The 57,671-nt window shown below is 49.4% G+C and carries 47 protein-coding genes, 4 tRNA genes and 1 pseudogene (1 of these 52 running past the window's edge); 42 read left to right on the forward strand and 10 right to left on the reverse strand.

All coding sequences use genetic code 11. The annotated features are described in order from the left end of the window. Positions 1 to 160: 160 nt before the first annotated feature. The 15 genes from IKG78_RS19080 to IKG78_RS19150 all read left to right on the forward strand — a co-directional run bounded on the left by IKG78_RS19080 (position 161) and on the right by IKG78_RS19150 (position 19,676). Entirely contained in the window at positions 161 to 1,618 is a 1,458-nt protein-coding gene (locus IKG78_RS19080; RefSeq protein WP_290946818.1) for an OmpA family protein, read from the forward strand. Positions 1,619 to 1,629: 11 nt separating this feature from the next. Beyond that, positions 1,630 to 3,867 carry a tetratricopeptide repeat protein gene (locus IKG78_RS19085; RefSeq protein ID WP_290946826.1) on the forward strand — a complete coding sequence of 746 codons (2,238 nt, stop codon included), beginning with the start codon at positions 1,630 to 1,632 and terminating at the stop codon, positions 3,865 to 3,867. Between the two features lie 22 nt (positions 3,868 to 3,889). Continuing rightward, positions 3,890 to 7,771 carry a hypothetical protein gene (locus IKG78_RS19090; RefSeq protein WP_290946833.1) on the forward strand — a complete coding sequence of 1,294 codons (3,882 nt, stop codon included), beginning with the start codon at positions 3,890 to 3,892 and terminating at the stop codon, positions 7,769 to 7,771. Positions 7,772 to 7,961: 190 nt separating this feature from the next. Next, positions 7,962 to 8,600 carry a MotA/TolQ/ExbB proton channel family protein gene (locus IKG78_RS19095; protein ID WP_290946839.1) on the forward strand — a complete coding sequence of 213 codons (639 nt, stop codon included), beginning with the start codon at positions 7,962 to 7,964 and terminating at the stop codon, positions 8,598 to 8,600. 39 nt (positions 8,601 to 8,639) lie between these two features. Next, a complete protein-coding gene (locus tag IKG78_RS19100) occupies positions 8,640 to 9,530 on the forward strand; it encodes a biopolymer transporter ExbD (RefSeq protein ID WP_290946842.1) in 891 nt (296 codons plus the stop codon). Between the two features lie 2 nt (positions 9,531 to 9,532). Next, positions 9,533 to 10,027: a biopolymer transporter ExbD gene (locus IKG78_RS19105; RefSeq protein WP_290946845.1), complete on the forward strand. Its 495-nt coding sequence runs from the start codon at positions 9,533 to 9,535 to the stop codon at positions 10,025 to 10,027. Between the two features lie 2 nt (positions 10,028 to 10,029). Continuing rightward, complete coding sequence (locus IKG78_RS19110) at positions 10,030 to 10,956, forward strand: AgmX/PglI C-terminal domain-containing protein (RefSeq protein WP_290946851.1); 927 nt, start codon at positions 10,030 to 10,032, stop codon at positions 10,954 to 10,956. A 167-nt stretch (positions 10,957 to 11,123) separates the two neighbouring features. Further along, positions 11,124 to 12,431, forward strand: coding sequence for a hypothetical protein (locus tag IKG78_RS19115; RefSeq protein ID WP_290946858.1), 1,308 nt, complete (start codon positions 11,124 to 11,126; stop codon positions 12,429 to 12,431). A gap of 153 nt (positions 12,432 to 12,584) precedes the next feature. Continuing rightward, positions 12,585 to 12,947, forward strand: a complete 363-nt coding sequence (locus IKG78_RS19120) for a hypothetical protein (protein ID WP_290946864.1) — start codon at positions 12,585 to 12,587, stop codon at positions 12,945 to 12,947. A gap of 65 nt (positions 12,948 to 13,012) precedes the next feature. Further along, positions 13,013 to 14,035 carry a rod shape-determining protein gene (locus IKG78_RS19125; protein WP_290946867.1) on the forward strand — a complete coding sequence of 341 codons (1,023 nt, stop codon included), beginning with the start codon at positions 13,013 to 13,015 and terminating at the stop codon, positions 14,033 to 14,035. A gap of 110 nt (positions 14,036 to 14,145) precedes the next feature. Then, entirely contained in the window at positions 14,146 to 14,883 is a 738-nt protein-coding gene (mreC, locus tag IKG78_RS19130; RefSeq protein ID WP_290946869.1) for a rod shape-determining protein MreC, read from the forward strand. Continuing rightward, a complete protein-coding gene (gene mreD, locus IKG78_RS19135) occupies positions 14,876 to 15,361 on the forward strand; it encodes a rod shape-determining protein MreD (RefSeq protein WP_290946871.1) in 486 nt (161 codons plus the stop codon). Before mreC ends, mreD begins: the two co-directional genes overlap by 8 nt. After that, entirely contained in the window at positions 15,354 to 17,204 is a 1,851-nt protein-coding gene (mrdA, locus tag IKG78_RS19140) for a penicillin-binding protein 2 (RefSeq protein ID WP_290946873.1), read from the forward strand. The genes mreD and mrdA overlap by 8 nt, the downstream gene beginning before the upstream one ends. After that, the gene (gene rodA / locus IKG78_RS19145) at positions 17,201 to 18,448 is read left to right on the forward strand and encodes a rod shape-determining protein RodA (protein ID WP_290946875.1); all 1,248 of its coding nucleotides are present in this window, start codon (positions 17,201 to 17,203) and stop codon (positions 18,446 to 18,448) included. Before mrdA ends, rodA begins: the two co-directional genes overlap by 4 nt. Before the next feature lie 502 nt (positions 18,449 to 18,950). Then, positions 18,951 to 19,676, forward strand: coding sequence for a ComF family protein (locus IKG78_RS19150; RefSeq protein WP_290946877.1), 726 nt, complete (start codon positions 18,951 to 18,953; stop codon positions 19,674 to 19,676). 127 nt (positions 19,677 to 19,803) lie between these two features. Here IKG78_RS19150 and IKG78_RS19155 read toward each other — a convergent pair. Beyond that, positions 19,804 to 19,884, reverse strand: a tRNA-Ser gene (locus tag IKG78_RS19155). Positions 19,885 to 19,970: 86 nt separating this feature from the next. Here IKG78_RS19155 and IKG78_RS19160 point away from each other — a divergent pair. Then, positions 19,971 to 21,164, forward strand: a complete 1,194-nt coding sequence (locus IKG78_RS19160; RefSeq protein WP_290946879.1) for an HD domain-containing phosphohydrolase — start codon at positions 19,971 to 19,973, stop codon at positions 21,162 to 21,164. Positions 21,165 to 21,324: 160 nt separating this feature from the next. On the opposite strand, the gene IKG78_RS19165 is transcribed toward IKG78_RS19160, so the two are convergent. Continuing rightward, positions 21,325 to 21,397: transfer RNA gene (locus IKG78_RS19165), tRNA-Phe, on the reverse strand. A gap of 172 nt (positions 21,398 to 21,569) precedes the next feature. On the opposite strand from IKG78_RS19165, the gene IKG78_RS19170 reads away from it, so the two are divergent. From IKG78_RS19170 to IKG78_RS19195, 6 genes are all read left to right on the forward strand, one after another. Next, a complete protein-coding gene (locus tag IKG78_RS19170) occupies positions 21,570 to 24,098 on the forward strand; it encodes a CotH kinase family protein (RefSeq protein ID WP_290946881.1) in 2,529 nt (842 codons plus the stop codon). Positions 24,099 to 24,196: 98 nt separating this feature from the next. Next, positions 24,197 to 24,997 carry a class I SAM-dependent methyltransferase gene (locus tag IKG78_RS19175; protein ID WP_290946989.1) on the forward strand — a complete coding sequence of 267 codons (801 nt, stop codon included), beginning with the start codon at positions 24,197 to 24,199 and terminating at the stop codon, positions 24,995 to 24,997. Next, positions 24,994 to 25,563, forward strand: coding sequence for a UbiX family flavin prenyltransferase (locus IKG78_RS19180; RefSeq protein ID WP_290946884.1), 570 nt, complete (start codon positions 24,994 to 24,996; stop codon positions 25,561 to 25,563). Before IKG78_RS19175 ends, IKG78_RS19180 begins: the two co-directional genes overlap by 4 nt. Before the next feature lie 202 nt (positions 25,564 to 25,765). After that, a complete protein-coding gene (locus IKG78_RS19185; RefSeq protein ID WP_290946886.1) occupies positions 25,766 to 26,656 on the forward strand; it encodes a 4-hydroxybenzoate octaprenyltransferase in 891 nt (296 codons plus the stop codon). Further along, positions 26,643 to 26,864, forward strand: a complete 222-nt coding sequence (locus IKG78_RS19190; RefSeq protein ID WP_290946889.1) for a hypothetical protein — start codon at positions 26,643 to 26,645, stop codon at positions 26,862 to 26,864. The genes IKG78_RS19185 and IKG78_RS19190 overlap by 14 nt, the downstream gene beginning before the upstream one ends. Before the next feature lie 122 nt (positions 26,865 to 26,986). After that, positions 26,987 to 29,776, forward strand: coding sequence for an FISUMP domain-containing protein (locus IKG78_RS19195; RefSeq protein ID WP_290946894.1), 2,790 nt, complete (start codon positions 26,987 to 26,989; stop codon positions 29,774 to 29,776). Between the two features lie 108 nt (positions 29,777 to 29,884). Here IKG78_RS19195 and IKG78_RS19200 read toward each other — a convergent pair whose 3' ends face one another. The 4 genes from IKG78_RS19200 to IKG78_RS19215 all read right to left on the reverse strand — a co-directional run bounded on the left by IKG78_RS19200 (position 29,885) and on the right by IKG78_RS19215 (position 33,709). Beyond that, positions 29,885 to 30,781 (reverse strand): biotin--[acetyl-CoA-carboxylase] ligase, encoded by an 897-nt coding sequence (locus tag IKG78_RS19200; RefSeq protein ID WP_290946895.1) that lies wholly within the window; start codon positions 30,779 to 30,781, stop codon positions 29,885 to 29,887. 79 nt (positions 30,782 to 30,860) lie between these two features. After that, positions 30,861 to 31,259: a hypothetical protein gene (locus tag IKG78_RS19205; RefSeq protein ID WP_290946897.1), complete on the reverse strand. Its 399-nt coding sequence runs from the start codon at positions 31,257 to 31,259 to the stop codon at positions 30,861 to 30,863. A gap of 465 nt (positions 31,260 to 31,724) precedes the next feature. Then, positions 31,725 to 32,732, reverse strand: coding sequence for a tRNA (adenosine(37)-N6)-threonylcarbamoyltransferase complex transferase subunit TsaD (gene tsaD, locus IKG78_RS19210; protein ID WP_290946899.1), 1,008 nt, complete (start codon positions 32,730 to 32,732; stop codon positions 31,725 to 31,727). Beyond that, positions 32,729 to 33,709 carry a hypothetical protein gene (locus tag IKG78_RS19215; protein WP_290946902.1) on the reverse strand — a complete coding sequence of 327 codons (981 nt, stop codon included), beginning with the start codon at positions 33,707 to 33,709 and terminating at the stop codon, positions 32,729 to 32,731. Before IKG78_RS19215 ends, tsaD begins: the two co-directional genes overlap by 4 nt. Before the next feature lie 45 nt (positions 33,710 to 33,754). Here IKG78_RS19215 and IKG78_RS19220 point away from each other — a divergent pair, with 45 nt between their 5' ends. The 5 genes from IKG78_RS19220 to IKG78_RS19240 are packed head-to-tail and all read left to right on the forward strand — an operon-like array spanning position 33,755 to position 39,312. Continuing rightward, positions 33,755 to 34,642, forward strand: a complete 888-nt coding sequence (locus tag IKG78_RS19220; RefSeq protein ID WP_290946904.1) for a permease-like cell division protein FtsX — start codon at positions 33,755 to 33,757, stop codon at positions 34,640 to 34,642. Next, on the forward strand, positions 34,642 to 35,952 hold the full coding sequence (locus IKG78_RS19225) for a peptidoglycan DD-metalloendopeptidase family protein (protein WP_290946906.1): 1,311 nt from the start codon (positions 34,642 to 34,644) through the stop codon (positions 35,950 to 35,952). The genes IKG78_RS19220 and IKG78_RS19225 overlap by 1 nt, the downstream gene beginning before the upstream one ends. Next, a complete protein-coding gene (locus tag IKG78_RS19230; RefSeq protein ID WP_290946908.1) occupies positions 35,934 to 37,073 on the forward strand; it encodes an AAA family ATPase in 1,140 nt (379 codons plus the stop codon). The genes IKG78_RS19225 and IKG78_RS19230 overlap by 19 nt, the downstream gene beginning before the upstream one ends. 1 nt (position 37,074) lies before the next feature. Further along, positions 37,075 to 38,787 carry a single-stranded-DNA-specific exonuclease RecJ gene (gene recJ, locus IKG78_RS19235; protein ID WP_290946910.1) on the forward strand — a complete coding sequence of 571 codons (1,713 nt, stop codon included), beginning with the start codon at positions 37,075 to 37,077 and terminating at the stop codon, positions 38,785 to 38,787. Between the two features lie 3 nt (positions 38,788 to 38,790). After that, a complete protein-coding gene (locus IKG78_RS19240; RefSeq protein WP_290946913.1) occupies positions 38,791 to 39,312 on the forward strand; it encodes a hypothetical protein in 522 nt (173 codons plus the stop codon). A 152-nt stretch (positions 39,313 to 39,464) separates the two neighbouring features. Here the strand turns inward: IKG78_RS19240 and IKG78_RS19245 are convergent, their stop codons facing one another. Further along, entirely contained in the window at positions 39,465 to 39,893 is a 429-nt protein-coding gene (locus IKG78_RS19245) for a hypothetical protein (protein WP_290946915.1), read from the reverse strand. Between the two features lie 41 nt (positions 39,894 to 39,934). Then, positions 39,935 to 40,017: transfer RNA gene (locus IKG78_RS19250), tRNA-Leu, on the reverse strand. 229 nt (positions 40,018 to 40,246) lie between these two features. Between IKG78_RS19250 and IKG78_RS19255 the strand changes: the two genes are divergently transcribed. Both IKG78_RS19255 and IKG78_RS19260 read left to right on the forward strand, forming a co-directional pair. Then, positions 40,247 to 40,807, forward strand: a complete 561-nt coding sequence (locus IKG78_RS19255) for a prepilin-type N-terminal cleavage/methylation domain-containing protein (RefSeq protein ID WP_290946917.1) — start codon at positions 40,247 to 40,249, stop codon at positions 40,805 to 40,807. 14 nt (positions 40,808 to 40,821) lie between these two features. After that, on the forward strand, positions 40,822 to 41,292 hold the full coding sequence (locus tag IKG78_RS19260) for a type II secretion system protein (protein WP_290946919.1): 471 nt from the start codon (positions 40,822 to 40,824) through the stop codon (positions 41,290 to 41,292). 106 nt (positions 41,293 to 41,398) lie between these two features. Here IKG78_RS19260 and IKG78_RS19265 read toward each other — a convergent pair whose 3' ends face one another. Further along, a complete protein-coding gene (locus IKG78_RS19265; RefSeq protein ID WP_290946921.1) occupies positions 41,399 to 42,655 on the reverse strand; it encodes a hypothetical protein in 1,257 nt (418 codons plus the stop codon). A gap of 34 nt (positions 42,656 to 42,689) precedes the next feature. Between IKG78_RS19265 and IKG78_RS19270 the strand changes: the two genes are divergently transcribed. From IKG78_RS19270 to IKG78_RS19285, 4 genes are all read left to right on the forward strand, one after another. Beyond that, positions 42,690 to 43,475: a hypothetical protein gene (locus tag IKG78_RS19270; protein WP_290946923.1), complete on the forward strand. Its 786-nt coding sequence runs from the start codon at positions 42,690 to 42,692 to the stop codon at positions 43,473 to 43,475. Between the two features lie 10 nt (positions 43,476 to 43,485). Next, a complete protein-coding gene (locus IKG78_RS19275) occupies positions 43,486 to 44,061 on the forward strand; it encodes a hypothetical protein (RefSeq protein WP_290946925.1) in 576 nt (191 codons plus the stop codon). Positions 44,062 to 44,078: 17 nt separating this feature from the next. Then, on the forward strand, positions 44,079 to 44,843 hold the full coding sequence (locus tag IKG78_RS19280; protein ID WP_290946927.1) for a hypothetical protein: 765 nt from the start codon (positions 44,079 to 44,081) through the stop codon (positions 44,841 to 44,843). A gap of 95 nt (positions 44,844 to 44,938) precedes the next feature. Continuing rightward, positions 44,939 to 45,022: transfer RNA gene (locus tag IKG78_RS19285), tRNA-Leu, on the forward strand. A gap of 97 nt (positions 45,023 to 45,119) precedes the next feature. Here IKG78_RS19285 and IKG78_RS19290 read toward each other — a convergent pair. Then, positions 45,120 to 45,710, reverse strand: a complete 591-nt coding sequence (locus tag IKG78_RS19290) for a GNAT family protein (RefSeq protein WP_290946929.1) — start codon at positions 45,708 to 45,710, stop codon at positions 45,120 to 45,122. A 219-nt stretch (positions 45,711 to 45,929) separates the two neighbouring features. Here IKG78_RS19290 and IKG78_RS19295 point away from each other — a divergent pair, with 219 nt between their 5' ends. The 9 genes and pseudogenes from IKG78_RS19295 to IKG78_RS19330 form a co-directional block, all read left to right on the forward strand. Then, positions 45,930 to 48,005 (forward strand): carbohydrate-binding protein, encoded by a 2,076-nt coding sequence (locus tag IKG78_RS19295; protein WP_290946931.1) that lies wholly within the window; start codon positions 45,930 to 45,932, stop codon positions 48,003 to 48,005. Between the two features lie 113 nt (positions 48,006 to 48,118). Further along, positions 48,119 to 49,735 (forward strand): sialate O-acetylesterase, encoded by a 1,617-nt coding sequence (locus IKG78_RS19300; RefSeq protein WP_290946933.1) that lies wholly within the window; start codon positions 48,119 to 48,121, stop codon positions 49,733 to 49,735. A gap of 423 nt (positions 49,736 to 50,158) precedes the next feature. Further along, complete coding sequence (locus tag IKG78_RS19305; protein ID WP_290946936.1) at positions 50,159 to 51,817, forward strand: sialate O-acetylesterase; 1,659 nt, start codon at positions 50,159 to 50,161, stop codon at positions 51,815 to 51,817. A 184-nt stretch (positions 51,818 to 52,001) separates the two neighbouring features. Further along, on the forward strand, positions 52,002 to 52,349 hold the full coding sequence (locus IKG78_RS19310) for a hypothetical protein (protein ID WP_290946939.1): 348 nt from the start codon (positions 52,002 to 52,004) through the stop codon (positions 52,347 to 52,349). Positions 52,350 to 52,374: 25 nt separating this feature from the next. Next, positions 52,375 to 52,812: a hypothetical protein gene (locus IKG78_RS19315; protein ID WP_290946942.1), complete on the forward strand. Its 438-nt coding sequence runs from the start codon at positions 52,375 to 52,377 to the stop codon at positions 52,810 to 52,812. 607 nt (positions 52,813 to 53,419) lie between these two features. After that, positions 53,420 to 53,902: pseudogene (locus IKG78_RS20470) on the forward strand (DUF2062 domain-containing protein); the annotation flags it as partial. Between the two features lie 99 nt (positions 53,903 to 54,001). Further along, a complete protein-coding gene (locus tag IKG78_RS19320; RefSeq protein ID WP_366075914.1) occupies positions 54,002 to 55,246 on the forward strand; it encodes a DUF1015 family protein in 1,245 nt (414 codons plus the stop codon). A gap of 474 nt (positions 55,247 to 55,720) precedes the next feature. Further along, the gene (locus IKG78_RS19325) at positions 55,721 to 57,184 is read left to right on the forward strand and encodes a DnaA/Hda family protein (RefSeq protein WP_290946948.1); all 1,464 of its coding nucleotides are present in this window, start codon (positions 55,721 to 55,723) and stop codon (positions 57,182 to 57,184) included. Position 57,185: 1 nt separating this feature from the next. Next, positions 57,186 to 57,671, forward strand: partial view of an NAD(P)H-binding protein gene (locus IKG78_RS19330; RefSeq protein WP_290946951.1) — the 5' portion only. Its footprint extends 384 nt past the window's final position; only the first 486 of its 870 coding nucleotides appear in the window; its start codon is at positions 57,186 to 57,188; its stop codon lies off the right edge, out of view.

Raw genomic sequence — 57,671 nt, forward strand, 5'->3', positions numbered from 1 at the left:
ATTTTTGAAGGTATATTCCCACATGGGTTTTGTGTTTGCCAAACTGGCAAGCGTATGTTTAACGAATTTAAGTGTTCTATGATTGGAGAAACGTAGCAGTATGACCCTAAAGAAACTGGTCTTAATTACGGCCGGGGCGATGCTTCTTTCTGGAACCGCCATGGCAAAGAATATCAACGTGCCTGGCGATTTCGCAAAGATTGCTGATGCTCTCGGAAATGCGGATGCCGGGGATACCATCCTTGTCAAACGCGGTGTTTATAACGAAAACATCACCCTTATCATGGGTGTTGTTCTTAAGGGCGAGGACCCTTTGACGACCATCATTGATGGTGGCCGCCGAGGTCCGACCGTCATGGGTACTTCGGGCGCCGAAATGTCGCACTTCACAGTGAGGAACGGTCTCGAAGGTATTCTTTGCGAAAACGCAGCTCCCTACATTCATCATTGCTATGTGATCGATAACCATGCCACGGGTATCGGTGCTTTTATTTCTCTGCCTTGGCTCCGCAACAACGTGGTCTATGGCAACCGCTGGTCCGGCATTCTCGCCTGGGGTGCTAAGTCTCTCGATGCCTACGTCGAACAGAACGTTGTGCTCCGCAACGGCTACTCTGGCCTTGCTTTGAAGGGACCGACCAACATTATCGCTCGTAACAACATCTTCATGGAAAACCACTATTACGGTGTGTTTGCTGATCCGGCTGCCGGTCAGACGAAGGTGGAATACAACAACATCTACAAGAACTACTACCCGTTCAACCAGTTCATCAAGGTGAACCGCACGAACGTGTCTCTGGATCCGAAGTTCATCAGCCCGTCTCTCGGCAAGCCGAACTTCTTCTGCCAGTCCACTTCCCCGATGCTCAAGCGCGGTAAGGGCAAGCTGGATATCGGCCTTACGGCAACTGATGTCGTCAAGGAAGAAGAAGCTGTCGAAGAAACCCGCAATCCGGATACCGATGGCGACGGCCTTTGCGATCCGTGGGTTTCCGAAGAAGGCCTTGCAGAAAAGTACGCTGCAATGTGCTCCGGCTTTGACAACTGCCCGGAAGAACCGGAAGACTTCGATGGCTTCCAGGATGACGACGGTTGCCCGGATCCGGATAACGACCGTGACGGTCTCTGCGACCCGTGGGTAGAAGCAAAGGGTATGCTTGCTCAGAACGCTCACATCTGCAAGGGCGTTGACCTTTGCCCGGACCAGTCCGAATCTCTCAACAACTACAAGGACGACGATGGATGCCCGGACGAAGTTCCGCAGCCGCCTAAGAAGGTCTTTGTGCTTGATGGCGTGAACTTTGAATCTGGAAAGTCTACCATTACTCAAGACTCCTACATCTCCTTGATGAAGGTTGTCGATATCATGGAAACCTTCCCGGAATCTACATTTGAAATTGTGGGTCATACCGATAACATCGGTAACAAGGACAAGAACCTGACTCTCTCCGCAGACCGTGCTTTGGCTGTGAAGAACTTCCTTGTTGAAAAAGGCATTAACGAAAGCCGTATGACTACGAAGGGCCTCGGCGATACTAAGCCTGTGGCTTCCAACAAAACACCTGAAGGACGTGCGCAGAACCGTCGTATTGAGTTCATCCGCACGGATATTAAGTAAAGGAGTAGGTGATGATGCATACTAGTTTCATCAAGACGTCCGTTCTTGGACTTGCCGTAGCTAGCACTTCTTTGTTTGCTGAGGCAACCTACACGCCGAATAAGTACCAGCAGAACGATTGGTTTGCAGAATATGGTGGAAACACTGCCATGTACGTGAACCCGGCAGGTATTTCTGAAACGGATCAGTTAGAATTGAGCTTGGGCTTCTTTAGCACGATTAGTGGCGAAGCTAGCCAGGAATACGTCAGCTTGACTTACCCGATTGATTACAAGCATACGTGGGGTATTTCCCTTTTTGAAAACGGTGCTTCTATCGAAGGTGGCCAGTCCTATAGCGAAATTGCCGCATTGATCGGCTACTCCTATAGAGTTATGCAGTTGCTCGCTGTCGGTATCGACCTTTCCATCTTGTACATCAACCAGTTTGATGAAATCAAGCAGCTTACTGTCGGTGCTGACGTGGGCTTGAGCTGGAACCCGCTCGCTTCTTCGAAGTTCGGTTACTTGCTCATTGGCGTTGCCGTGCAGAACTTGCTCGCTCCGGCTGTGAGCGAAGCTCAAGCTGAAGATGGTCTCAAGTTCGTGTTTATGGGTGCAAAAGACGCCTATAAGATTCCGACGAACCTCAACTTCTCCCTCTTCTGGCGCGGTTTCAACCGTCTCCTCGAATTGAAGGCTGAACTTTCCTTGATCGATATCATTCACGATTCCAAGGAAGGTGGCAAGGGTGCTAACCTCGAAATGAGCTTCACCTTGACCTACTACCTCTCTTCTCATCTTGGCGTTCGCGCTCGTTTCACGAAGGAAGGCTACCCGGTTATCGGTGCTACGGTTAACGTCAAGGATGTCAGCATCTTCCGTTACCTCGCTCTTGACCTCGAAATGTCTCACGACGATCTTTGGGCCAAGAAGAACCGTGGCTTCGTTTGGGCTGTCAAGCTTACAAGCCGCTTCGGTGACACTCGTGAAGAGAAAATCGGTGAAGAACGTTATCGCCGTTTGAAGATCGAACCTGAAAACGACTACCGTGCTGCAATGCGCCTCTACTTGAACCGTCAGTTCCTCGAAGCCGCTTATGCCTTCGGTAAGGTTCAGACCAAGTATCCGGCATTCCACTTGGTGGACCAGGCTGCGTTCTACAAGGCTAAGTCTTTCGAAAACCTCCGTATGCACAAGGCTGCTAAGTCCGTTTACGAAGACGCCATCAAGCGTTATCCGCAGAGCGACCAACGTGCCAAGTATCACTTCCAGTTGATGAACATCGACTATAAGGAAGGCAAATATACGGAAGCCATGAACAAGTACCAGAATATTGCTCAGAAGTTCGGCGAAAGCGACGTGAAGGCTGACGCAGACTACGTTGCCGGCCAGATCAAGTTCGAACAGGGCCTCTATCAGGAAGCTGTTGACCTGCTCGCCGCCATTCTTCCGGGTAACGCCAACTACTTCTACGCTCGCTATACCATGGGTATTGCCAATAGCCGTTTGCAGAAATGGGAAGAATCTGAAAACTGCTTCCGCGATATTACGGAACAGCCGGTTTCCAACCAGTCTGAACGCGACTTGCAGGATGCTGCCAAGGTGAAGCTCGGCCACCTCTTCTTCTCTGGTGAAAAGCCGGACATTGCTCAGGCTGCCCAGATGTATGGTCAGGTCCAGAAGGGTTCTCCGGTGTTTGACGAAGCTATGCTCGGTATCGCATGGTCCTTCCTCAAGGTTCACAAACCGGATGATGCTATCAAGCCGGCTCAGTGGATCATTAGCAACCTCCCGGAATCCTTCCTCGTCTCGGAAGCTTATCTCGTGGTTGGTTACTGCCACTTCATGAAGAAGGAATATCAGAAGTCTGCCGAAGCTTTGACCAAAGCTGTGGATCTTTCGGATAAGCCTGTTGTGTCTGGTGCTGCTCGCGATAGTGCTCGTCAGGCATTCGAATCAATGCAGGGTCAGTTCGACTCCGTCCAGGTCCTTGCCTTGGATCTTGCTCGCCAGCTGCCGACTCCGCGTGTGGAAAGCAAGCGTGAAGCTTTGCGTCCGACATTTGACAAGGCTAATCAGGCTATTGAGGACTATGCATCGTTCATGCAAAGGTCCATTCAGAGTGACCGCTTTGAATCCAACCGTCAGCGTATTAGAGATGATGCCGGCTTTACTTTGGCTACTGTTAAGACCTTGCTTACAGGTGTTCCCACTGGTCCTGGCTCTACGGGTGAGTCGTCTGGTGGTGGATTGGATGATCTGGAATAAAATAATAGGTGGATAGACAACGATGAAAAATTTATTGCTCGTCTCGGCGATTGTTTGTTCCATGGTGGGAACATCATTTGCCGCATCGGATCCGTGTAAAGAAAAAACGGAAGAAGCTAAAAAACTGTTTGCCAAGTGCAAGTCCATAGGAAAGGGCAATTCTGGTTATGAACAGTGCGCTAGTTCCTATAAGGTTCTGAAAAGCCAGACTGAACAAGCTTGCCGTTCTGGCAACTTGGACGAAGCAGGCATGCGAGATGCCATTGCTGAATGGGAACGTCAAGTCGATCGTTGCAAGGGTAAGGTGAGCAATCGTTGCGCATCCGCCTTGCAGCAACTCGGTCATTACCAGTTCCAACTCGAAGAAAAGCAGTTCCTCGATAAGAACGCTCAATACGAAGAAGATGTCGCTTGGTGCGCTGACCGCGATAACAAACCGGCAAAGTGCGCCAACATTGGCCAGTTCCCGAAGCCAGACCATCAGAAGTCCTTGGGTTACTTCCTCGAATACATTGACAAGTATCCGAAGGAATCTAAGGCTCCGACCGTGATTTATCAGGCTGCTGCTGTGCAGGAAGCTAGCGGCGAAGATGACAAGGCATACAAGCTTCGTATGCAGCTCGTCAAGGACTTCCCGGATCACGGTCTTGTGCCGAAGGCATGGCTCCGTATTGCTGAATACCACTTCATGAACCGCAAGTTCAAGGACGCTATATCTGCCTATAAGCAGGTGACCGGTTTCGACAACTTGACGGGTAAGGAAGCGGCTCTTGCCATGTACCACTTGGCTGAATCTTACTATAATACTGCAGAATACGAAATCGCTGCTAAGCAGTACTTCGATTACATCGTTGGTGCTGACAAGGGTAAGTATCCTGCTGACTTGCGCGCTGAAGCTATGGACTTCATGGCTGCATCTTTCTCTGACTTGGAAGGTGGTGGTGTCCAGGAAGCTGAAGCTTTCTTGAGAGACAAGAAGGTTGCGTTCAAGGATTCTGTCTATTACCGTATCGGTATGAAGAACAAGGACCATGACCGTAACGAAGAAGCTGTCCAGTCCTTCAAGCGTTTGATGAACATCAACCCGGACTATATCGACGCTCCGCTCGCCGATATCGCCATGATCGAAATCTTGATCGTTCAGCAGAAGTTTGAAGATGCTCAGGCTCACCGTTACGAAGTGGTGAAGCGTTACGACCGCAACTCTTCTTGGTACAAGAAAAACCAGATGTACCCGGAATCCGTGAAGAACGCTGAAGCTGCTATCCGCGGCGCTATGCTCGATATTCCGCAGTATCACCATGCTCAGGCTGCCAAGCTCACCAAGGAAGGTGATATCGAAGGTGGCAAGAGACAGTATGCCAAGGCTATTGAAGCTTACGAAGCATTCTTGAAGCGTTATGCCAAGGAACCGACCTGGGACGAATACAAGGTTCACATCAACCTCGCTCTCGTCTATCAGGAAATGGGCCAGCATGCTAACGCTGCCAAGATGTTCAACTGGATCGTCGAAACCGATACGACTCGCTATGGCCGTCGCGAATTGGGTTCCGGCACTCTCCTCACGAAGGATGAAGCTGGTTACAACGCCGTTCTCATGATGGACCAGGCTCGTGAAAATGCTCGCAAGTCCAAGGCTAACGATGATGCTGTCCAGGCATACAACTTGCCCGAAACCAAGGCTTACTTCGAACAGGTCGATAAGTACATGGCCAAGTTCGGCAAGAACAAGGAAGCTGCAGAACTTGCATACAACGCTGCAATCGTCCATTACGATGCAAAGCAGTTCAGTGTTGCTGTGAACGTCCTCCGCAAGCTCAAGAAGGACTTCCCGAAGCATCAGTACATCTTGCTCATCAGCCGTATGCTTGCCCAGTCTCTCTTGGAATCCAATCAGCTCGATGAATCCCTCACCGAATTCGAATGGCTCCTCAAGCAGTACAAGGCCAAGGAAACTCGCAATGACTCCATGGCTCGCGAAATCGAAAAGGCTATTGCTTACGTTCTCTTCCAGAAGGCCGAAACCTCTGTGAAGGAAGGCAAGCCGGAAGTCGGTGCCAAGGCTTACTTAGACCTCATCAAGCGTTACCCGACTATCGACATTGCTGACAAGGCCGTGTTCGAAGCCGCTGCCGCTTACGAAAGCGTGAACCAATTTACCAAGGCTGCTGAAACCTTCATGCTCCTCCCGAAGAACTACAAGTCTTCTCCGCTCACTGTCAAGGGTATCTTGCGTGCTGCTAGCAACTACAAGAAGGACAAGAAGCCGGTGGTTGCTGCCCAGACGTTCTTGTTCATCACGGACAACTTCCCGCAGGATTCCATGGCCTTCCCGGCAATTGGCTTTGCCGCACAGACCTACGATTCCATCCCGGACAAGAAGCAAGCCGCTTTGACCTTCGAACTTGCTTACAAGCGTTATCCGAAGAACGAAGAAACTCCGGCCTTCCTCTATAGCGCCTGCTTGAGCTACGACGAAGCCAAGATGACGAACGAAGCTATCCGCTGCTCCAAGGACCTCGTCCGCGACTATCCGAAGAGTTCTTACGCTGTTGACGCTGCCTTCTCTATCCCGATGGCATACGCTAACGCTAAGAAGTGGGACCTCGCCATCCAGGAATACAACAACTTCATCAGGATGTATCAGGAAGACAAGGAAAAGCTGATTGCCGCTTATATCGGTATCGCCCGTGCCTACCGCAATGTCAAGGATGTTGAAAACTCTGTTGACGCCTATAAGAAGACTCTCGAAGCTTACGACAAGTACGGCTTGCAGATCAAGAATGCAGACGCTGCTATCCCGGCTGAAGCTGCTTACTACATGGGCGAATACGAATACAACAAGATGACTCCGGTTGTCTTGAAGGGCAAGGAAAAGGAAAAGGCCAAGATTATCAAGAGCTTGGTGGAAACCCTCCAGAAGGCTATGGGTCACTACTCCAAGTCTGCTGCCTACGCATCTGAAAAGTGGACGTTCCGTGCCACGAACAAGATGGGTATGCTCTTCGTGACGATGGCTGCAAAGATTCGTGAACAGCAGCTCAACGGTAAGAAGGAAGAAGAAAAGTTCGCCGAACGTATCGGTATCGTGCAACAGCTCCCGTCTTACTACGAACAGGCTCGTCCGATCTTCCAGAAGAACATTGACCTCGCTCGTGACCAGGGCTTCTACAACAAGGACGTTATTGCCGCAGAAATGGGCTACATCGAAATGTACTACCAAGGCTGCGCTGTGTTCGTCGAAGTTGCCGATGCTTTCGCCAACTCCCCGATTCCTGATAGTGCTTTGATTGTACGCGAATACGTCGGTCAGGGCATGGTGAAGGATGACGCTATCATGGCTGCTCACGAAGACTTGGAAGCCTACCGTGAAGAACTCAACAACCGTTCCGATGCCGCCAAGCAGCTCGCTATCCCGCAGTGCGCTACGGGTATCAAGGCCTCTGCACACTATGGCATTGACAACGAATGGACGAAGAAGCTTTACGAAACGCTCAGAAAGCTCGATGAAGCCAACGAAGATCTGAACACCCAGATTGTGAAGTTCGATCCTTCTACGCTGTTTGCTGACCCGGCTTACTTCAAGTTGAAGGCTCGTATTGAACAGATTGAAAAGTCTGACGCTATGACCTTGGAAGAAAAGGTGGCTACATTCCGCAACATCGTCAAGGAAACAAAGGACGATCGTACAAAGCTTGAAGAAGAACTCGCCAAGCTCAAGCAGTGGATGGCCGATCCTAGCCAGATCCCGGCTTCTGAAAGAGGTGTCGAATCTACTTCTGAATCTTCTAGCGAAGAAGAAGTGGTTACTACGTCCTCTAAGAAGAAGGGCAAGAAGGGCAAGAAGGCTAAGGCTGAATCCAAGAAGTCCAAGAAAAAAGCCAAAAAAGGCAAGAAAAAATAGCGGTAAAAACTATTTTACGGGGAATCCTGGTTCATGGGATTCCCCTATTTTATTGGGCTTGAGGGCGATTGACATGCGGTAAAGAAAGTTTTACTACTAAAATTTCCCACAACGCTCAAAAAAAAAATAAATATGAACGAAGATTATCAAAAACAACAAAAAAACAATAACTCAATTAAAGGAGTCTCTAATGTCTAAATTGCTTCAATCCTTCAGCCCTGAATCTGATGGTTACCAGTTCATGTGGATCATCTTGGTCGTGTTCGTCATCGGCCTCGGCTTCTCCATCGAACGCTTCACTTACATCATGATTAAGAGCTCTAAGGGCCGTGCTAAGTTCATGGCTGATTTCGGTAAGCTCGTCATGCAAAACCAGCTCGAACAGGCTCTCCAGTTCGCCAAGAGCTCTAAGCTCCCGATTGCTAAGGTTATGGACGCTATTGTCGGTGCAAAGCTCAACTGCAAGGATGCTGACAAGGCTCGCGATATGATGACTGCTGCTTCTGACGCTGTGTTCCTCACTGAAGCTCCGCGCCTCACTCGTTACATCTCCATCATTTCCGTTATGGCTTCCATCTCCACGTTGCTCGGACTTATGGGTACGATTTACGGTCTGATCTACACCTTCGACGCTGTTGCTAACAAGCCGGCTTCTGAACGTGCTAAGGCTCTTGCTGACGGTATTGCTATCGCTATGGGTACTACGCTCCTCGGACTTCTCTCTGCAGTTCCTCTCCTCGTCATCGTCGGTCTTCTCAACATGAACTCCGAACGCCTCATCCAGGAAATGGAAGAAAAGGGCCTCAAGATTATCAACTCCCTCGCATAATCAATCAGAGAGTTTAATTTTAACTGGAGTTTATAAAACATGGCAAAACAAATCAAGAAACCAGGAAAGGTCGAAGAACCGGATTTGCTTCCGGCGATGGGCTTGTTCACCATCTTGATTCCTATGCTTCTGACCATGACTGCTTTCTCCAAGCTCGCTATTGTCGAAGTGAATCTGCCTGAACGTAGCCAGATGATCATGGACAATAATGAACCGCCTCCGCCGGATGAGCAGGCATTGAACTTGTCACTCGCCATCGCTAGCGATTACCTCGTTATCGGTGCACGCGGTGGTTTCCAGCCGAACGTCTATTTCAAGGAAATGTGGACGTTCCGCTGCAAGTCCGATGCTAAGCTTGTTACTTATTCGGCAGAAGACGTCAAGAAAGTTGTAGAAGGCGGACGTGGCCCGGCGTGCAAAGATGGTTCCGAGATGGATAAAGATAAGTATCTTTATGACATCGAAGCTATTGAACTGTGGGCTATCCAGAAGGAATCCGAAGAAGATGCGGGTCGTGTAATCTGGGCTGCTTACAAGAACGACGGTAGCGCTGAAGAAGCTCACGCTGACAGTGCTTATGTCGATGGTGCTAACAACTTCTTGTCTCTTCCGGGTGAAGGTGTTGGTGGACTCACTCCGCCGCCGGCTCTCAAGGCTCCGAATCCGGGCACGGCTGTTGCAACACTTCAGCCGAACTCTGCTCGTACTCTCAAGCCGGGTGACAAGAGCATGATTTATCCGCTTTCCGCATACGATCTCATCGCTAAGGACTTGATCGCTATCCATACTCAGTTCATCGACTTGGACGACGTTGATAACATCATCATCGTTGCAAACGACGACACTCAGTTCGACAAGATCATCCAGCTTATGGACCGTGCCAAGGAAGCTGGTTTCAGCAAGATCAACCTTGCTAAGTTGGGAGGTTAATCATGGCTAGAAAAGCTCGTAAATACAGCGAAGACGTACCTTTCTCCCTCACGTCCATGATGGACATGATGACCATCATCTTGGTGTTCATGATCAAGAACATGGACGCTGAAGGTCAGCTTTTGACCCAGGCAGAAAACTTGATTCTTCCGATCTCGACCTCCAAGGTCCAGCCGAAGGAAGTTTCTCTGACTGTCGTGGTCGATGCTAACTACGTTATCGTTGACAATGAACAGGTGGTGCCGACCGCCGACGTTCTCGCTCAAGAAGATCTCCTTGTCACCAAGGTTGACGAAGTCTTGAAGGACCGTCGTGCTATCGAACAGGAACACGCTCTCAAGATGGGCCTTCCTGCTGACGAAGCCGGTCACATCGTTGTGCAGATTGACAAGAACATCCCGTATGATGCGATGTACAAGGTGATGGCCACTTGCGGTTTCTCCGGATACACGAACGTCGCATTCGCCGTGATGCAGAAGAACGGCGGGGAGGAATAAGCATGGCTAAAAAGAATATAGATCCGTTTATTGCGTCGCTTATGCCGGAATCCGACAAGAAGATGGGCGCAATCGCCGGTGTCTCTCTTGTGGTTGCTTTGGCTATGTGTATTTGGGCTTCCATGTACGAACAGGTCGTCGCTGAAGTCGTGTTCGACAATGCAGACTCTGTTGACCTTACTACTTCCATGCAGATTGAGCAGAAGGAAGAAAAGAAGGAAGAAAAGAAGAAGCCTGAACCGAAGAAGCCTCGTAAGAAAGCTGGTGGCGGTGGCAAGCCGCGCGGTAAGGGTCAGCCGAACGCTCCGCAGACTCGCGGCGTGCTCAAGCTCCTTACCGCTCAGACCAAGAATGCCTCTGCTGCTGCTTACGACTTGATGAAGAACCAGAAGTTCACCAAGGACATCGATAAGGTGCTCAAGGACGTGGCTGGCCTCCAGACGACGGGTAAGACCGTTCTCGGCGGTCGTCGCGGCAAGGCTGATGGCGGCTTCAACGAAGGTTACGCAGAAGGTGGTTCCGGTGGTATCGGTGACGGCCTTGCAGGTCTCCTTGGCGGTGGTGGCGGTGGTATCGCTACTAAGGCTAAGGGTTCCATCAAGACTCCGTCTATGCGCGATATCGACATGGGTGCCGGTGGCGGTTCTCGCAGCGCAGCGGACATCATGAAGGTCGTTCGTCAGCGTACTCCGGGCCTTCGCCACATCTATAACAAGTGCCTGAAGAAGAAACCGGGATTCCAGGGTAAGGTTACCTTGAGATTCACGATCGCTCCGGGTGGCGAAATCATCAGCATTTCCACTGTTTCTTCTACGACTGGTTACGGCGAATTTGACAACGAAATCAAGAATGCCGTCAGCCGCTGGACGTTCAGCAAGGTGAAATCCGGTAACACGACGGTTACGATTCCGTTCACGTTCTCCGAATAATCCTTAGGAAAACTTGAAAAAAGGCCAGACTTTTGTCTGGTCTTTTTTGTCTCTATTTTTCATTGAATGAAAAAAAGCAAAAAAATGATGCGTTTCATTAAATTTTTGTTGCGTTTTTTATTTTATAAAACTAACTTTATAGATGAATTTTCAATAGGAGTTATTCCATGAACTTAAAAACCGTAGCTGCAGTTGGCACCGCTTTCGGAATCTTGGGTGTCGGGTCTGCATTTGCAACATTTGCCCGTATTGAATCTATGGGTAAAAATACGACTTACATCATGGACGATGTGAGCATCTTTGACAACCCGGCAAACATCAACCTCTACTCCAATTACTTGATTGGTGAATTCGGTCCTTATACCAATAACGATATGAAGGCGGGCGGAAACGTCGATCCGCAGCACCCGAATTTCGGTGGTATCTTCGCCATTTCCCTTGGCGACGCTAACAATCCTGATCCGCGAATCTCCATCGGTGGTCTCTTTGGCCGCATCAATACGGACCTTGTGCAGTACTTGCCGGACGCTGTAACTGGCGACAATGGCACTACGACTAAGGTTCCCGAAACGGTGACGAACTTCGATGGCTTCTTGGGCGGTACGCTTTCGAATGGCAACGCTTGGGGCTTGCATATTTATATTGCACAGCAGGACGGCGGCGACAAGGATGAAGATGGCAACTACCAGGTCAAGAAGGACGCTTACGCTTCTATCGTGGAAGCTGGCGGCGGTATGAATTTCCAGTTTACTAACTCCTTCGATTTGGAAGCTTCTCTTTCATTGGCCCGTATCCAGTACGGTCCGGAACACCACAACTTCTTTGACGATGGCAACTTCTCTTGGCTCATCAAGTCCCGTGCGTTCTTTACCTTGGACGCTATCAACGGCGAACTTGTCCCGGCATTGAACCTCAAGTTCATCGATGCTCCGGGTCTGGATGAAAAGCATGCCCAGGTGGGTGTCGGCGTGAACGTCGCTCTCGATCGTGGCTTCTTCTGGATGGGCTTGGACTTCATTTGGAACAAGAGAAAAGCTCACGACTGGCTCTATGACACAGAATCCAAGACTTGGACTTACGATTCACGTAACGATGACAACAAGCATTGGGACGAACGTTCCGATATTGGCGGCATGATCAGCTTCGGTATTGAACGTAACATCTGGTGGGACTGGTTCGTGATTCGCGTGGGCGGCCAAAAGTCTATCCTTTATACAGAATGCAATGTCAACAGCAAGAACGAAGACAAGTATAAAGACGGTAAGTTCGGCATCTGCAAGGAAGACGGCAACTTCTTTACGACGAACCCGCTTGCTGACGGTACTTCCAAGGACCACATTGGCTTCGGTTTCGGTATCAACATCGAAGAAAAGCTGAAGATTGACGTGACTGTTGCTGAAGACCTCCTCTTCCGTAACCCGTTCCAGGGCGAAGGCCGCATCTTCTCCAGAATCTCTGCGACGTACTCGTTCTAAAATAGAGTGGTTAGTAAACAGTGGTTAGTAAGCAGGAATGTAACAGGAACGTTCTTATTGCAATCCTAACCACTAATCACTAACCACTAATCACTGGCAACAATTTTCGAAGCGCATTCCACTTGAGTGCGTTTCTTTTTTTATTTTATAGTCATGAAAAAGATTTTATTCCTCTTAGTTCTTGCGTTGCTTTCGTCTTGTTCTGAACCGACGGAGCGTATTGAAAAGAAACTCCTTCCGTACTTGCAGGAAGACTTGAAGTTCATGGTCGCGGAAGCCTTGAATGCCAATACGAAAAAGGAAGATTTGCTCGACGAACCTTATTACAAAATTCGGGATTTTAGGTTGTTCGAAGGTGCCGAGGCGGAAATCTATGCGGCGTACGCCGAGGTGGATTTTTACCTCTACAGGAACATGGCTCTTTACGCAAAACGCAAGTATCGCTACGAAGTCCATGGCAGACACTGGGATCGTTATTACAAAGTTCTTAAATTTGGCAGAGATAAAGATCCTTAGGGAATAAATCCATCTAATTTAGTTATATTTCGTATGGGATTTTCTATTCTATAGAGGGTTAAATTTTGTTCGGACTTTTCTCTTGTGATATCGGTATCGACCTGGGTACTGCAAATACGCTTGTCCATGTAGCTGGACAGGGCATTGTCATTAACGAACCGACCGTGATTGCTGTTGACCGTAAGAGCAACCGCGTGACTGCCATTGGCGGCGAAGCGAAAAAGATGCTTGGCCGTACGTCTGGCGAGAGCCGTGCAATACGCCCTATGCGTGACGGCGTGATTGCCGATTTCGAACTTGTAGAAACGCTTTTGCAGACCTTCATCAAGCGCGTGCAACGCTATCCGCTGTGGGTGGTAAAACCGCGTGTGGTGGTTGGCGTGCCGAACGGGATTACGGAAGTGGAAACGCGTGCCGTGATTGATGCCGCGAAAATGGCTGGTGCAAAGGAAGTTCACTTGGTGCACGAACCGATGGCTGCCGCTATCGGCATGGGCATTCCGGTTGAAGACCCTGTCGGCAACATGATTGTCGATATTGGCGGCGGTACGTCCGATATTGCCGTGATTGCCTTGAACAAGTCCGACTGTAACGGTTCTGTGCGCGTGGGCGGTGACGAAATGGACGAAGCCATTGTGCGCTACTTGCGCACGATGTACAACCTCTGCATTGGCGAAAGCACTGCCGAACAGATCAAGATACAGATTGGTTCTGCAAGTCCGCTCGAAGAAGAATTGTCGATGGATGTCAAGGGCCTTGACTTTGTCGCTGGCATGCCGCGTACGATTTCGATTGGAAGTGCCGAAATCCGCGAAGCCATCAATGAGCCGGTGACGTCGATTATCGAAGCGGTGAAGCAGGCTTTGAGCATGACGCTCCCGGAACTTTCTGCCGATATTTACGACAAGGGCATTATCCTCACGGGCGGTGGCTCGCAGTTGCGCGGCCTTGACGAACGCATCCGCAAGGAAACAGGCCTTTCTGTGAACGTGATTGACGACCCGATGACTTGTGTTTGCAAGGGTGCAGCCCGTATTCTTGAAGACTTGGACAAGTACCGTCCTGTTTTGGTCGCTTCTTCGACGTAATTTTTTGAAATTGCACTTCGATGCTTAGAGCTTTTCGCTTTATTGTCGATTTGTTTACCCAAAGGCATGGCATTGTCGCTTTTGCCTTTTTTCTCGTTTTAGGGATTCTGATGCATTCGGCATCGACGAAGGTGCGCGAGAGCATTGTCGAAAGTGCACTTTCGACGGTGTTCTATCCGGTGCAGCTGTTGGCGTCGTCGGTCAACAACTTCAAGTCGTTGCAGGCCGAAAACGAGCATCTGAAAGAAGAAAATGCAAGGCTTAGGCAAGAGACGTACCATGCGAGCGAAGGTTTGCAGGAACTCGCCAGGCTCCATACGCTGGTGCGTTTTGACGACAAGTGGGATTTTCCGATTGTGACATCTCGCGTGGTAGGGCATAATCCGGGGCGCTTTTTGACGACGCTCGTGATTAACCGCGGAATGCGTCATGGGGTCAAGGACAACATGCCGGTATTTTCGATGAAGGGACTTGTCGGGAAGATTTCTAAAGCGATGCTTACGCATTCCCGCGTGCAGTTGTTGGTCGATCCGAACTTGAAACTTTCCGTGCTGGAGCGCAGGACCCGAGTGGTGGGCTTTCTAGAATCCATGGACGGGCGATTGCTCACGGCGATGATTCCCTCGCATGCGGGCGTTGCCGAGGGCGATACGCTGATTACGTCCGGGCTTGGCGGCATTTTCCCGAAGGGGATCCCGGTGGGGACGGTGCGGGCGGTCCGCAAGGCGGATTTGGACGTGATGAGCTTGATGGACGTGGAGCCGTTCCAGGAATTTTCGACGCTGGAAGAAGTGTTTGTGATGCAAAAGGAGCCGGATTGGATTATCCAGGAGTTGCTTGATGAGTAATCGAGGATGGCTGTGGACGCTTCTTTTGTTTGTATTGGCTTTTGCGGTACAGACGACTGTTGCCGAATGGTTGCAGATTTTGGGCGTAGGGCCTGATTTTGTTGTCATCTTCATAGTGTCCGTGGCAATCCGTTATGGTGCCGCCGCGGGGTGTTTGTGGGGATTCTTGGCGGGCTTTACGCAAGATGTTTATGCCCCGGTGGAGTGGCTTGGGGCAAATTCGATTGCGATGACGATTGTGGGCTTTGCCGTGGGGCAGCTCGAAGAGCGTTTCCTTACGTTGAATTTACCTGCAAAGGTTGGTGTTCTTGGCCTTGCGTTCTTTGTAAACGACATGTTCTATTTCCTCATTACTGGGCTTGAAAAAGATGTGGTGACGACGCTCTTTGTTGCAAAAACTGTGCCGGAGAGTGTTTACACCATGATTCTTGGTGGAATTTTGTTCTACCTCTCTTCGGGGAAAAAGTCGAATGTATAACGATACTTCGGAAAACGAGGCGAGAGTCCGCAGGAATTGGAACGTCTTGATTTTCTTGGCGGGTGTGGTTGTCGTTTTTTCGGTAATCCTGTTCAAGCTTTTTTCGTTGCAGTACATCCACTACGAAGAAAATTTCCAGCGTTCCGAAAACAACCGCTTGCGACGCATCGAGTTGATTGCGAACCGCGGCTACATTTACGACAGGAACGGGAATGTGCTGGTGCGTAACAGACCCTCGTACCAGATTGCTTTGCAGGCGATGGAAATGCCTAAAAAAAAGGCAGATAGGGATTCTGTATTTAAGCGTCTTTTGAACATTCGCGATTCGTCGGGAACGCGCCTTTTTGATTCGCTTTCGCTCGATACGGCGTTCCAAAGAATCCGCTGGGTGCGTACGCGCCCGGTCCGCATTCTGGAAGATGCGACGATGGAGCAGGTGGCGGTGATTGAAGAACATTCGACGGAGCTGCCCGGTGTTTCCGTGATTATCGAGTCTCGCCGAGAATACCCTTACGGGATGCTTGCTTCGCACGTGCTGGGTTACACGAGCGAGATTTCGGAAGAACAGCTGAAGTTGCCTGAGTACGAATCGTATTCACAGGGCGACCGCGTGGGGCAAAAAGGGCTGGAGCAGGAATATGACAAGGAATTTCGCGGCGTGAACGGAATGAAGCTTGTCGAGGTGAACGCTTCTGGACGTGAAGTGCGCGCTCTTTCGGATGTGGGGGCGTTGATTGAACCTGTTCCCGGCTTGCACATGGTTTCGACGATTGATTTGAAGTTGCAGAAGGTGGCGGAAGCGGCGATTCCTGACACGGTGAAGGGAGCGCTTGTCGCGATTGACCCCCGCAATGGTGAAATTTTGGCGATGGTTTCTTCGCCGAGGCTTGACCCGAACATTTTTTCGCTGAAACGTCGTGAACGCAACAAGGGGTGGGCTCATGTAGCTCTGGATTCTATGCGTCCGCTCACGAACCGTGCTATTTCGGGCGTTTATCCTCCGGCGTCTATTTTTAAACTTGTGACGGCTGGTGCCGGGCTTGAAAGCGGAATCATTTCGGAGACGAAATATTACCCCAAGCCTTGCACGGGCGGCTACCAGTACGGTGCCCGGTACCAAAAATGCTGGGGCGTGCATGGGAACTTGAATGTGGTGCATGCGCTGCGTCTTTCGTGCGACGTGTATTTTTACCAGGCAGGGCTTGAAATCGACATGGCGCGTATCAATGAATTTGGACGCCGCTTTGGCTATGGCGAAAAATTGCTGGGCGTGGATATTCCGGGAGAGCGTGCGGGATGGCTCCCCGATTCGGTGTCGTTCAACCAGCGAAACAAGCGCTTGGGCTGGCGATGGGCGAGGGGGCTTATTCTGAACCTCTCGATAGGGCAAGGGCAAATGGTCACTCCGTTGCAGCAGGCTGTTTTTGTCGGGTCGCTGGCGACGAACAAGGGCGTGTATCGACCGCATTTTATGAAGGAGTTGCGTGATGATCAGGGAAAAGTGGTACGCCGCTTTGAACCGGAGATTATCCGTCCGGGAACGATGAAACCCGAAACGCACCGTGTGCTGATGGCGGCGATGGACTCTGTAGTGAACCATCCGGGCGGAACCGGAAAGAAAGGGGCGGTTCCTGGAATCCGCGTGGGGGCAAAGACTGGTTCTGGCGAATGGAAGAAAGGCCAAAAGACGCATGCCTGGTATGCGGCGGTCGCTCCTCTTGAAGACCCGCAAATTGCCGTCGCCGTGATTATGGAAGCTGCCGGTGGCGGTGGCGCGGTGGCGGCTCCGATTGCTCGCAAGGTGCTGATGGCATACTTCGGGAAGGAGGAAGAGGAAAAATGAGTTCCGGTCGATACCTGGACAAGTCGTTAAAGTTCGACTGGTTCTTTATTGGTTTGACGCTTACGTTGATGACCTGCGGCGTGTTCTTAGTTTATTCGGCGACTATGAACGAGGAAATTGTCTTTTACGATACCCATTGGTTTAGACAAATTATTTACTTCGTGACGGGCATTGCCATTGCGGTTGGGCTTATCTTTGTGAAGATTGATTGGCTCAAGCGGGCGGCGGTTCCTTCGTATGTGATTGCCCTTGTGTTGCTTGTATTCGTGCTTTTTTTTGCGGGTGACGTGAAAGGTGCCGGGCGTTGGATTGACTTGAAGGTCATTAAACTCCAGCCTTCGGAATTTGCAAAGATTGCGTACTTGATTACGATTTCGTATTGGCTTTCGAAACATCCTGTGAGTTTGTATAACTTAAAAACATTTGCTGTGCCGCTTGGGCTTTTTATCGTGCCGTTCGCGTTGGTGCTGAAACAGCCGGATTTGAGCACGGCACTTGTGTTTACTGCGGTGACGCTTGTAGGATTCTTTTTTGCCGGGCTTACGTTTACGGACATGTTCTTGATTTTGAGTCCAGTGCTTTCGGTGCTGTTCTCGCATTCGCAGTCGATGGTGCTGCAAGTTTTGTGGGGCGTGCTGATTTGCCTTGTCGTGTTCTCCGTGTTGCGCAGGCACTTGTCCAAAAAACTTTCGGGATTGATTATCGCGACGAACATTTTGGCGGGGTACGCAAGTTCAATGGTGTGGAATATGCTGGCGCCTCACCAGCAGAAACGCGTGAATACGTTCTTGGATCCGATGAGCGACCCGTTGGGCGATGGTTACCAAGTGTTGCAATCACTGACGGCAATCGGAAGCGGTGGCATTCAGGGCAAGGGCTTTGGGAACGGTTCGCAGACGAATCTTTCGTTTTTGCCCGAAGAGCATACGGACTTTATTTTTAGCGTGCTCGGGGAGCAGTTCGGCTTTGTCGGGTGCGCTACGATTCTTGTGCTGTTTGCTCTGTTCCTGTGGCGAGCGTCGTCGATTTGCAAGACGAATGACGACCCGTTCGTGACGCTTGTGACGATGGGGGCCGCGACAATCTTTTTGTTCCACATTACGGTGAATATTGCGATGACGATTGGGCTTATGCCGGTGACGGGGCTTCCACTGCCGTTCATTTCGTATGGCGGCTCGTTTGCGCTTGTGTGCATGTTCCTGGTTGGACTTTTAATGTGCATGAGATATCAGGGGAATAAGTGAGAATTAGACGAGAGAACGCCGCTTCTCCACAAAGTGGATAACAGCAACTAAGGCAACAAGTTGCCAAGTTTTGTATAGCGGCTACAGACGACAAATGCGTAAGGCGAGAGTCGCGACCATGGTTGACGCTTTGCGTCCGCAACTTCAGCTCAGCCATAAAAAATGCAAGCATTTTTTGCGGCGTTCGCTTTGTATGCTTTTGCATGGGCATGACCGAGTCCTGCATTTGGGATTAGAGCGAAGCGATAATCCAAAGACGAAAGGTGGCGACGGAGTTGTAGTAGGAAGTAGACAGTAGGCAGTAGAAAGGGGGCTTCGCGAGAATAGTCATTCTCGACCGAAGGGAGGGAATCCATACAGTTCTGATCGCAGATACGGATCTTCTTGCATCCCCCTAACCCCTATAACCTACAACCTAAAACCTTGTTAACGAAAAATTACAGTCCAAAATCCTGAAAAAAGCGTGTTATAAAGAAGAGAAGTTTTTTATCAGGAGGTTAAGATGGATTTCTTTCGGACTGTAGCTAATTTCGTTTTTGGAATGGAGTGCTTGGGGTGCGGGAACTCGTCGGAGCGGCTGGATCCGTGGCTTTGCCCTGCGTGTGCTGCGGAACTTGTGCGGGAATCGAGTTCGCCTGCGTTCCCGAACGAGGACGCATTTTGCCTTTTTCCGATGCGGCCTTTGACGCGGCGTCTGGTGCATGCGCTCAAGTACCGCAATATTCCGGGACTTGCATCGTACTTGGTGCGTCGTTCGTCGGCGGTAAAAGGGATGGTGGGGCAGGAACTTTTGATGCTCGCCCAGCCGCTTTATTTTGTGCCGGTGCCGCTCCACCATGCGAGGTATCGCGAACGCGGTTATAATCAGGCGGAACTGTTGGCGGCTGCACTTGCGACTGCGACTGGCGGTAAGGTGTGTCGCTGGCTTAAACGCAAGACGTTCGTCGTATCGCAGACGAAACTTTCTAAGGATGAACGCGAAATGAATGTGGCGGGGGCTTTTGTTCCGAATTTCCCGCAGAAGATGATTGCACGGGGGAGTGTTGTGGTTGTCGATGATGTTTTTACGACGGGGGCGACGACTTCGGCGTGCATGGCTGCGTTCGGGGCGGACTTCGCATTGCCGTTGAAAGTTTGTACGTTACTTTACGACGAGCCTTCGACGGCGGCAGCGGACTTTGCTGCTGATTGCCAGGCCGATTGGGACGGGCTTCGCAGTAGGCGGTAGGAAGTAGGCAGTAGGAAGTAGGAAGGCGAGGATTGTCATCCTCGACCGTTAGGGAGGGGATCCAGTGAAGTTAGGGGTAGGATGGATGAAATGAAAAACAAAAAAGCTCCCCGAAGGGAGCTTTTCGCGGAGGAAGAGGGACTCGAACCCCCAAGCCTTACGGCGGCGGTTTTCAAGACCGCTGACTTACCAATTAGCCTATTCCTCCAATTGGTGCGCAAAGAATAGAAAAAATGACCGTATTCGTCAATGATACTTTGAATTTTGTGTGAAATTAACTATTTTTTACATGTTATGAGCTACCAGGAAAACGTTACCGATCTTGGAGACGGCGAAGTTGCTGCTCTCTTATTCGAGTACATGCCTAAAATTGCTGCCGAACATAAAACGGACAGTCTATTGGTACTTATGGCGGATTTAGGCCGGCAGATTGTTCAGGCTGACCGCTGTTCTCTTTGGCTTATCGATGAACAGAGAAACGAACTGTGGACGAAGGTTGCCCATGGTGTTGACGAACTTCGAATTCCGCTTTCTGCAGGCTTTGTTGGGTATTCCCTGAAGACCGGACAGCCTCTTTTAGTCGATGACGCTTATCAGGATTCCAGATTCGACCGCCGAAGCGATATCAAGAGCGGTTACCATACGACATCGGTGATGACGATGCCGTTGGAAAGCGATGACCGCGTGATGGGCGTGTTCCAGGCCATCAATAAAGTCGGGGACAACGTATTCTTCTCCAAGAAAGATCTGGAACGTCTCAAGCTCATTTCTGTTTATTCTGCGAAGACGATTGAATCGGCTATTCGTGCCGAAGCTTTGGAGCGTTATGCGAAAGAGCTGGAAATCAAGGCCGAAGAATTGAAGTCTGCGCACATGGAGCTCATTCGCATTTTGGGTGAAGTTTCTGAATTCCGCAGCCATGAAGTGGGCGACCATATTCACCGTGTTGCTGAAATTTCGTTGAAGCTGGCCCGCTACTATGGGCTTTCGTCGGAAGAACAGGAACTGATTTATTATGTGGCTCCGCTGCATGACCTTGGAAAGGTCGGCATCCCGGATATGATTTTGAATAAGGCTGGCCGTCTCACGCCAGAAGAGTTCAGCAAGATGAAGAGCCATTCGGAAATTGGACGAACCTTGCTCCGCGAATCGAAAACGGATTTACTTTGTATGGGCGCCGACATTGCCGGTGCTCACCATGAACGCTGGGACGGTACGGGCTACCCGGATGGTCTCAAGGGCGAACAGATTCCGCTTCCGGCCCGTATTTGTGCTGTGGCGGATGTCTTGGACGCTCTCGCAAGTCCGCGTTGCTACAAGCCGGCCTGGTCCGAAGATCGCGTGAAAGAAGAAATGAAGAATTCTGGCGGAACGCATTTCCAGCCGGAACTCATAGACATTTTGATGGAGCATTGGGATGAATTCTACTCTTGCTACAAGCCGGGTGGAATGTTCATCAAGAAGGGACTGCTCCCGCCAGTCCAGTGATTAGAATTTAGAGATTCATTTTTTGAATTAAGGTGTGGCGGTGCTCACACCTTTTTGTTTTTGTGCGTTGTGGTTGTGAGGGCCAGATACGGGATTATGTGGGACTCCCGAAATGGGTTAAAAAAAAGAAAAAACCTCGATTTTCATCGAGGCTTTTTCGTGGTTCCGATTGGAATTGAACCAACGACACGCGGATTTTCAGTCCACTGCTCTACCAACTGAGCTACAGAACCATTTTGATGACCCAAAGATAGTTTAAATATCACATCTTGTCAAGGGTAAATAGAATATTACTGTTATTTTTTTGAAAAAAAACTAAATTTATTGTCGTTGGATGGAATTATTTGGTGTCCCATGGTATTTTGCTATGGGGAAGTGTGTTCTTTTACTTTTTAGGTGGTCGTCGTGATTCGCACAAAAAAATGGTTTAGAGCGTCCGTTTCCCTGTTGGCGGCTTTCGGCTCGGCTTTCGTAGTCGCCTGCGCTGATGATAATGATAACGCGGTAATTGTACCGATGTCCAATGCGACTAGTACGTGTGAAGCGTTGAATAATTGCGGCTCGTCTGCAAGTGTTCTGCAAGGAAATTCTTCGAGCAGTGAGGCTGGTAGTATCAACTGGAGTCACGGCATTGATACTACGAAGGTTATTATTGGAACCGATACGCTTTGGTTTTACGATACTATTCCTCTGCCTCCGGATACATCTGTCCAGTGGGTCGGAGAGTCTGCGCTGCGCATTACGGAAATCGCTCCTCTCAACTTGGATTTCTTTGACGAAGAAGGGAAAGACCCGGCTTGGGTGGAACTTTACAACTCGAGCGATAAAGATGTGGACCTGAAGGGGTATGTCCTTATTGAAAACTTGCAGAAGCTTATCGATAAGGAAAAGAATATCCGCAAGTTCGTTTTTGGAAGCGATATCATCAAGGCGAAATCCTTTAAAGTTATCTTTTGCGACGGCAAGAACATTTCTGCTGTAAAGAGCGAAGACAAGGAAGGTCGCCATACACGTCCGCATGCGGACTGGAAGCTGGACAAAAAAGGCGGTACAGTTTATCTGTTGGATAAATTTAACGGAATCCGAGATTCGGTTGATTATCCAGAACTGACCAGCGGTGTTAGTTGGGGCATTGTCGATGGCGGCTATTGGGATTATTTTGAAAAGCCGACTCCGGAAAGGCCGAATTCGGAATCCAAGGGCTATGAAGAAATTGTTCCAGTTCCCGACATGAGTGGAATCAAGTCCGGTTTCTATAATGAGCCGTTTACTTTGAATCCTCCGGCTCTTGAAGATGGCGTGAAGCTCCGTTGCACGACGAACGGATCTGAGCCGACTGAAAATTCCCCGGAATTCAATGCTCCGATGAAGATTGATCATAACATGGCTTTCCGTTGTGCTTCTTTCAAGAAAGGAGCTCTTTCGACCAAGGTTATCACTCGTACGTTCTTTGTTGATGAAGACCAAGTGAAAATGCCGATTGTGGCTATCAGTGTGGATTCTAGCTTCTTCCGTCAACATTACATCAAGACGAGTTGCAGTGCTCCAAGGAATTGCCCGGATAGTGCCGGCCTCTATGCTGATGTTGAAATCCCGGTCCACGTGGAATATTTCGAGAAGGGTTCTAGCACGAAGGGTGCGACTTGGGAAAAGGATGCCGGTATTTCTTTGATGGGTGGCTATAGCCGCTTGAACGACAAGAAGTCCGTTTCTATCCGCCTCCGCGAAGAATACGAAGATGGTAGCATCAATTATCCGTTGTTCGAAACTCGCAAGGGCGTGAACGACAAGTACAAGTCTTTCAACTTGCGCAATAACGGTAACCGTTTTGTGAGTGACTACATTGAAGATGCCATGGGTGGTGCTCTCCTCGAAGGTACTAGCGTGGATTATCAGAGAAGCCGTCAGGTGGTGGTGTTCTACAACGGTAAGTACCAAGGCATTCACGACATGCGCGAACGCTTCAACAAGCATTATGTAGAAACGAATTACAAGATTGATGCTAATTCGGTGAACTTCATCAAGCATTTGGAAGACAAAGTAGAGGCTAGCAATGGTACGATTGACGCTTACATGAACATGCTTCACTTTGTGGCCACTAATGATTTCTCGGGTGAAAACAACGCCAACTATGAAAAAGTGAAGACGATGCTCGATGTGGGCAACTTGGCCGATTACATGGCTGCTGAAATTTATATGCACAATGGTGACTGGCCGAATAACAACGTGCGTGCCTGGTCTGCACCGGAACACCCGTGGAAGTTCATGGTCTATGACCTTGACCATGGCTTTGACTGGATGTGGGGCGTGAACGATAAGGAATTCACTCAGGAAACCAATATGTTCTCTTGGATCAAGAAGGGCGGCGGAAACCATCCGTGCAAGGAAGAAGGCTGCTTTGCTAACCTCTATATCCAGCTCATCAAGAATCCGGAATTTAAGCGCATGTTCATTAACCGTTCTGCTGTGATGTTCAATAGCTATACGAACTTTGCTAACGTGACTAAGATCGTCAACGCTATGACGGCGACAATCGACGCTAACGAAATGACGCGCGACCTTGCTAAGTTCAAGCAGGACCAGAAGTGGTATGAAAACTCTTGCGGTCATGGATTTGACAAGTCTGGTTCTTGCATGAAGGAATGGGCTGAAAAACGCGATCCGAAAGTACTTCAGGAATATCAGGAAGAATTCGGCTTGAGCGGTACCGTTTCAGTGAGCATCAAGGCTGATGGAAACGGCGCTGTGCTCATGGAAGGCATGTCGCTTCCGAGCAAGGATTTCAAGGGCAAGTTCTTTGGCGGCGTGAAGATGGAACTCAAGGCTGTTCCGGCTGAAGGTGCTACGTTTACGGGCTGGAGCGATGGCGTGAATGACAATCCGCGTATGGTAAACCCGACAGAAGGTGCCTCCTTTACGGCAAACTTTAAATAAGTTAGCAACGGCATTGAAATGAAATTCGCGGCTTGGATGAAAATCCAGGTCGCTTTTTTATTTCTACATTTTGCGATATGATAAGCCCTGTGCGTAAGATGTTCGATGGCATTGCAAGCCGTTACGATTTCTTGAATCATTTCTTGAGTTGCTATCAGGATGTGCTGTGGCGTAGGTACTGCTGCAAGTGTTTGAAAAAGATGATGGCGGTGGATGGTGCGAACGCCGTGTCGGAAAATGCGCCGGGGTCTGTGCGGATTGCAAGGAATGCGATGGATGATGCTGAATGCGCGGCAGGTACTGCGCGGACGGTCCGCTTGCTGGATTTGTGCGGGGGCACGGGCGATTTTGCGAATACGTTTAGGAAAATTTTTGAGGGCTCGTCATCGAAGGGGGCTGCGTGCGGCTTTAGCGTTGAGCCTGCGGTGATTGGCGACTTTTCGTACGGCATGCTGGCCGAAGTCAAACCGAAAAAAATCGATGCGTATGCGGTGCAGCTCGATGCGATGAAAATGCCGTTTGCAGAGCGTCGATTTGACGTTATTTTGAACGGCTTTGGGATGCGTAACGTGCCCGATGCACGCGGAGCCCTGATGGAATCGTATCGCGTGCTGGATGCGGGCGGCTACCTTTGCGTTTTGGAATTTTTCTCGCCGAGAAATTTGTTCAACAAGTTCTTTTATAAAGTGCTCGCCCCGCTTTTTATCCCGGTGATGGGCGCATTCTTTAGCGGCAAGCGAGACGCCTACGAATATTTGGTGAATTCGATTATCCGCTTTTTGCCGGTCGATGAATTCTGCAAGATGGCCGAAGAATGCGGCTTTGAAGTCAAAAAAGTCAAGATGTTCGATGGCGGAATTTCGTTTGGCGTATTCTTACACAAGCCGGGGAACGCATGAGTCGGTTTGTGCTTGGAGTGACGGGGGCAAGCGGCAGCATTTACGCGACCCGTACGGCGATGTACTTGCAGCGTTTTCATCATGAGGTGACGCTCATCGTGACGCACCCGGGCAAACAGGTGCTCGAGTACGAGGGCCAAAGTGCGCTTTTCGACTATTGCAAAGACGTGTGCAACGTGGATGATTTTTTTGCGGAATGCGCAAGCGGCAGTGCTGATTACGCCGGCATGGCTGTAGTGCCGTGTTCCATGGGAACGCTTGGGCGCATTGCTGCTGGTACTTCGGACAACTTGCTTGTGCGTGCGGTGGATGTTTGCCTCAAGGAACGCCGCCCGCTTGTGATTGTGCCGCGGGAAATGCCGTACAACTTAATTCATATCGAAAATATGAAACGCGTGACTTTGGCCGGTGCGGTAGTGATTTCTGCTTCGCCGCAGTTCTACAGCAAGCCTACGAGCATTGAAGAACTTGTCGATACCGTGGTCGCGAAAATTTTAAAACACTTGGGAGTGGATGCATCGCAAGTGGCAACTGTCGCACGTGCATGGGGTGGGGAAAATGCCTGATGCTCAAACCTTAACTAGATCCTTCGACTACACCCTTGCGGGTTTCGCTCAGGATGACACTCGGTCGGTGAACTCGTCGAACCGCTCTCGTCTCTCGTCTGTAGGCTCGCAGAGCCGTTCTTTCGTCTCATCTACTCTCATTTCCCTAAATCACTGTTTACTAACCTCTGCCTACTTCCTACTTCTAACTTCCTACTAAATCATGAATAAACTTCTCGAATTTACACATCTTGTTCGGCTTAGCCATTCGCTGTTTGCGATGCCTTTTGCGCTTGGTTCCATGTGGGTGGCCGCGAACGGTTTTCGCGATATGAGCGCTTTTGAAACCGCTCGCATTATTGTGCTTATCGTGCTTTGCATGGTGACGGCCCGTAACAGCGCTATGAGCTTTAACCGCATTGCTGATGCCAAGTTCGATGCCGAAAATCCGCGCACGGCGAAACGCCATTTGCCGGCGGGCCGCCTCAGCCGCAAGTCGGTGATCGCATTCTTGGCGTTGAACGGCATTTTGTTCGTGGTGTTCGCAGCGCTTTTGCAACCCCTCGCTGGCTGGCTTGCGTTCCCGGTGTGGCTCTTGTTGCTCTCATATTCGTACTGGAAACGTTTTAGCTGGCTTTGCCATTGGTTCCTTGGCTTTGCGATTGGCATGAGTCCGCTCGGAGCTTGGATTGCCGTTCGCGGCGAATTTGCCGTGTTCCCGATTTTTCTTTTGTTCATTCTGATGCTTTGGATGGGCGGCTTCGACATCATTTACGCAACGCAAGACATTGAAATTGACCGCAAGCAGGGCTTACATTCCGTGCCGGCACGCTTTGGCCTTGAAAAGTCGCTGCGCATTGCGCTTGCAAGCCACTTGGCGATGCTTTTGCTTTGCGTTGTGTTCGGATTCTTCTGGAGCATGGGCTGGATTTGGTGGACGGTGACTGGCCTTATGGCGACAGCAATTGTCTATATTCACTTGTTCAGAAAGTCAAACGATTTGGATGCGATGAACCGCGACTTTTTCCTCGCGAATGTCGCCATCAGTGCGCTCGTGATGGTGGGACTCATTGTCTGGATTTGCATGGGAGGTGATGTCAATGCCCTTTACTAAAATGCCGAAAGGAAAGTTCACGAACGAAGAAAAAGTAAAGATGTTCCATACGATGGGGGCTACTGCCGCCGTCATCGCTCTCGTGCTTGTGGTTCTCTTGGAAACGGGGCTTGTGGGCGAACGACGCGAACTGGCCGACATGGGCCTTACCGCGATGATTGTGGTGCTTGCCGTATCGCTTGTGGGCAGCATGTATTTTAAAAAGTAAATGAAGCTGTTTTAAGAAATCTGCTATTGCAGGTTGAAATGGAAGGGGGCGGCTTTTGCAGCCCTTGACATTGTTTCTTTTTTGTTTACATTTGACATGTAGAATTTTACAGAGGCTTATTTATGTTGAAAAAAAAGTTCTCGCGAACTGTGCAATCTGTTGCATTTTCACTCTTTGTTTCTGTCCCTTCATTTATTCTCGTTGCTTGCGGCGACACTGATGGCGACTCAAAAGGAACGGCTCCTGAAGGCGGTAATGCCGCGGTTCCTGCAGAAGATGTTTATGAAAGCGAAGACGATTTGCCGGGTTGCATGGAAAAGTTTGAAGGCAAAGTCGCTTTTGTCGAAGATGGTTCTGTCGCATTCAAGTGCGAAGATGGCCGTTGGGAAAACAAGGGAACATTCTATGCAACGAACGACGACATCAAGAACTGTACCTCGAAACGTGAAGGTGAAGCGGCCTATATCGTCGATGAAGACAAAAGCCTCGTCTGTCAGGACGGCAAGTGGGTGAAGGCAGAGATTGCTTCGAACTCTTCGAGTTCTCGCAATGACAAAAATGTGGGCGAATCCAGCTCTTCGGGAAAGGTCCCTGAGCCTGCCGAAGGGACTAGTTCTTCTGCGAAGTCTTCCAACTCGTCAAAGTCGAGCAGTAGCACGAAGAACATTTCCTCCTCTTCCGTCGCCCAGAGCAGTAGCGGCATAAAGAACGCATCTTCTTCCTCCGTCATTCAGAGCGAATGCGATGATTCGACAAGCTCATCAACCAAATCCAGTAAATGTTCTTCTAACTCCGCAAAGTCGAGCAACAGCACAAAGAACGGCTCATCATCTTCCGTCATTCTAAGCAGTAGTGCAAAGAGCGGTTCCTCCTCTTCCGTCATTCAGAGCAGCAGTGCAAAGAATGTTTCCTCCTCAAATTCCGCGAAGTCCAGCAGTTCTGCAAAATCAAGTTCCTCTGTAAAGTCATCCAGTTCTTTGGCAAAGTCGAGCAGTTCTGTAAAATCATCCAGTTCTGTGAAGTCTTCGTCTTCTGTCGCTTCTAGCAGTTCTGTCAAATCGTCTTCTAGCATGAATATGAATGCTGGTAGCGAATACAATGCAGCTTCAAATACATTGAAAGATTTGCGTGATGGCAAAACTTACAAGACGACAACTATTGGAACGCAGGTGTGGATGGCGGAGAACTTGAATATTGAAGTCGCCGATAGCTACTGTTACGCGAATAAACCAGCTAACTGTACTATGTATGGACGCTTGTACAACGCTAAAACCGCTCAATCTGTCTGCCCAAGTGGTTGGCATTTGCCTAACCAAAATGAATTTCAAGAACTTCTAGACAATACAGGAAATAACTTTAAAAATTTGAAGTCGAAAGAATGGGATGGTTTGGACAGTTATGGCTTTGCTGCATTGCCTGCAGGAAAACAAGATGCCGTTAAAGGAAAATCCTCTTTTACCAATACTCAGTTTGCGACGGGGTGGTGGTTGAGCACGACATCTATTAGAACATGGTCTCCTCTTTACGGTGTTTATCTAGGGACAGCAGGTTTTGATCATGACGATAGTGTGAATGGATTTTCTGTGCGTTGCTTGTATGACAAACGTAGTCCTAAGTCGAGTAGCTCTTCTATCGCCTCTAGCAGTTCTGTAAAATCGTCTTCGAGTATTAATGTGAATGCTGGGAGCAGATACGATGCTGCATCCAATACATTGACGGATTTGCGAGACGGCAAAATTTACAAGACTACGAAAATCGGAACGATGATCTTTACGGCAGAAAACATGAATATCGAATTAGAGAATTCTTACTGCTATGAAAATGATTCTTTAAATTGTGTCAAATACGGACGACTCTATGTGTGGGACGCCGCGAGTAAAGCGTGTCCGTCTGGTTGGCATTTGCCAGAATCGGCGGAATGGAGTGCTTTACTTGACGAGGTTGGTGGAAAAAAGATAGCAGGAATAAAGCTTAAATCTGCGGATGGCTGGAGCAATGGAGGAAATGGCACGGATGATTTTTCGTTCAATGCTTTATCTGCTGGTGGGCGTTATCCTGATGGAAGGTCTTTCTCCCAAGGAATACTAGCGTCATTTTGGGGCTCTACAAAGAAAAGTAATAGTTATGTTAATCTTTATTTTATGGATAATACTGATGTGGGGTATATTGAGTATTCGCCAAAAGAGTATGGCATGAGTATACGTTGTATAAAAGATGGGTCATACGTTCCACCGCCTCCGATAGATTCAAGCGTATATGATGCTTCGGCAAATACCTTGAAGGATTTGCGAAATAATAAAACTTATAAAACGGTAAAAATCGGTTCTCAGATTTGGATGGCGCAAAACCTCAACTATTCCGATAGTGTCCAGACGCCCAGTTTGAAAGGCCGGAGTTGGTGCCACAACAATTCTGCAGATACTTGTGCCAAATATGGTCCCTTTTACAGTTGGGCTGCTGCCATTGACTCGGTTGCGTTGTATGATGGAGGTCGTGGAATAGATTGTGGACATGGCAAGGAATGTGTGCTCCCTGACAAAGTTCGAGGGATTTGTCCTAGTGGTTGGCATTTGCCTGATTCGGTGGAATGGAGTGCTTTACTTGTCGAGGTTGGTGGAAAAAAAACTGCAGGAGTTGCTCTCAAATCTAAGACGGGTTGGAAGGTCCGTAGTGATGGCAGTAGCGGCAATGGTTCAGACCTTTACGGCTTTTCCGTACAGCCTATGGGTTCCTGGAGCACCAATTACAACGGTTTTCATTCTGGCTTTGGCAGAGATGCTCTCTTCTGGAGTGCTACTCAATCGGGGCCTGGTGGATCCTTTGGTCTTGTTGTGCAATCTGAAGGCGACATAGTGTACCTTTCTTGGTATTCGAGTGATGCAGGGTATAGCATCCGCTGCTTAAAGGACTGATTTTGTGCAAATCTTTACCAAAAGTGGGTGCAAAAGGGTACTTTTGGTCATTATTTTTTTTGTTTCGGATGATTCTCTTTGTTCTTTTATCCGGAACTCGTCGGGCGGTTAAATTTCCAAATCCGCCGATATGACGGACTCAATGGTTCCGTCGTCGCATTCAAAGAGCAGGCTGCCGTCATCGTTCATGTTGATGATGCGGCCTGTTTTTTTGATGGCTCCAGCACTGTTGCCATCGCGGTTTTGATCGGTGCAGTGGTTGTTCACGATGATGGTGCCGCGGGCGCCGATAAACTGGTCCATGCGTTTCCAAGCATCGACCCAGGGGCGAATGCCGAAGGCTTTGAACTGCCCGATGGCGCGTTCGAGGTTGCCGATGAGCATTTGCAACAGCTTTTCGCGGTTGATGGAATGTCCGAAAATTGCCTTGAGCGTGGTGACTTCACGATTCAAGTGGGCGTAATCGGCGGGGTCGCTATTGACGTTGATGCCGACTCCCATCGAAAGGACGGGGCGCGGCGCATTTTCGCTTGTCATTCCGCGTGTATAAACGATTTCCGCTAAAATTCCGCAGAACTTGCTTTTGCCGTAGAGAATGTCGTTTGGCCACTTGACTGTGATTTTTGAGGAATTCGCACATTTTGATTTTGCGCAATCCCGGCTTACAATTGTTGCGTCTTCTTGGATGTTGTTGAATGTTTCTGCAAATGTGAGTGCGGCTATTTGCGTAATTTGTGCGAAATGGTTGCTTGGGATGCCGTCGAGTGGAATCAGAATGTTGAAGTAGAGGTTTTTACCGGCGGGGGAGTCCCAGGTGCGTTCGTGACGGCCATGCCCATCGCTTTGCGAATCAGCGACAAAGAGTGTCCCCGGTTCGATTTCTCCTGATGCGGTCATGGACTTCATGAGCTTGTGCGTGCTGCCTATGGTTTCAAAAAGGAAGGCTGGCGCATCGCCGAATCCTGTGAGTTTCCAATCGGTGAATGGACGTTCTTGCGAAAACATTTGCTTAGTCGTTAGTCAATGGTCATTAGTTGTTTGCGAAGAGCGTATTTCCTAATCCCTAAAACCTACAACCTAACACCTACTCGTCGGCTTGCTTTTCTTGCAGTTCCTTGAGGGCTTCTTCAGGGAAGATGTTGAAGAATTCACGCTTTCGGTCTTCGAAGAGTTGCAACATGCGTTCTTGCTCGAACTGCTCGCGGTCGATGTTCTGCATAAAGAATTCGTCGCTGGCAAAATCGCGGGTGGACATGAGTTTTTTCATGTCTTCGGAAAGGTCGATGTTGTCCCACAGGATGTAGTACGACTGCACGTCCAAGCTTCCAAAAATATCGACGTTCAACTTAATGGAATTGGCACTGCTCGAATCGACGAGTTCGACTTTCGTTTCACGTTTTTCGGGGCGGAATACGTCAACATCGCTTACGGGTTTGCTCAAATCCTGAGCTCCGCAGAGAACCACGGCTGCGAGAAGGAACATTACTACATGTTTACACAATAAAATCATATTTACAATATACAATGAAAATTCACGAAAAAACACAGAGAAAGTAAAAAAGCATACTCAAAAACGCGGCGAATAAGGGTATACGACTATTATGATACGCTTTTGTCATACGAAGAGTATTATATAGCTCGTTTATAAACTACCGCCTACTAAGCTCTACCCACTAAACCTCATACCCCATAGGCGCGCAGCGCCGTGCCCATAGCCCACTTGCCCATAACATCACTGGATCCTTCGCGATGCTCAGGATGACGTTTATACTTCCTACTTCCTACCGCCTACTTCCTACTAAGCTCTAAGTTCTAAGCTCTACCAACTAAAAACATCACTGGATCCTTCGCGATGCTCAGGATGACGAGTCTTTCGTCTCTCGTCTGTAGGCGCGTAGCGCCGTTCTCTCGTCTATGTCCCTACTGCCTACAACCTAAGACCTAAAACCTACAATGCGAGTGGCATCCACGGCTTTACGACATCGATGGATTCGAGCTTTCCTTGCAACTTGCGGCGGATAGCGGCGGCGGCGATCATCGCTCCGTTGTCTGTACTCAGGCTGCGGTCCGGTACGCAAAAGCGGATTCCCTTCTTGTCACAGTAGTCCTGCAAACGGGTTCTGAGCCAACTGTTCGCACTTACGCCTCCGCCCATGACAAGAGTTTTCATCTTGGTTTTCTTAAGAGCGTTGATGGTCTTTGAAACTAAGCTATCGACAATCGCATCTTCGAGCGAGGCACAGATATCGCCCAAATTATCTTGAATAAATTGCGGGTCGTGAGTTTCTGTGTAACGGAGCACGGCGGTCTTTAAACCGCTGAACGAAAATTCGCAGTTGTCGTGCGTATGGAGTGCACGCGGAAATTCCACGAATTTGCGGTTCTTGTCTTTGCCGAGGCGGCTAATCGTTGCGCCTGCCGGGTATTTGAGTCCAATGAGCTTGCCGCACTTGTCGAACGCTTCGCCGGCAGCGTCATCGCGGGTACGTCCGATGCTTGTGTATTTGAATCCCGGTTCTTCCATCACGAGTTCCGTGTGACCGCCCGAAACGGTGAGCGTCAAAAACGGCGGTTCGATGTCCGGATTGCTGAGCCATGCGGCGGCGAGGTGGCCTTCGAGGTGGTTCATGCCGTAAGCTGGGATGTTCAAATCGCGGGCGAGGCCCTTGGCAAAGCTTGCGCCGACGAGAAGCGGTCCCATAAGGCCTGGGCCCGTGGTGTAGGCGATGGCGTCGATGTCCTTGAGTTCGATGCCTGCTTCCTTGACGGCGGCTTCGGCAATGGGGGCGATTTTTTGCAGATGGGCACGCGCTGCAATTTCGGGAACGACTCCGCCGTACAAAGCGTGTTCGTCAATTTGGCTGTAGAGTGGATTAGAGAGAACTTTGAGCGGGTCGTCTTGCAAAACGGCGCATGCAGTTTCGTCGCAGCTGGATTCAATTCCAAGCCAAATCATATTCCGTATTCCTCGTCTTTGTCTTCGTCGTCGGTTTGTGTCTTGATGAGCCTGATCTTGTCGGGCTTGACGACAACGGCCTTGATGGACATGTCGCGATCTACATTAGGCGGCAAAGTCAGCTTGATGGTCGGGGCTAGGCTGTCGGCGTCTTCGATGGCGAAGCGGTTGTATTCGATGAAAAGCTCGATGTCGTTGTACTTGATGGCGTCAAGGGTTTGGTTGCCGCCGGTAATTTCGACGGTCGCAGTTTGCGGGGAGAGCGTGTTCAAAGCACGGTCGTAGAAGCCGATAAGTTGTACAGGAATATCCTTGAATTCTTTGGATGTGATTTTTTGGACATCGACAAAAATCTTTGCCACGGAATCGCTAGGCGTCACAAACTGCGGAAGTTGATCGGTGATGAGCGGTACAGAATACGTCTGGCTGACCTTGAGGCTGTCGATGAACATGGAATCCGTAGGAATGTCGATAATGCGAGTGAGTGCGTTACGGGCTCCGGCGACCTTGAGGAATTCGTGCATGAGCTTGGGCGGCTGAACGATAACGTAACCTGGAGCTGCGTTGAAGACGACGTTGTTCTTGATGGGAATGTTGCGTTCGATTTTCGTATCGACAGCGACATCGATGAAGAGGTACTGCTTGTCGGGTTCGATGTAGTGGACTGACGAAAAGTTCGGGGCGACGAAATTCTTTGCGTCTAGGTGGATGCGTTTGGAACCGAGTTCCGCGTTGTGCATATCGACGACCATGGCCGATTGCTTCTGCGATTGCAAGCGGATAAGATCGAGGGGCTTTCCTTCGACGGTCACGGAAACGGTGCTGGGCGGTTTAGACGCAATCGCTAAAGCTTCGGGCAACTTCACGAACGTGAGCGGAACTTCCATCGTCAGTTGGAAGTCCTTCAGCGAGATGACGTAGAACCAGAGGGCCATCGCGCATATCAGTGCGGTAATCTTTAATATGATGTTTCCCATAAAAGCCCCATAAAGAACCTCATTAAATTTAATTATATTCCAACCGTGTTCGGACAATTAGGTTACTTAATATCGGAATCTTTCCGTGGATGGAAGCAGCACCGCACGGTGATCCTCCCGTCCCTTTTGACGATTTTCTTGTGCTCGCTCCTTTTGGCGGCGTCCTTTACGGCTTTAGGCGTTTCGTTCAAGCTCATCTCTGCGGAGAAATCCTTGTACGTCATCGAGGCGTTCTTGAACGATCATGTTCCTGCGGATTCCGTTGCGGCTATCCAGACGCGATTGGAGCATACCCGCCATGTGGAATCGGTATCGTTCGTAAGTGCGGATTCTGCGCTGGCGGATTTCCGCAACCATTTTTCGCCGGACATGCTGGAACTTGTCGAAGGGAACCCCATCCCGGCATTTTTCCGGGTGTCGCTCCGCAGCGAGGCCCGTAACCCGCAGGACCTTTCCGAAGTGCGCCATGCGATTGCTGAAGAATCATACTTTGAAGAAGTCCAGGCTCCGATAGAATGGGCCACGCGCATTGCCACTTGGAAATTCAAGATGATTTTCTGGCCGGTTTGCATCAGCATCCTTTTGCTTATCGCGCTTTCGCTCATCATTTGCAACTCGGTGCGTCTTTCGCTTTTGTCCCGTAAGCTCTTGGTCGAAAACATGAAGTACGCCGGAGGAAGCTACATGTTCATCGAGTTCCCGTTCGTGTTGGAAGGGGCGGCTCAAGGATTTGTCGGTAGCGGAGTTGCAATTATCTTGCTTGGCCTTGTTATCAAGTCGATCGTGCAAACGTTCCCGATTGCTGCAAGCGGCGTTACGTATTTTGGAATCGTCGCCCTTTTTACGGTGCTTCTCGAAACGACTCTTGCGGGCTACTTTAGTTTCCGCACGGTGCGTAGTTTCTTGTTCGAAAAGAAGGGTGAGCAGGAATAATGCGCCTTGTTTCTCGGTTGTTCTCTTTCTTGAGTTTCGTTTTGGCCGTTGTGGCTTTAGCGACGGTATCTGCTGTTGCCGCTCCCAAGAAGACGGATGCCCAGATTGACGAACAAAAGAATGCGTTGAAAAAGCTGGAAGTCGATTTGGCGAAAAAGCGAGAAGAACTTGCTGTGCTTGAGACCGAAGAAAAGGGTGTTTTGAACACGATTTCGCTCTTGGACCAGAACTTGAACCGCACGCGTTCGTACTTGTCGGCGCTTTCGAAAAACGAAGATATGCTGCAAGATGCGGTGAAGCAATTGGTACTAGATATTGACTCGCTGGATCACAAAATCAAGGACCGCAAACGCGCCATGCGAAAGCGAATTAGGAATTTGTATGTACATGGCCGTAGCAGCGATGCCGAAATTTTATTTGATCTCTTGACCAAGAACGGAAACCCGGAGCGTGAAGTTTATTGGGTTCATCACTTGTTGAACCGCGACCACGAGGATGTAGAAACTCTTCGCAGTCTTGTCGCGGAACGCACGCAAAAGCAACAGGCTCAAGAAAAAAATTTGGCGGAACTCACGAGACTCCGCTCCCGCAAGGCGGTCGAAGAACGCAGTCTTGTGGCGCAGATGAACGGACAGTCGCGAGTGCTCAATTCCCTCAAGCAGGACAAGGCTTTGCAACGCATGGCCCTCAAGGAATTTGAACGCAACCAGAAGACGATGCTCGCTCTTTTGAAAAAGCTCGAAGAACGCCGCAAGCGCGAAATCGAAGAAGCGAAAAAAGCTGAAGCGGCCCGCCTTGCCGCCCTCAAGAAAAAGGAACGTGAAGCCGAGAAAAAGCGTCAGGCCGAAAAGAAACGCGAAGCGGAGAAGAGTCGCCAGAGCGAAACGGCGAAAAAGACGGTTCAGGCGTTGCCGTTCAAAGGCCCGAAGTGCATGCCCATGGAAGGCCCGATTATCAGCGAATACGGCTTGCAGGAACATCCGGTGCTCCACATCATGACGCGTAACTTGGGTGTCGAAATCCGCGGAAAACGCGGTGGCCGCATCCGCGCCGCTGCTGCCGGAACCGTGGCGATGGTCTCCGAAATTGACGGTCGCGGCCCCTCCGTCATCATCGAACATGAGGACGGAACCTACACAGTTTATGGTCACATGAAAGCAATTCACGTCCAAGAGGGCAAAAGTGTCAAGAAATGCGAGGAAATTGGAGAAGTGGGCGATATCGCTTCGTTAAATGGAATTAAATTGTACTTTCAAGTAAGCGAAGGGACACAAACCGTGGACCCATTGCAATGGTTGAAGCAAAAATGATAGAATATCGCTTGAATGGTCCCGCCTCCCAGGAACGAATTCGCATTCGTCTTATGTCGGCGTTGCGTGAGAACCGGTTCCCGCAGTCGATTCTAATCGACGGTCCTGTAGGCATTGGCAAAAAGGCCTTGGCGATGGAAATTGCCCAGGCGTTGCAGTGCACGAATGCAAGCGTTCGTCCCTGCGGAAAATGCTTCGGCTGCAAGATGGCCGCCGATACCGGCGTGACGGACAACTGGGTCGTGCCGATGGAAGCGAAAGAAGCGAGCGCCCGCAATGCAGCTGATGTCTCTGCCGGGAGTTCCGCTAAGACGATCCAGGACTTCAAGCAGGCGTACATCGAAGAAATTACGAAGAACCCGTACCGCGTCGATATTTTCAGCGCCGGCGCCCTTATTTCGGTGGAACTCATCCGCACGATGACCGCCTCTTTTGCGATGAAGGGCGACCGCGTCCGCGTGGTGATTATTGCAGAAGCCGACCGCATGAACGATTCTGCGGCAAACGCGTTCCTCAAGACGCTCGAAGAAGTTCCGCCGAACACGTATTTCATTTTGACGACCTCGTCCCGCGAAAAACTTTTGCAGACCATCCGTTCGCGTTGTTTGGCTTTGCATTTGCCGCCATTGACGGATGACGAAGTCCGCAAGGAAGCTGCCCGCGTGGGCGGCGAAGAATTTGACGAATCGACTCTGACCGATGACGTGGTTGGGCTTGCGGTGGGTTCTCCCGGCATGGCCCTTTACTATGCGGAACATGCGAAGGCGTGGTGCTCACTCGCTGTCGATTTTATCGAGAAATCGCTTTCGCAAGATTACACGGACTTGTTCTTTGAACTGGATGATTCCGGCCTCGAAGACCCGGCGATCGTGAACCGCTTCTTGGAGGTCCTGTCGTTCTTGATTGCGGACTTGCTGCGCCAACAATCGGGTGCTCCGCTCCGCATTCCTGATGCTACAAGCCGCGTGAATCTTGAACGCTATCCGCAGGTGGGAGCTTCGGCTTTGGAACTTGGGCTTGTGTGCGTCCAGGAAACGATGTCGCAAATTGCCTCAAGACGTATGGCGGCAGTCATGTGCCTCCAGAATCTTGCCATGAAACTTTTTGAAGGCTACAAGTAAAATGGAAGATCTTGTCGCCTCAACTTTGTCCTCTACGTTAAAGATTCCGCATGCGGTGGCGAGGTTCCTCGTTTCGCGTGGCATTAAGACGGTGGCCGATGCGTACCACATGCTGTGTTCCAGCGAATGCGATGTGCACGACCCGTTCCTCATGATGGGTATGGACAAGGCTGTGGAATGGATTCTCGCGGTCCGCGAACGCGGCGAGCGTGTGTTCATTTTTGGCGATTACGACTTGGACGGTATGACCTCGGTCACACTTTTGACGCGTTGCCTCAAAATGGTGGGCGTCGAATCGGAATGGCGACTGCCAAACCGCTTTGGCGACGGCTACGGGCTTTCTGTGGCTGCCGTGGATGAAATGTACGCTGCTGGCGCCCGTAACTTGATTACCGTGGATACCGGCATTACTGCGAATGTGGAAATCGCATACGCCAAGCAACTGGGCATGGCGGTCATGGTCATGGACCATCACCAACCGTCGGGCGATGGACTGCCCGTGAGCGATGTGCTCTTGGACCCGCACCAGGATGGCGATGATTACCCGAATCCTGAACTTTGCGGTGTCGGTGTTTCGTATAAGTTTATCTGTGCCTTGTTCAGCCGCCTCGGAAAGCCGAACCCCGTGGAATATTTGGACTTGGTCGCTCTCGGGACGCTTGCGGACTTGGTGCAGATGACTCCCGAAAACCGCTACTTTACGCGTTCGGGGTTGGATTGTTTGAAGAATAGCCGCTGGCCTGGTGTGCAAGAAATGTACGCCTCCCTCATGAAACCGCACAGCTGCGTGGGCGGCATCGACGTGATGTACAAGCTCGCTCCGCTCCTGAATGCTCCTGGCCGCATGGAACGCCCGGACCCGGCCCTTAAACTTCTTTTGTGCGAAAATAAGAGCGAGGCTCCGCAGCTTCTGGAAGAACTCAAAAAGTGGAACACGCTCCGCAAGGAAAAAGAAGCCGAAATCACCGGAATGGCGATGGAACAGGTCAAGTCGCTTTACGGCGATACCGTCCCGACGGTCATTGTGGTTGCCGGTGAAAATTGGCATGTGGGCGTGATTGGCATTGTCGCGGCAAAGCTTGCGCAGGAATTCCATAGGCCGTCTGCGGTGCTTTCGATTATCGACGGCATGGCGCATGCGAGTGCCCGTGCTGTTCCCGGATTCAACTGGCATAAGGCTCTCTTTGAAAGCCGCGACCTGTTCGACCGTTGGGGCGGACATGCGAATGCGGCTGGCTTTTCGCTCGAATCTGCAAAAATAGAAGAACTGCGCGGTCGATTGTTGCAGTCTGCAAAAGATCAAGGCTACACGGGCGAAATCATTGACGTGGATGAATCGTACCCCTACGACATCAAAATTGCTCTCCGTGAATTGACTGTAGAAACGCGAGTCCCGAGCGGAAGATTCCCTGTCCGTGAACGTTCGATTCTCGAATTCATCGACTTGCTCGAACCGTTTGGCGGTAATTTCCCGTATCCAGTGTTCCGTGCGGAAGGCGTTACAGTGCATCGGGTGCGTGAACTGCGCGGTGGCCATTTGCAGATGGAAATTTCTCAGGCGGGGAGTGCTGTATATCCGGCTATTGCTTTTGGGCTTCGCAAGAGCAAGGCTTTGCTTGGGCGTTCCCGTCCGGTGACTGTCGTTTTCGAACCCATTTGGAATTACTACAACAACACCAAGACGGTGCAGCTTTGCATCAAGTCCATCGAGTAGGCCATGTTGAAACGTAACGCTCCTATGTTCGCTTTTATGCTCGTCTTTGTGGCGGTGCTATACTTTGTCTATAGCATTCCTCATTACGAACCCATCGTGGAAGTCGAAGAAGAAAAAAAAGAGGATGTTGTTGAGGAATCGTTTAACGGGCGTGTTGAAATGCCTTCCATTGATGAAATTTATGTGATTGAAAATACCGCAGGGCGTGACTTGAATAAAATTGCACTGTTCTTGGAAGGCCGTGCTGCCGGATTGCATTATCTTTCGTCGGAGTATTTCAAAAAATTCAAGGTTCGCCACAAAAGTAACAGAGCTGTAAAATCCGACGATGATGTGTTTCTTGGATTGCATCTCACGCTCGATAGCCTTGGACGCTTTAATAGCCCCAAAATCATGTTCTCGGATTCCGATGACGAGGTCTTCACGGTCAAACTGCTGAAGCATGTCGAATACTTTTGGCGACTGCCTCCTAGCAAGCAGGGCCTGCTTGAAATGTGGATCCCCATCCGCTTCCATGCGAATTAGTAGCTAGTCAATAGTCATTGGTCATTAGTTTTTGGTTCGTAGTCCTTAGTCATTAGTTATTGACAAAAAAGAAGCCCCACTATGTGGGGCATGAAAAAGATTTGTGGAGACGACAATGAACTTTGCCATCGACCACAGTGCTGAGATCGGCTTTACTTGTTTCTCAGAATTTCGACGAGCTGCTTTGCGTTCTTTTCGATGAGGACGAACGCTTCGAACATGCGGGCTTCGCGCCACTTGGTCATGAACTTCGTCTGCCAATCGACGGCGATAGACTGCGGATCCTTCGGACCGTTTTCGTTCTGGTACCAGACTTCTTTCGTGATTTCGCGGATCATGGCGCCCATTTCGGCTGCCGGCTGGAGGGAACCCTTGCAAAGAAGCAGAGCGCGCAAATTGTCGAGCAGAATTTCGTCAGAAGGCTGTTCTGCATCCTCGTGGGCGCATTCCCAAATTTCATCACGATGGCGTTCCGTCCAGTCAATCAAGTGCTTTTTCATCTTTTCGAGCTCGCCCTTGGCCAACTTTTCATCAACCGCTTCACGCGGGTAGTAGATGCTGTTCGGATAGAATTCAATCATGATGTTCCACCTTCACGATGTTGAAGCTTCGTAAAAAACAATGCCCGGGGCGGGACTTGAACCCGCACGGAGTTGCCCCCAAGGGATTTTAAGTCCCCAGTGTCTACCATTCCACCACCTGGGCAGGTTGTGCATGCAGAATATAGCAAATTTTGAGGCTTTTAAATCAAATAAAATGGAAAACCTTTATGGTTTTTATCACATTTTTCTCTAAAAATTATTTTCTGTTTGCAAATATTTACTTTTGGGTTCCATTAATATATATTATGGAGTGGACTAGATGAAAAAAGATTTTAATTGCTAACTTTTGATTTGGCTTAGATTTAGGAGATTTATTGCGTGGAGATTTTGCTATGAAGGTAGGTCAATCTAGAAAGAAAGGCTTTACGCTGGTAGAAGTCTTAGTTGTCGTTGTCATTATGGGCATTTTGTCTTCAATGGGCGTTGTGAGTATTGCCGGTGCTGTCGCTAATGCTCGTGTGAAGGACTATGCTCAAAATACCGCAGCTTTTTTTGAGCGCATTGCCAATGATGCCAATAGAATGTCCAAGCCTCTTTGCATCAAAATAGATCGGGAACGTCGAAATCCGGTTTTTCTTGTATATACAGACGCCGCATGTGAAACGGATCTTTATGACTCTTTAGTGCTTGAAACGCCTGCCAGATATGATTGCGTGAGTGAGTTTGAAGACGATCTTTTTGAATCTTTTTGTCAAAATGAAGGTTCCGATAACAGTGATTGGTCGAATGGGGTCTTTTTTAGACCTCGTATAGGGCTTTCTGCGGCACCAAGCAAGATGTCTTTATGTATCCAGTATGGGGATGATCGTGTTTTCGGTGGAATTGTAAAATGCGCAAATAAAAACATGATTCTTCCTGTGTGGAATTCAGGTGACGCTTGGCTTTCATTATAGAAGGTAATTGATTTATGACGAATGTTTTTAAGAATAAGAAAGGATTTGGTATAGCGGAAATCTTGGTTGCTGCGGCAGTCCTTGGTTTTATGTATATGGCCGTGTTGAACATGCATAGTGGAAATCATGATGCGCTATTGCGTATTCGCGGTCGTGATGGTGCGGTCGATGTTGCACAGCAGGTCATAGATTCTCTCAAGTCTGTGGGACTCGCTTCTATTCCGTCGAAATCTGACGAACCGACGACTTTCGATGTGGATCCTATTGAGCGCTCTTGGGAGCGTAGCACTAGTTGGGGTGGCGGTTCCGCCAAGGTGACTTACACACCGGTGGTTACGGTTGAGCCGACTGCTGATTACACATCGGAATCATCATCGCAGTTCGAGACGATCCAGCGTGTCTATGCAAAACAAGTGAAAGTCAGAGTGTCTTGGAACTTTAAAGGTACCACGCAGTCGATAGAAGTTTCGAGCGTTATTAGATAATAGGTTACAGGTTGTAGGTTATAGGTTGTAGGAATAATGTCACGTGCTTCGCACGTATTTATAGGACGGCTTCGCCGTGATTATAAATCCTAATCCCTAACCCCTATCACCTATCCCCTAAAAGATGCATAATTACCGGCCGGTTCTTGCCGTGTTCTGTCTTGTGGATGGTGAGCTTGCCTGTGCTGTCGTAGCTGAACTGGTCGCCTACGCGTTCTCCGTTTACGTACGTAAGGCTGTCTTTCAATATCCCGCTTTTGTACCAGTTGCGCCAGATGCCATGCCGCTTGGCGTCGCCATCCTGGTTTGATTGCCAGAATCCTTCGCTTGCCATTTTGCCACCCAAGCTGTCCGGGTAAAAACTGCGGCTTTCCATAATTTGTCCGTTGTCCCAAACTTCTTCGTACTTGAGTACGTGCCCTTTCTTGTAGTGCCAGAGCGTTCCGGTAATGAGGTCGTCGTCTGCAATACGGACAAACGTGGATTCTGCACAAACTTTATACGTTGTCTTGTCTCCGTTGCTTGTGCCACAAATGCCAAAGTCCGTTCGCAGGTCGTCTTGCAAAATGGATTTTGCAATGACGTTTCCTTCGCCATCAAAATAAAGCCATGTGGAATCGCGGTGTCCGTCTTTCCAGAATTCTTTCTTTTGTATATCACTGTTTCCGTAAAAGAAAATGCGCTCCCCGTCGAGTTTCCCCAGTAGCCAGTTTTCGCGGAGCTGCAACGTTTTTCCGTTCGGGTAATAGAAATCGCTCAATCCGTTTTTAATACCTTGTTTGCAATTCTGCTCGAATTCCAAGGCTCCGTCCGGTGCGTATTGCTTAAAAACGCCCGCATCTGTTGTGCTAAAACAGGAATTTTCTATAGCAGGTTTTCCATTGCTATGCCATTTTTTCCAGATGCCGATGGAATCGCCTTTGTCGTTGTAGTGTTCTTCGAAGGATTTTACTTTTTCGTCGTGGGTGCTTGCGGTATGGTGAAAGCCTTCCCAGTCGCCTACGGGGTGGTCGTCCTTGTAATAGCGGATGGCCTCGACTTTCTTGTTCTGGTAGTAGCTCGTCCATTTGCCGTCGCGGAGCCCGTCCTTGTACGAGCCTATCATAGCGACATCACCAAAGCCTGTCCAGCGTTTGAATTCTCCGTTGGGCATGTTGTTCTTGTACGGTATTTCGAGTTCCTTGATGCCGTCGTTGTACCATTCGTTGCGTTTGAGGATGGTTCCGTCCGAATAGACCCAGATGGAGGTCTTCTTGACTCCGTTGACGTGCCTTGCGATGATTTGTTCTTCGGCACGTTCGACGGTACAGCCGGCGAAACTGCATAAAAGGGCAAAAAAAGCGAGAGAAATAGAAAACTTCATTGTTCGTAAAGTAGAAAAAAAGTAATTTCTAGGTGTGAATGAACAGGTAAAAAAATCGATTGCACAAACTTTGCAGCAAAGAATACAAACCCCATGGGTTTGGCTTGTCTTTGTTCTCACGATTTGTTTGACGGCCCTGTTTTACGTTTCGCAAAAACCGCAAGTCGCCGTTTATTCGCAGTACGTCAAGTCGCTGAGCGATTACCAGTATGCCGAGGTGAGCTTGATGCGTTCCATGGAGCGGGTGCGGGGCGGCTTCGAGGTGGATTCTTTGTTTGTCATTTCGCAGATGATGACACTTCGCGAGGTGGCGGTTTCGTTCGAAAAGGGCGTTCAGAAATTGGAGCAGGCCGGGTTCTCGTCGCCGCCCAAGGCTGCTGTTTCGCAATTCGAGACGAACGTTGTCGCTAAAGTCGCATGCTTGCGCCGTTATCTTTCAGAGCGTTTGGCGTGGTTTACCGAGCTGGAATACTTCTATATCGCGATGGAATTGAATTCTGCGGAAGTCGATTTACAGCTTATGCGAAAGCTGGATTCCGCAAAAGCGGGGTACGCCGTCAGGCCGGATTCGGTGGATTTGCCTATGCCGCTTGCAAGGAGCGCGGAACTGTTGCTTCAAAAGAATTTGGAACTTCGCAATGCTTGGAATCAGTTCGATAACGACAAGACTCTTAGCGTAAGCGATGAACTGCTCCACTTTTTCCAGATGGAAAACTTGAAAGAAATTTCTTTGTCGGAAAATGTTCCGCTTGTGTTTTACTTTTTGTCGCTGGTGCTTTTGCTAGCCACATTTTTCTTTATATTCAAGTCTAAACAGTAAAGGGTTGAAAATGTCTTTTTTCCGTGTCCGTAAAGTTGCTTTTATTAATTTCGGTCTGCTTTTTATGTTCCTTGCATGCTGGCTGTTCTGGTATATTTACCCAGTCGCAAGGAGTATTACCAAGGAATTTTCTTTTGAATATGGATTTGCCGCTGCCGAGTGGTCGGATCATGTTTTTTACGGCAAAGTGAGTTATGCGGCGATTCCTAGCCTGTTCGGTGGATCGAACATTCCGTTTTTCGACAAGACGTTCTTCCAAATCAACGGGGACACGGGGGCTACGTTTGTTCTTTATGCTGACGATGAAATTCTCGACCGCATGGCGGAGTGGTTCGACTTTTCGGCAGAGAACGCAAGCGAGGTGCCGCTTGAAATTTACGCTGTGAAAGTAGGGGACAAGTATATCGTAAAGTCGATGGCTTCGACAGAGGGTGAACTCAGTTGGGAAGAGTTGTCGGTTGATTATCATTTTTATTGGTGCTTCGTGGGACTCGGCCTAGTCTCTTTGATGTTTATCGGTGGATTGACTCTTGTATTGATTGGCATATTCCATAAGCCGCGCCGGAGAAAATTAGAGGAAGAATGAGGCGGTTTTATTTTGTAATGGCTCTGTTGCTTGCGAATGCGCTTGCGTTTGCGGCTTCGGATTCGCTTTCTGTTCCGGTGGGGACTTCCGGCTTGCAGAGTCCGACGGGAATTTGGTGGCCAGATCATCCATCGCCTTCGACGAAATTGCAGAAAGCGAAGAAGTCGCCCAAAGAAAAAAAATTGCAAAGCGTGCGGGCAGACGTGTGGGCCGATGCAGCATCTTCGCCTGTGGTTGTCTGGTTTCATGGCGGAATGAGCAGTTCAAATTGTGCGAAAGGGCTTGTTGCGGGGGCTGACTTTGCGGAACTTTACCCTGGAAAAATAACGGTGAGCGTTTCTGCTTGTCGCGAGAACCATTGGGTCACGAAGGGGATGATTGACGCTGTTGATGCTGCGCTGGATTCCGTGGCGGCCCGTCGGAAATCGCCTGTGGAAAAGGTTTCGCTGGTAGGCATTTCGGATGGCTCTCTTGGCGTGCTCGTCTATTCGCTCGAAGGCCGTCGGGCGGTGGAAGACCATTTGCTGATGAGTTCTTTTGGAGGTTTCCTGGGAGAGCCGCAGGCTGTTGCGTCGCCAATGAAAATGCATTCGGGACGGTGGCGTTTTTTGCAGGGAGGCAAGGACCGGCTTTACCCGTCGGACAAAACTGTTCCGTGGATAACAGAATTCTGCAAGGCTGTTCAGGTGGACTGCGAACTCCGGTTCGACCCGGAGGGCGAGCATGACTGGTCGTATTGGCGGAACAAACGAATGGACTGGATCAACGACGCGGTGAAATAATTTGGTGGATGAACCCGTAGAGTTGCGTAAATAAACTCCAAATTGCGGCGACCCCTTGACAAAAGCGCGTTTTTTTTCAAAATTTGGTGCACCACGCGGATGTGGTGGAACTGGTAGACACGCTAGATTCAGGTTCTAGTGCTCGCGAGGGCATGAAGGTTCAAGTCCTTTCATCCGCACTGAAAAACCCGGTAGTTCGCTATCGGGTTTTTCGTTTTTTAACATGAATAATTAGCTTGGATAAAATAGGAGAGGTTAAACAAAGGTTCTAGCCAATTAGCAGAAATCTTTGGCTAAAAGAGCAAAACGTATATGGTCTTCGTAGCGACCATGGAGGCGTTCGTACTCGCGGCAAATTCCTTCTTCGCAGAACCCGGCACGGCGGGCGACGGCGGCACTTTTCGGGTTGTGGACTGATGCAGATAGTTCTAGACGATTGATGCCAATCGCAAATGCTTCGCTAGCCATCAAGAGGAGTGCTTCTGTTGCTAGTCCGCGACCGCAAAAACGCTTGCCAAGCCAGTAACTGACGGTTGCAGAACGATTTGCCCATTGCACGTAGCCGAGCATGATGCAGCCAGCCACGACTTCGCCGCTCGGAGTCTTTTCAAAAATTCCCCAGCAAGCCCCGTTTGCCATTTGCGATTGCATTTCCCATGATTCAATCATTGCCGAAACGTATTCGGTCGATTGGCATTCGTCCGGCCATGGCAAATGTTCAGACAAGAAATCCCGCGATTCGTCAATAAGCGTAAACAGAGGTTGCACATCTGGTTTACTAAGCGGACGCAACACAACTCGGTCGCCTGCAATTTCTTCAAGCGGAATTTCGTTCAATTCCATGACGCTATCGATTCTTTCGCTCATTACAACCTCTTGTAGATGTAAACGTAAAAAAATTGTGAAACACTGGGTTATCACTCGTCTCTCGTCTTTCGTCTTTCATCTCTCGTCTTTAACCCCATTACCAAAGTGTCAATGGAAAATTTTTGCGTTTTTGAAAGAATTTCCCATGGCTGTGGTAGATTTAAATTGAACCTTCGTGCGTTTTAGTAGAACTGTGCGAAATAAAATGGGAGATATGAAATGAAGTGTATGGGTGATGTTTTGAAGGTGACCGCTTTCGGTTTGGCTTTTTCTATTCCGGCGTTTGCTTCTACCGTGAATGTAGATGTAACTGAAGAACATCAGGTGATTCGCGGTTTTGGCGGCATGGTGCATAACGAATGGCAGGGCGGTAGCGGCCTTTCCGAAGCCGATGCAAAGCTTGCGTTCGGTACGGGTGACGGTCAGATTGGTTTGAATACGCTCCGCATTCCGGTGTATGCGAACTCCAATTCGTTTAACAAGGAAGTGAACGCTGCAAAGTACGCTAAGAAATATGCGGGCGATGACTTTATCTTATATGCAACGCCTTGGACTTCGCCGTATGCAGGTGCGAACCAGCACATGTCTTCGTCGAACTACCAGAAGTATGTCGATCACCTGAATAACTTCAATGACTACATGAAGAATCAGGGTGTTCCTTTGTATGCAATTTCCATCAGTAACGAACCGGACTGGTGCGGCGAATGGGCTTGCTGGAGCGCCGATGAAATCTACAACTTCACCAAGGGCTATGCCGATAAGATGCGCAAGAACGGCGTCAAGGTGATTTCGACGGAGTCATTCCGCTACGACAAGAATCTTTACAACAAAGTCTTGAACGACGCCAATGCCCTCAAGAACTGGGATATTCTCGGTGCGCACTTCTATGCAAGTGACAGAAGAACCGGGGACAACTTCTTCCAATATTCTTTGGCTGACCAGAAAAAGGTCGAACGCTGGATGACGGAACACTACACCGAAAGCCAGGGCAGTGGCAACTACTGGCGCACGATTACGAATACGGGTGACCAGGCGAACGCCAACAAGCGCGATACCGTGAACGCCATGGACGTGGCTTACGAAATGCATCGCGGGCTTGTCCTCGGAAACTTCAGCCAATATACTTGGTGGTACATCCGTCGCTGCTACGGCCTCATCATGGAAAAGGACTTTGGCAACAAGCTTCAGATTCCGCAGAACGAAATCGGCAAGGTCAGTAAGCGCGGTTACGTGATGAGCCAGTTCGCTCGCTTTATCCGCCCGGGTGCGGTCCGCGTGGGGGCTACGGCAAATCCCGAGAAGGAGGTTTTTGCATCCGCTTACAAGAGCAAGGATGGCGATAGCGTTATCGTGGTGCTCGTGAACCGCGACTATAAGAATAGCAAGACTGTAACCGTGAAGGTGCAAGGCGCCGATGTTCAGACCTTCCACATGTACACCACCAGCGAAGCAAAGAACGCCAAGGATGAAGGCGAAGTCGAGGTCAAGAATGGCTCCGTGACGATTACGATGGATGCTGGTAATGCAATCAACAAGGACTGCATCGTGACGCTCGTGGGCGTTGGTACTCCGGCAGATCCTGTGCCGCGTGAACCGTTTGGTGGCAAGGTCGCTGAAATTCCGGGCAAGGTTGAAGCTGAAAACTTCGACATTCCGGGTACGGGCAAGGCTAACAAATCCTACTACGAAAACGATTCCGAAGACCGTGGCGAAACGAACTACCGCGAAGGCACGGGCGTTGACATTTACAAGAAGGGTACCGGCTACGTCGTAGGCTACAACGAAGAAGGCGAATGGCTCGAATACTCCGTGAACGTGAAGGAAGCTGGCGATTATACCATGTTCGCTTCTGTCGCTACGTCTAATTCGACATCTGGTTTCTCGCTCTCTTTGGATGGCGATGTGCTTGTTGAAAATGTCGCTCTTTCGGGCTCAAGCTTTGACGAATTTACCAAGGTCAAGGCCAACGTGAAGCTCCCGGCGGGTGAACATATCCTCCGCATGACGGTGACGGGTTCCTGGTTCGATATCGACTACTTCAACTTTGCAAAGGGCAAGGACGCCAAGGATCCGGATGACGAAACGAATGCTTTGCGTGGCTCGGCTTTCCGCATGATGACCGGGGTCGAACATTATAGTGTCTTTGATTTGAACGGCATGCTTGTGGGCAAGTTCGAGGCTCGGGATGCGGCTGATGTGGCCCGCCTTACCAAGAATGTGGCTCGCAGGGGTGGCGTTTATTTAGTCAAGTCGCTGCGCGGCGGTAAGGCCTACCGCATCTCGGTCGTCAAATGATTTAAATAATCCTCCTCCTAAATAACCTTTTCGTCATTTTTTTTGCTGATTTAAGCGAACGGGGATGACGAGAAGGTTTCTTAAAATTGTTTGTTTGGTTATGGGATATCACTATGAGTGCGAAAAAACACTTTAGGAAAGCGATGGCTGTCGCAGGCGTTGCTGTCGGCTTTTCCTTGTTTGCTGTTACGGATGCCAATGCCGCTCCGGATCCGAACTTCCATATCTACATTGCTTACGGGCAATCGAACATGGAAGGTAACGCCACGAACTTTACCGACAAGGACAAAAAGGAACATCCCCGCGTCAAGATGTTCGCGACGACGTCTTGCCCCAGGCTGAACCGCCCCACGGTGGGCGAGATGTACCCGGCCGTGCCTCCGATGTTCAAGTGTAATGCCGGCCTTTCTCCGGCTGACTGGTTTGGCCGCCACATGGCAGACTCTTTGCCGGACGTGACTATCGGTATTATCCCGGTGGCGCAAGGCGGTACGAGCATTCGTTTGTTCGATCCGGACGATTACAAGAACTACATCGCCTCTGCTGCCGACTGGCTCCAGAGCGGCGCGAAGGCTTATGGTAATGATGGTAATGCCATGGGCCGAATCATCGAAGTGGCCAAAAAGGCTCAGGAAAAGGGTGTCATCAAGGGCATCATCTTTCACCAGGGTGAAACCGATGGCGGCATGAGCAACTGGGAACAGATTGTCAAGAAAACCTACGAGTACATGCTCAAGCAGCTGAACCTCAAAGCCGAAGAAACTCCGTTTGTCGCCGGTGAAATGGTCGATGGAGGTTCTTGCGCTGGTTTCAACTCTCGTGTGAATAACCTTTCCAAGTACATCGTGAACTTTGGCGTGGCCAGTTCCAAGGGTTACGGCAGCAAGGGTGATGGACTCCACTTTACCGTGGAAGGCTACCGTGGCATGGGACTCCGCTATGCGCAGCAGATGCTCAAGCTCATCAATGTAGCGCCGGTGGATCCTGTTCCGCAAGAGCCGTTCAAAGGCAAGGCTATTGAAATTCCGGGCAAGATTGAAGTCGAGGATTTCGACAAGCCAGGTATTGGCAAGAACGATGATGGCACGAGTAATGCCTCGTTTAGCGACGAAGATTCCGAAAACCACGGCGATAGCGATTACCGCAAGGACACGGGCGTGGACCTGTACAAGACCGCAGATGGTGTTGCTCTGGGCTACACGCAGGTTGGCGAATGGCTCGAATATACTGTTGAAGTCATAGCTGATGGCGAATACAGCGTCGAGGCTAGTGTCGCCGCAGGCAATTCAACTTCCGCATTCAAGCTTTACATCGACGAAAAAGCCATAACGGATGAAGTTTCCGTGCCGCAGACCGCCGACAACAAGTGGGATACGTACAAGACGATAGATATCAAGGATAAGGTCGCCTTAAAGGCTGGCAAGCATGTGCTCAAGCTCGAAATTACCGCCAATTACGCGAACATCGACTGGATCCAGTTCAGCCGACTGGGCGAGGTACTGCCCTATGAAAGTATTGCAAAAGTCCGTTTTGACGCTACCGAAACAGAAAGCAACTTTAGCGTGTATAACATGCAGGGTAAAAAGCTCGGAACTTTCACCGCCAAGGGAATGGCCGCTGCGATGAACCTCGTCAAGTCCGACGCAAAACTCCGCAAGCACTCGCAGGGCGTGTTTTTCATCCGTAAAAACGGCGAATCGCACATCAAGAAGGTGGTCGTCCATGAATAAAAGAGAATTGACTATCGTAAAGCAAATTGCGTTCTTTAGCATTGTGGCGGTCGTGCTAGGCCTCGTTTACGGGTAGGCTGTTTTAGATTTGTCACCCCGGCATGACAATCCTCTCTGCTTACATGGTGCTTCTCACATTTGTCACCCCGGATTTAGGTTGGTGAGCTTGCCGAACCATTCCGGGGTCGGCTTTTTTTAATGTATGGCCACACGGATTCGATTTTACTAACGTAAAATCTGTCTAAGACAAAAACGTTAGCTTTTTTCGATAATGCGTAAGGCAATTTTTTTGCGTTTTTGGCGCGAAATGGGGGAGTTTGGCTATCGTAAAGGAGTACAACGCTAAATGGAAATTTTTTAGCGAATTTGAAAAATTAAGGGTAATTTTAAGCATGTAAAAACAATTGGATTGAGGGCTTTTCTATGAGTGTGGAAAAAAATCTCAAAAAATTAATGGTTGCCGCAGGCGTTGCTGCTGTTTTTTCCCTGTTTGCGGTTTCGGGTGCGAGTGCTGCCCCCAACCCCAATTTCCATATCTATATTGCCTATGGCCAAAGCAACATGTCAGGTAACGGCGATATCGTGCCTGCAGAGGACCAGGCTACGGATCCTAAGAATTTCATCATGCTGGCGTCGCACACGGCTAATGCGAGCCAGCGTAGCGGTCGCACCACCCAGTCCATCAAGACGGGCGAATGGTATCCGGCGATTCCCCCGATGTTCCATCCTACCGAGAACCTCTCCCCGGCGGACTATTTCGGTCGTGCGATGGTCGATTCGTTGCCGGGTGTCACCGTGGGCATTATACCTGTAGCGATAGGTGCTGTAGCCATCAAGGCTTTCGACAAGGATCAGTACAAAGCTTATTTTAATTCTGCTGAAAGTTATATCAAGAACTGGGCGAAGGACTACGATTCCAATCCCTATCAGAGAATTGTAGATTTGGGCAAGAAGGCCAAGGAAGTGGGCGTCATCAAAGGCTTTATTTTCCATCAAGGCGAAACCGATGGTTCTGGATCAGATTGGCAGAATAATGTCTATAAGACCTACAAGGACTTTATAACGGCTCTTGAATTGGACGAAAACGAAGTGGCGTTTGTGGCGGGCGAATTGCTCCAAGAAGGCAACAACTGCTGCGGTAGCAAGAATGCCGGTATTGCCCAGCTTAAAAACAAGTTCAAGAAGTTTGGTTTGGCCTCTTCCAAGGGCTTGCAGGGCAATGGCAGGGACCCTTACCACTTTGGCCGTGCCGGCGTGATTGAACTAGGCAAACGTTACTGCTCCGAAATGCTCAAGCTTATCGATAAGACGATTGACCCGAACGCCCCGGCTGTGAACTTGGTGGATCCTACCAAATCGACGGTTCCCGATGAACCTCCCGAGGAATACGGTCCCTATGGCGATGCTCCCGCAATTATTCCTGGCACTATTGAAGCCGAAAACTATAACAAGGGCGGTGCAAACAAGGCCTATATGGACTTGAGTGAAGGCAACGAAGGGAACAAGTTCCGCAAGGATGACGTGGATATTTATCAGCCGAACATGGGTATTGCTGTTGGCCACTGCCAAAAGACGGAATGGCTCAAATATTCCGTGAAGGTGGAAGCCGATGGCGATTACGAAATTTCTGCCAAAGTGGCTGGCGATAACGGAACGGGTAGCTTTGTGCTCTATATGGACAGTGTGCGTATCGGCGATGAAATAAAGAACGAAGGAAAGGGTAATGATGTGTATTCCGTCGTGAGCGGCGGCAAGGCGACTTTGAAAAAAGGCGAACACGAATTGAAGCTCGAAATCACGAACGACTGGATTGATATCGACTACATCGAATTCAAGGCGGCAAAAGATACGGTTTCTGACGGGATTGCTAACATCCGCATTGGCACGATCGAAGCCGAAAGCAACTTTAGCGTCTATAACATATACGGTCAAAAACTCGGCTCGTTTACCGCCAAGGGCATGGCCGATGCCATGAATTCCGTGAAGACCGATGCAAAGCTCCGCAAACAGTCCCAGGGCGTGTTCTTCATCCGCAAGGATGGCGAAAAACTCCATACGAAAAAGGTGGTTGTCCATGAATAATCGAGAAAAGGCTATTGTAAAACAAATCGCGTTCTTCTTTATTGTTGCTGTAACCCTCGGCCTCGTGTATGGGTAGTGGATTCTAGCGAATTGAATTTACTGCATTATTTTGCCCGACTCAATTAAATTTGATCGGGCTTTTTTTATTTCTTTCATATAATTTGTATATTACGTTAAAATGAGAATGTTTCGCAGTTTATTGATTGTTTTCTTACTAGCCTCTTCTTTGTGGGCGAAAACCGAGTATTTTATTTTGCCTGTGCAATTGCAGGGAGTCCATGAAGATTATGCCGAAAGAATAATTTCATTGGTCAAGGAATATGCTGCTATAGATGGCTATGCCATTGTCTCCAATGAAAAAGATTGCGATTACTTGTTGCAGATAAAATTGCTTCGCGAAGAAATCGGTGTTGCCGTTATTTTTGAAAAGAAAAAAAAGAACGATAAAGTTGTATGGTCTTATGGACACATAGCCTATACGCCGAATGATTTTATTCCTATCGTGAGCTATGTCTCGCGTGAAATAAAGTGATGATTATAATAGGAACTTTGGGCGTATGAATCGAATTCTTGTTTTGCTTGCTCTGTCTTTGCCGCTTGTGGGGTGCATGGGCATGATGGTGCGTGTCTCTGACGGCAGGGCTGATTATTCTATTTATAAGAATGGTTCTTTAGCTTGCACGCGAAGCGATAGCTGCGAGGTCTATGTTTCTGGTGGTGATGCTATGTATTTGGATGCTCGCCGAAATAATGTTGTCTATGGCGGTATGGCCGTTTATAGACAGTGCAATTCTTATGAAGGGGCTTCTGGGCCTTCGTTCGTTTCTCCGACAGAAGGTGTTTTAGCTTCTTCTGTTTTGAGCGTGTTTTCTTTGACGTCTTGGGCGGCAACTGCTGGCGATTGCCGAGGCTATTTCCCTCTCGAAGTAGAAATTCCTATCGGTCCGAGAGATTCATTACAAGCGAACTATCCGTGGGAAAAACCTATAAAGTAACACAAATTTTCTAATCCGCTAATTACAAGACTTTACTGGATCCCTCGTCGCTTCGCTTCTCGGGATGACGCTTTCTTTCTACTTGCACTTTCACTTCGTTCAAGTGCCAATAGTGTGCAAGGTTATGACGCAGCAGAATACTTGTATTTTGATATGTCATAATCGCAGCCACGAACGCCAACGGCGTTCAATGCTGGCCTCGGTCATGTCCATACAAAAGCGTACAAAGCGAATGCCGCAAAAAATGCTTGCATTTTTTCCTCATAGAGGATAACTCAACTAGAGAACAGATGTTCTAAGTTTCGTATATATGGCTGAGCTGAAGTTGCGGACGCGAAGCGTCAACTATGGCCGCGACGCTCGACCTACGCATTTGCACTTCGTGCAACCCCTTCGGCTCGGATATACGAAAATAAATTTTCATGCATCACTCGCCTTACTGGGGTTTGTCCTACCGCCTACTTCTAACTTCCTACCGCCTACTTCCTACTTCCTACTGCCTACTGCTCTTGTGTGCTACATCATATCTTTTTTCAGGATTCCTTAAAAGACTTGATTTTAAGGGGTGAAAATTTCTATCTTTGGCTCGGTTAAATCATGAGGTGATATGGTAAAATCAACACGGTCCGAATCAAAGTACAAGCGTTTGAGCCGTATTTATTACAATCGAATGTTCCCGCGTCGTCAGGATGCCGTGCAGGTGGCATGGTCTGTTGCGGCGGGTGTTTTTATCGGTATTTGGCCTACAATTGGCGTTGCTATTATCTTGACGGTTGCGTTCTGTGCGCTTTTCAGGCTGCCGAAGGTTCCGGGAATCGTTTCGTCTTTTGTAGCCAATCCGTTGACCCAGTTCGGCTTTTTCTACCCGACGGGTTATATGCTCGGCTGCAAAATCGTTCATCCGGAAGCGATTAAGTTTGATTTTCTCGAAGAATTTCAGGGGCTTTCTTTCAAAAATTTTACATCGGTGATTTCTCATTTGTGGAATGATGCCGCAGACCACCTGTTGGCGTTCATGATTGGCATCACAATTGTCGCGGCCATCGGCGGAGCCATCTTCTTTTTTCTAGCTTATTTCATCGTAAGTTACAGAAAGAAAAAATGGATTGAGGCAAAGACGGGTTATATCCATAACTTGATTGCCGAAGATGAAGTTTTAATCAAAGAAGCTCACAAAGGAAAGAAACCTATGATGCACATTTTCCCGTTCAAGGCTTTGCGTCCGGTGAACCCGGCTGAAGCCGAGACTATCTCTGCGCTCCCTTACGACGTGATGAACCGCGCCGAAGCCAAGGCCATGGCCGAGGGCTTGCCGCATTCTTATTTGCGCGTGACCCGTGCCGAACTCGAACTTCCGGATTCCGTCGATGCTTATGATCCGAAGGTCTATGCCCACGCTCGCGAGAACTTGGACAAGATGATTGAAGATGGCGTGATTGCTTTCGACAAGAAGCCTTGCCTCTACGTCTATCGCCAGACGATGAACGGTCGCGAACAGTATGGCCTTGTGTGCTGCGTTCCGGCTGCAGATTACTTCAACGGCATTATCAAGAAGCACGAACTGACACGTGCGGACAAGGAAGAAGACCGTCTGCGTCATGTGCTCGCCACTAACGCCAACACCGGTCCGGTGTTCCTTACGTATCGCGACAACGGCCAGTTCGATATCTTCGGGGCCGTGACCAAGCGCAAGCCTGTTTATGACTTCGTGAGCAAGGGCGACGGCTTTGGCCACACGGTTTGGGTCATTGATGACGATGCCGAAATCGAAGCTATCCGCAAGTCTTTTGAATCTGTGCCGGTGAGCTACATCGCCGATGGTCACCACCGCAGTGCCGCCGGTGCCCGTGCCGCTAGCTACCGTGCCGAACAGAACCCGAACAACACGGGTAACGAAGAATACAACCGTTACCTCGCGATTCTCTTCCCGAGCACCCAGCTCAAGATTCTCGACTACAACCGCGTATTGAAGGACTTGAACGGCCGCACGCCGGAACAGCTCATGGAAGAATTGAAGAAGGTGTTCGATATCGCTGAACTCGATTCTATGCAGAGCCCCTCTAAGCAGAATCAGGTGAACTTCTACATGGGTGGCAAGTGGTACGCTTGCACGTTCAAGGACAAGTACCTCAAGAACTTGGGCCCGGTCGATAGCCTTGACGTGGCTCTCCTCCAGAAACTCGTGCTGGGTCCGCTTTTCGATATCGATGATCCGCGTACCTCGAAGCGCATCGACTTTGTCGGTGGCATCCGTGGCCTCGGCGAACTCGTGAAGCGCGTCGATAGCGGTGAATGCGCCTGCGCATTTGCGATGTATCCGACCACGCTTGACCAGCTGATGAGCATTGCGGACGCCGGCGCCATCATGCCGCCGAAGAGCACTTGGTTCGAACCGAAGCTCCGTGACGGTCTCTTGGTCCACACGCTCGACTAGTGATTGTCGCTGCTGTGTAGCGCATAAGCGAAATTTTAAGACGCACTCGACTAAAAATCGGGTGCGTTTTTGTTTTGTTTAAAAGCATTTTTATCATAAATCATTTGCGTGTAACTTGGTGAAAATCAATAAGTTACATTTTTCTGAAAATAAAAAAGTGCCGTTTTTTAATCAAAATAGCCATTTTTGTGATAATTTGTATGCTTTATGTAAGAAAATTCTTGTCAAGGGATAGTTGAAAAAATTCCTGTTGATAAGTTGTGCTAATACATAGTGATAATAGTGTTGTTCGTACGTTTGTAAGAATGGTGTAAATTGGAAAAATTTGGATAAAAAGTGTTTTAAAAAAAAATTTGGCTTTTTTGAAGCAAAAAAGGGCATTTAAAATTTTTTTCGTTTGAGGCGCTTGTTCTTCGGCTTTCCTTTCTTATTTTTTGCTTGCCTCTTTTATACTACTGGTTGGTTTTTTAGATCGTGGAAAATACTGTTTCTTTGTTGGATATTGCAGAGTCGCCTTGGCAACAGGTGCTTGATCGCGTGCGTTCGGAATGCAAGGATTTTTTTGGTGCCGTGATTCTCGACGCTCTTGGTTATGAGGGATTTTGCAATGGCTATGCTTTGCTCACTGTTCCTGATGAACTTCGCGAAAACTGGGTGAATTCCCACTATGGCGATTTGTTGCGCAAATCCTTTACAACTGTATTTGGTAGCGAGTTTGTTGATTATCGCATTCGTCAGATTGCACCTTCGGATCCGATTCCGGAAATCAAGCTCACGAAGCCTGTTATTCCGCGAGTGACAGAAGGCCCGAAGGTGGTCAAGCGTCCGAAACAGCCTTTAGCACTTTATGCCCGCTACACTTTTGAAAACTTTGTTGAAGGGGAGTGCAATTCTACGGCGTTCCGTGCATGTCAGGCGGTCGCTGAAAATCCAGGCGATCCTTCTTTGAATCCGCTGTTCGTTTATGGTGAAACGGGACTTGGCAAGACTCATTTGTTGCAGTCTATCGCTGCGAAAATCCAGAAGAACCGTCCGGAAGCTTCCATTGTCTATTGCCATGCTTACGACTTTTTGCGTGACGCGACTGCGATGGCTTCGGCTTTGCATAACAAGACGGGCAATGTGCGCGAACTTGCAGAGAAGTTCCGTGAACGCTATGAACTTTGCGATGTGCTTTTGCTCGATGATGTGCAGCTTTTGGAAAAGGGTCTCTGGACGCAGGAACGCCTTGCTATTTTGATTAGGCATTTGCGTGCTGAGGGCAAGCAGGTCGTGATTTCTTGCGACCGCCATCCGTCCAAGTTCAAGGTTGTCGATACGGATAACGATGCCCGCAGCGCTTCGAGGTCTTCGATTCCGAGTATTTCCAAGAAGCTCCTCACGCCGCTGGAATGTTGCGTTGCCGTGGGCCTTGACGAACCGGATTTGGCAACCCGCATGCACTTGATTAGCAAAAAGTCCGAAGATTTGCCGTTTGCCAAAGCGGACCGCGAAGAAATTTGCCGTTACCTCTCGATGCCGCCGCGCAAGAACGTGCGACTCATTGAAGGGCTTCTGAACTTCCTTGGCGCCATGAACATGTTCTGCAAGGCGGATTTGAACTTGAGTAGCGTGAAGCGTCTTGTCGCTCCGTCGGAACATGGTGGCCATGTGGAATTGACGGCGAAGAACATTACCGAAGCGGTTGCGTTGGAATACCATGTCGAAGTTTGCGAACTTTCGTCCAAGCGTCAGTCTGCTGCGATTTCGATGCCCCGCAAGGTGGCAATGTTCCTATGCCGCGAACTCACGACGGATTCGCTACAAAATATTGGTGCGATGTTCTGCAGGGACTATGCCACTGTAATCGCCGCCATAAATTCCCTGAAAAAGCAGATGGAAACGGATGCGTCCCTTGCAAGGCGCGTTCAGGATATCCGTTATATGCTGGAAGCCTAGCATGATCGCTCTTTTGACGGGTGGCGCCGGCGTCGTAGGGAAGGCGTTGTGTCGGGAACTCATAGCACGCGGAGTGTGTGTCCGCGTCTTGACGCTTCCGAGCGATTCTCTGGCAAAATCCTTGCCGGCTGAGGTTGATGTCCGTTATGGCGATGTGACCGATTTTGAATCTATTCGAAGTGCGTTTGATGGGGTCGATGTCGTCTATCATTTGGCGGCAATTCTTTTATCGACCAAGCGCGGTGCGTTTGAACAGGTGAATACCGGAGGGACGCGGAATGTCTTGGAAGCCTGCAAACTTGCGAATGTCCGCCGGTTCCTTTACGTATCGAGTATTTCTGTGACCTACCCGGTGCTCACGCCTTATGGCGAAAGCAAAAAGAAAGGGGAGGTGCTTGTGCATGCGTCCGGACTCGACTGGACGATTGTGCGTCCGACGCTTGTGATTGGCGATGGGGGCGGGGTCGAGTTCAACATGTTCCGCGAT

It is taken from the genome of Fibrobacter sp., from assembly GCF_017545445.1.
Lineage (GTDB): Bacteria > Fibrobacterota > Fibrobacteria > Fibrobacterales > Fibrobacteraceae > Fibrobacter.

Bases quoted from the DNA above. Each gene is read 5' to 3' on its own strand.
- IKG78_RS19080 (WP_290946818.1), top strand. From the start codon at position 161: ATGGCAAAGAATATCAACGTGCCTGGCGATTTCGCAAAGATTGCTGAT.
- IKG78_RS19085 (WP_290946826.1), top strand. From the start codon at position 1,630: ATGATGCATACTAGTTTCATCAAGACGTCCGTTCTTGGACTTGCCGTA.
- IKG78_RS19090 (WP_290946833.1), top strand. From the start codon at position 3,890: ATGAAAAATTTATTGCTCGTCTCGGCGATTGTTTGTTCCATGGTGGGA.
- IKG78_RS19095 (WP_290946839.1), top strand. From the start codon at position 7,962: ATGTCTAAATTGCTTCAATCCTTCAGCCCTGAATCTGATGGTTACCAG.
- IKG78_RS19100 (WP_290946842.1), top strand. From the start codon at position 8,640: ATGGCAAAACAAATCAAGAAACCAGGAAAGGTCGAAGAACCGGATTTG.
- IKG78_RS19105 (WP_290946845.1), top strand. From the start codon at position 9,533: ATGGCTAGAAAAGCTCGTAAATACAGCGAAGACGTACCTTTCTCCCTC.
- IKG78_RS19110 (WP_290946851.1), top strand. From the start codon at position 10,030: ATGGCTAAAAAGAATATAGATCCGTTTATTGCGTCGCTTATGCCGGAA.
- IKG78_RS19115 (WP_290946858.1), top strand. From the start codon at position 11,124: ATGAACTTAAAAACCGTAGCTGCAGTTGGCACCGCTTTCGGAATCTTG.
- IKG78_RS19120 (WP_290946864.1), top strand. From the start codon at position 12,585: ATGAAAAAGATTTTATTCCTCTTAGTTCTTGCGTTGCTTTCGTCTTGT.
- mreC (WP_290946869.1), top strand. From the start codon at position 14,146: ATGCATTCGGCATCGACGAAGGTGCGCGAGAGCATTGTCGAAAGTGCA.
- mreD (WP_290946871.1), top strand. From the start codon at position 14,876: ATGAGTAATCGAGGATGGCTGTGGACGCTTCTTTTGTTTGTATTGGCT.
- mrdA (WP_290946873.1), top strand. From the start codon at position 15,354: ATGTATAACGATACTTCGGAAAACGAGGCGAGAGTCCGCAGGAATTGG.
- rodA (WP_290946875.1), top strand. From the start codon at position 17,201: ATGAGTTCCGGTCGATACCTGGACAAGTCGTTAAAGTTCGACTGGTTC.
- IKG78_RS19150 (WP_290946877.1), top strand. From the start codon at position 18,951: ATGGATTTCTTTCGGACTGTAGCTAATTTCGTTTTTGGAATGGAGTGC.
- IKG78_RS19160 (WP_290946879.1), top strand. From the start codon at position 19,971: ATGAGCTACCAGGAAAACGTTACCGATCTTGGAGACGGCGAAGTTGCT.
- IKG78_RS19175 (WP_290946989.1), top strand. From the start codon at position 24,197: ATGTTCGATGGCATTGCAAGCCGTTACGATTTCTTGAATCATTTCTTG.
- IKG78_RS19180 (WP_290946884.1), top strand. From the start codon at position 24,994: ATGAGTCGGTTTGTGCTTGGAGTGACGGGGGCAAGCGGCAGCATTTAC.
- IKG78_RS19185 (WP_290946886.1), top strand. From the start codon at position 25,766: ATGAATAAACTTCTCGAATTTACACATCTTGTTCGGCTTAGCCATTCG.
- IKG78_RS19190 (WP_290946889.1), top strand. From the start codon at position 26,643: ATGCCCTTTACTAAAATGCCGAAAGGAAAGTTCACGAACGAAGAAAAA.
- IKG78_RS19195 (WP_290946894.1), top strand. From the start codon at position 26,987: ATGTTGAAAAAAAAGTTCTCGCGAACTGTGCAATCTGTTGCATTTTCA.
- IKG78_RS19200 (WP_290946895.1), bottom strand. From the start codon at position 30,781: ATGTTTTCGCAAGAACGTCCATTCACCGATTGGAAACTCACAGGATTC.
- IKG78_RS19205 (WP_290946897.1), bottom strand. From the start codon at position 31,259: ATGTTCCTTCTCGCAGCCGTGGTTCTCTGCGGAGCTCAGGATTTGAGC.
- tsaD (WP_290946899.1), bottom strand. From the start codon at position 32,732: ATGATTTGGCTTGGAATTGAATCCAGCTGCGACGAAACTGCATGCGCC.
- IKG78_RS19215 (WP_290946902.1), bottom strand. From the start codon at position 33,709: ATGGGAAACATCATATTAAAGATTACCGCACTGATATGCGCGATGGCC.
- IKG78_RS19225 (WP_290946906.1), top strand. From the start codon at position 34,642: ATGCGCCTTGTTTCTCGGTTGTTCTCTTTCTTGAGTTTCGTTTTGGCC.
- IKG78_RS19230 (WP_290946908.1), top strand. From the start codon at position 35,934: ATGGTTGAAGCAAAAATGATAGAATATCGCTTGAATGGTCCCGCCTCC.
- recJ (WP_290946910.1), top strand. From the start codon at position 37,075: ATGGAAGATCTTGTCGCCTCAACTTTGTCCTCTACGTTAAAGATTCCG.
- IKG78_RS19240 (WP_290946913.1), top strand. From the start codon at position 38,791: ATGTTGAAACGTAACGCTCCTATGTTCGCTTTTATGCTCGTCTTTGTG.
- IKG78_RS19245 (WP_290946915.1), bottom strand. From the start codon at position 39,893: ATGATTGAATTCTATCCGAACAGCATCTACTACCCGCGTGAAGCGGTT.
- IKG78_RS19255 (WP_290946917.1), top strand. From the start codon at position 40,247: ATGAAGGTAGGTCAATCTAGAAAGAAAGGCTTTACGCTGGTAGAAGTC.
- IKG78_RS19260 (WP_290946919.1), top strand. From the start codon at position 40,822: ATGACGAATGTTTTTAAGAATAAGAAAGGATTTGGTATAGCGGAAATC.
- IKG78_RS19265 (WP_290946921.1), bottom strand. From the start codon at position 42,655: ATGAAGTTTTCTATTTCTCTCGCTTTTTTTGCCCTTTTATGCAGTTTC.
- IKG78_RS19275 (WP_290946925.1), top strand. From the start codon at position 43,486: ATGTCTTTTTTCCGTGTCCGTAAAGTTGCTTTTATTAATTTCGGTCTG.
- IKG78_RS19280 (WP_290946927.1), top strand. From the start codon at position 44,079: ATGGCTCTGTTGCTTGCGAATGCGCTTGCGTTTGCGGCTTCGGATTCG.
- IKG78_RS19290 (WP_290946929.1), bottom strand. From the start codon at position 45,710: ATGAGCGAAAGAATCGATAGCGTCATGGAATTGAACGAAATTCCGCTT.
- IKG78_RS19295 (WP_290946931.1), top strand. From the start codon at position 45,930: ATGAAGTGTATGGGTGATGTTTTGAAGGTGACCGCTTTCGGTTTGGCT.
- IKG78_RS19300 (WP_290946933.1), top strand. From the start codon at position 48,119: ATGAGTGCGAAAAAACACTTTAGGAAAGCGATGGCTGTCGCAGGCGTT.
- IKG78_RS19305 (WP_290946936.1), top strand. From the start codon at position 50,159: ATGAGTGTGGAAAAAAATCTCAAAAAATTAATGGTTGCCGCAGGCGTT.
- IKG78_RS19310 (WP_290946939.1), top strand. From the start codon at position 52,002: ATGTTTCGCAGTTTATTGATTGTTTTCTTACTAGCCTCTTCTTTGTGG.
- IKG78_RS19315 (WP_290946942.1), top strand. From the start codon at position 52,375: ATGAATCGAATTCTTGTTTTGCTTGCTCTGTCTTTGCCGCTTGTGGGG.
- IKG78_RS19320 (WP_366075914.1), top strand. From the start codon at position 54,002: ATGATGCACATTTTCCCGTTCAAGGCTTTGCGTCCGGTGAACCCGGCT.